The sequence below is a fragment of the Methylomonas paludis genome (genome assembly GCF_018734325.1).
Taxonomy (GTDB): domain Bacteria; phylum Pseudomonadota; class Gammaproteobacteria; order Methylococcales; family Methylomonadaceae; genus Methylomonas; species Methylomonas paludis.
The window spans coordinates 2,709,214-2,766,024 of sequence record NZ_CP073754.1 but is presented as its reverse complement, the minus strand read 5'-3'; the positions used below and the strand labels follow the sequence as shown (position 1 = coordinate 2,766,024).

At 47.9% G+C, this 56,811-nt stretch carries 58 protein-coding genes, 1 tRNA gene and 1 pseudogene (2 of these 60 cut by a window edge); 30 read left to right on the top strand and 30 right to left on the bottom strand.

Features of this window, described 5'->3' with window-relative positions:
* Window positions 1–2,025 carry the 5' portion of a carbon starvation CstA family protein gene (locus tag KEF85_RS12385; protein ID WP_215581015.1) on the bottom strand. Its footprint begins 57 nt before the window's first position, so only the first 2,025 of its 2,082 coding nucleotides appear in the window; the start codon lies at window positions 2,023–2,025; its stop codon lies beyond the left edge, outside the window.
* Between the two features lie 144 nt (window positions 2,026–2,169).
* Here KEF85_RS12385 and KEF85_RS12380 point away from each other — a divergent pair, with 144 nt between their 5' ends.
* Window positions 2,170–2,670, top strand: a complete 501-nt coding sequence (locus tag KEF85_RS12380; protein WP_246534929.1) for a cytochrome P460 family protein — start codon at window positions 2,170–2,172, stop codon at window positions 2,668–2,670.
* A gap of 22 nt (window positions 2,671–2,692) precedes the next feature.
* On the opposite strand, the gene KEF85_RS12375 is transcribed toward KEF85_RS12380, so the two are convergent.
* The 5 genes from KEF85_RS12375 to KEF85_RS12355 all read right to left on the bottom strand — a co-directional run bounded on the left by KEF85_RS12375 (window position 2,693) and on the right by KEF85_RS12355 (window position 6,542).
* Window positions 2,693–3,187, bottom strand: coding sequence for a SixA phosphatase family protein (locus tag KEF85_RS12375; RefSeq protein WP_215581013.1), 495 nt, complete (start codon window positions 3,185–3,187; stop codon window positions 2,693–2,695).
* 24 nt (window positions 3,188–3,211) lie between these two features.
* Entirely contained in the window at window positions 3,212–3,526 is a 315-nt protein-coding gene (locus KEF85_RS12370) for a DUF190 domain-containing protein (RefSeq protein WP_215581011.1), read from the bottom strand.
* Entirely contained in the window at window positions 3,508–4,209 is a 702-nt protein-coding gene (gene crcB / locus KEF85_RS17005; RefSeq protein WP_215581009.1) for a fluoride efflux transporter CrcB, read from the bottom strand. The genes KEF85_RS12370 and crcB overlap by 19 nt, the downstream gene beginning before the upstream one ends.
* Window positions 4,210–4,401: 192 nt before the next feature.
* Entirely contained in the window at window positions 4,402–5,292 is an 891-nt protein-coding gene (gene rsgA / locus KEF85_RS12360; protein ID WP_215581007.1) for a ribosome small subunit-dependent GTPase A, read from the bottom strand.
* A complete protein-coding gene (locus KEF85_RS12355) occupies window positions 5,292–6,542 on the bottom strand; it encodes a M48 family metallopeptidase (RefSeq protein ID WP_215581005.1) in 1,251 nt (416 codons plus the stop codon). The genes rsgA and KEF85_RS12355 overlap by 1 nt, the downstream gene beginning before the upstream one ends.
* Window positions 6,543–6,633: 91 nt before the next feature.
* Between KEF85_RS12355 and orn the strand changes: the two genes are divergently transcribed.
* Both orn and serS read left to right on the top strand, forming a co-directional pair.
* Window positions 6,634–7,179 (top strand): oligoribonuclease, encoded by a 546-nt coding sequence (gene orn / locus KEF85_RS12350; RefSeq protein ID WP_215581004.1) that lies wholly within the window; start codon window positions 6,634–6,636, stop codon window positions 7,177–7,179.
* A gap of 105 nt (window positions 7,180–7,284) precedes the next feature.
* Window positions 7,285–8,556, top strand: a complete 1,272-nt coding sequence (serS, locus tag KEF85_RS12345; protein ID WP_215581001.1) for a serine--tRNA ligase — start codon at window positions 7,285–7,287, stop codon at window positions 8,554–8,556.
* A gap of 65 nt (window positions 8,557–8,621) precedes the next feature.
* Here the strand turns inward: serS and KEF85_RS12340 are convergent, their stop codons facing one another.
* On the bottom strand, window positions 8,622–9,185 hold the full coding sequence (locus KEF85_RS12340; RefSeq protein ID WP_215580999.1) for a cytochrome b: 564 nt from the start codon (window positions 9,183–9,185) through the stop codon (window positions 8,622–8,624).
* Between the two features lie 266 nt (window positions 9,186–9,451).
* Between KEF85_RS12340 and KEF85_RS12335 the strand changes: the two genes are divergently transcribed.
* On the top strand, window positions 9,452–9,841 hold the full coding sequence (locus KEF85_RS12335) for a group I truncated hemoglobin (RefSeq protein WP_215580997.1): 390 nt from the start codon (window positions 9,452–9,454) through the stop codon (window positions 9,839–9,841).
* Between the two features lie 182 nt (window positions 9,842–10,023).
* Here the strand turns inward: KEF85_RS12335 and KEF85_RS12330 are convergent, their stop codons facing one another.
* Complete coding sequence (locus KEF85_RS12330) at window positions 10,024–12,333, bottom strand: DNA internalization-related competence protein ComEC/Rec2 (RefSeq protein WP_215580995.1); 2,310 nt, start codon at window positions 12,331–12,333, stop codon at window positions 10,024–10,026.
* 149 nt (window positions 12,334–12,482) lie between these two features.
* Between KEF85_RS12330 and KEF85_RS12325 the strand changes: the two genes are divergently transcribed.
* Window positions 12,483–14,189 carry a proline--tRNA ligase gene (locus KEF85_RS12325; protein WP_215580993.1) on the top strand — a complete coding sequence of 569 codons (1,707 nt, stop codon included), beginning with the start codon at window positions 12,483–12,485 and terminating at the stop codon, window positions 14,187–14,189.
* 68 nt (window positions 14,190–14,257) lie between these two features.
* Here KEF85_RS12325 and KEF85_RS12320 read toward each other — a convergent pair whose 3' ends face one another.
* Entirely contained in the window at window positions 14,258–14,431 is a 174-nt protein-coding gene (locus KEF85_RS12320) for a rubredoxin (RefSeq protein ID WP_215580991.1), read from the bottom strand.
* Between the two features lie 178 nt (window positions 14,432–14,609).
* On the opposite strand from KEF85_RS12320, the gene KEF85_RS12315 reads away from it, so the two are divergent.
* Window positions 14,610–15,329, top strand: coding sequence for an energy transducer TonB (locus KEF85_RS12315; protein WP_215580989.1), 720 nt, complete (start codon window positions 14,610–14,612; stop codon window positions 15,327–15,329).
* 102 nt (window positions 15,330–15,431) lie between these two features.
* On the opposite strand, the gene KEF85_RS12310 is transcribed toward KEF85_RS12315, so the two are convergent.
* The 6 genes from KEF85_RS12310 to KEF85_RS12285 form a co-directional block, all read right to left on the bottom strand.
* Window positions 15,432–16,865 (bottom strand): carbohydrate-binding protein, encoded by a 1,434-nt coding sequence (locus KEF85_RS12310; protein WP_215580987.1) that lies wholly within the window; start codon window positions 16,863–16,865, stop codon window positions 15,432–15,434.
* A 473-nt stretch (window positions 16,866–17,338) separates the two neighbouring features.
* The gene (locus tag KEF85_RS12305; protein ID WP_215580985.1) at window positions 17,339–18,199 is read right to left on the bottom strand and encodes a carbon-nitrogen hydrolase family protein; all 861 of its coding nucleotides are present in this window, start codon (window positions 18,197–18,199) and stop codon (window positions 17,339–17,341) included.
* Window positions 18,192–18,794: a GNAT family N-acetyltransferase gene (locus KEF85_RS12300; protein ID WP_215585160.1), complete on the bottom strand. Its 603-nt coding sequence runs from the start codon at window positions 18,792–18,794 to the stop codon at window positions 18,192–18,194. Before KEF85_RS12300 ends, KEF85_RS12305 begins: the two co-directional genes overlap by 8 nt.
* Before the next feature lie 129 nt (window positions 18,795–18,923).
* Window positions 18,924–19,202 carry an RnfH family protein gene (locus KEF85_RS12295; RefSeq protein ID WP_215580983.1) on the bottom strand — a complete coding sequence of 93 codons (279 nt, stop codon included), beginning with the start codon at window positions 19,200–19,202 and terminating at the stop codon, window positions 18,924–18,926.
* A complete protein-coding gene (locus tag KEF85_RS12290) occupies window positions 19,195–19,626 on the bottom strand; it encodes a type II toxin-antitoxin system RatA family toxin (RefSeq protein ID WP_215585159.1) in 432 nt (143 codons plus the stop codon). Before KEF85_RS12290 ends, KEF85_RS12295 begins: the two co-directional genes overlap by 8 nt.
* Complete coding sequence (locus KEF85_RS12285; protein ID WP_215580981.1) at window positions 19,626–20,987, bottom strand: sodium-dependent transporter; 1,362 nt, start codon at window positions 20,985–20,987, stop codon at window positions 19,626–19,628. The genes KEF85_RS12290 and KEF85_RS12285 overlap by 1 nt, the downstream gene beginning before the upstream one ends.
* Window positions 20,988–21,233: 246 nt before the next feature.
* Here KEF85_RS12285 and smpB point away from each other — a divergent pair, with 246 nt between their 5' ends.
* The 13 genes from smpB (at window position 21,234) to KEF85_RS12220 (ending at window position 33,133) form a co-directional block, all read left to right on the top strand.
* Window positions 21,234–21,719 (top strand): SsrA-binding protein SmpB, encoded by a 486-nt coding sequence (gene smpB, locus KEF85_RS12280; protein ID WP_215580979.1) that lies wholly within the window; start codon window positions 21,234–21,236, stop codon window positions 21,717–21,719.
* Window positions 21,712–22,290 (top strand): isochorismatase family protein, encoded by a 579-nt coding sequence (locus KEF85_RS12275; RefSeq protein ID WP_246534925.1) that lies wholly within the window; start codon window positions 21,712–21,714, stop codon window positions 22,288–22,290. The genes smpB and KEF85_RS12275 overlap by 8 nt, the downstream gene beginning before the upstream one ends.
* Window positions 22,291–22,314: 24 nt before the next feature.
* The gene (locus KEF85_RS12270; protein WP_246534924.1) at window positions 22,315–23,334 is read left to right on the top strand and encodes an FAD:protein FMN transferase; all 1,020 of its coding nucleotides are present in this window, start codon (window positions 22,315–22,317) and stop codon (window positions 23,332–23,334) included.
* A 40-nt stretch (window positions 23,335–23,374) separates the two neighbouring features.
* Entirely contained in the window at window positions 23,375–24,007 is a 633-nt protein-coding gene (locus KEF85_RS12265) for a DUF2231 domain-containing protein (protein ID WP_215580975.1), read from the top strand.
* Window positions 24,008–24,130: 123 nt separating this feature from the next.
* Window positions 24,131–24,748: a phosphoribosylanthranilate isomerase gene (locus KEF85_RS12260; protein ID WP_215580973.1), complete on the top strand. Its 618-nt coding sequence runs from the start codon at window positions 24,131–24,133 to the stop codon at window positions 24,746–24,748.
* Between the two features lie 6 nt (window positions 24,749–24,754).
* The gene (gene trpB / locus KEF85_RS12255; protein ID WP_215580971.1) at window positions 24,755–25,957 is read left to right on the top strand and encodes a tryptophan synthase subunit beta; all 1,203 of its coding nucleotides are present in this window, start codon (window positions 24,755–24,757) and stop codon (window positions 25,955–25,957) included.
* Window positions 25,954–26,757, top strand: coding sequence for a tryptophan synthase subunit alpha (gene trpA / locus KEF85_RS12250; RefSeq protein WP_215580969.1), 804 nt, complete (start codon window positions 25,954–25,956; stop codon window positions 26,755–26,757). Before trpB ends, trpA begins: the two co-directional genes overlap by 4 nt.
* A gap of 21 nt (window positions 26,758–26,778) precedes the next feature.
* Complete coding sequence (accD, locus tag KEF85_RS12245) at window positions 26,779–27,720, top strand: acetyl-CoA carboxylase, carboxyltransferase subunit beta (protein WP_215580967.1); 942 nt, start codon at window positions 26,779–26,781, stop codon at window positions 27,718–27,720.
* Window positions 27,721–27,726: 6 nt separating this feature from the next.
* The gene (gene folC / locus KEF85_RS12240) at window positions 27,727–28,992 is read left to right on the top strand and encodes a bifunctional tetrahydrofolate synthase/dihydrofolate synthase (protein WP_215580965.1); all 1,266 of its coding nucleotides are present in this window, start codon (window positions 27,727–27,729) and stop codon (window positions 28,990–28,992) included.
* 11 nt (window positions 28,993–29,003) lie between these two features.
* The gene (locus KEF85_RS12235) at window positions 29,004–29,825 is read left to right on the top strand and encodes an SPOR domain-containing protein (RefSeq protein WP_215580963.1); all 822 of its coding nucleotides are present in this window, start codon (window positions 29,004–29,006) and stop codon (window positions 29,823–29,825) included.
* Window positions 29,826–29,868: 43 nt separating this feature from the next.
* Window positions 29,869–30,399: a CvpA family protein gene (locus KEF85_RS12230; RefSeq protein WP_215580961.1), complete on the top strand. Its 531-nt coding sequence runs from the start codon at window positions 29,869–29,871 to the stop codon at window positions 30,397–30,399.
* A gap of 14 nt (window positions 30,400–30,413) precedes the next feature.
* Entirely contained in the window at window positions 30,414–31,925 is a 1,512-nt protein-coding gene (gene purF / locus KEF85_RS12225; protein ID WP_215580959.1) for an amidophosphoribosyltransferase, read from the top strand.
* Window positions 31,926–31,939: 14 nt separating this feature from the next.
* Window positions 31,940–33,133, top strand: coding sequence for an O-succinylhomoserine sulfhydrylase (locus KEF85_RS12220; RefSeq protein WP_215580957.1), 1,194 nt, complete (start codon window positions 31,940–31,942; stop codon window positions 33,131–33,133).
* 81 nt (window positions 33,134–33,214) lie between these two features.
* On the opposite strand, the gene grxC is transcribed toward KEF85_RS12220, so the two are convergent.
* Both grxC and KEF85_RS12210 read right to left on the bottom strand, forming a co-directional pair.
* Window positions 33,215–33,496, bottom strand: coding sequence for a glutaredoxin 3 (gene grxC, locus KEF85_RS12215; RefSeq protein ID WP_215580955.1), 282 nt, complete (start codon window positions 33,494–33,496; stop codon window positions 33,215–33,217).
* A gap of 71 nt (window positions 33,497–33,567) precedes the next feature.
* The gene (locus KEF85_RS12210) at window positions 33,568–34,209 is read right to left on the bottom strand and encodes a class II aldolase/adducin family protein (RefSeq protein WP_246534923.1); all 642 of its coding nucleotides are present in this window, start codon (window positions 34,207–34,209) and stop codon (window positions 33,568–33,570) included.
* A gap of 137 nt (window positions 34,210–34,346) precedes the next feature.
* Here KEF85_RS12210 and KEF85_RS12205 point away from each other — a divergent pair, with 137 nt between their 5' ends.
* Window positions 34,347–37,664 (top strand): mechanosensitive ion channel domain-containing protein, encoded by a 3,318-nt coding sequence (locus KEF85_RS12205; RefSeq protein WP_246534922.1) that lies wholly within the window; start codon window positions 34,347–34,349, stop codon window positions 37,662–37,664.
* A 121-nt stretch (window positions 37,665–37,785) separates the two neighbouring features.
* Here KEF85_RS12205 and KEF85_RS12200 read toward each other — a convergent pair whose 3' ends face one another.
* From KEF85_RS12200 to KEF85_RS12180, 5 genes are all read right to left on the bottom strand, one after another.
* Window positions 37,786–38,244 (bottom strand): EVE domain-containing protein, encoded by a 459-nt coding sequence (locus KEF85_RS12200; protein WP_215580951.1) that lies wholly within the window; start codon window positions 38,242–38,244, stop codon window positions 37,786–37,788.
* Between the two features lie 43 nt (window positions 38,245–38,287).
* On the bottom strand, window positions 38,288–38,581 hold the full coding sequence (locus KEF85_RS12195; RefSeq protein ID WP_215580949.1) for a HigA family addiction module antitoxin: 294 nt from the start codon (window positions 38,579–38,581) through the stop codon (window positions 38,288–38,290).
* Complete coding sequence (locus KEF85_RS12190; protein ID WP_215580947.1) at window positions 38,581–38,859, bottom strand: type II toxin-antitoxin system RelE/ParE family toxin; 279 nt, start codon at window positions 38,857–38,859, stop codon at window positions 38,581–38,583. The genes KEF85_RS12195 and KEF85_RS12190 overlap by 1 nt, the downstream gene beginning before the upstream one ends.
* A 357-nt stretch (window positions 38,860–39,216) precedes the next feature.
* Window positions 39,217–41,175 carry a heavy metal translocating P-type ATPase gene (locus KEF85_RS12185; protein WP_215580945.1) on the bottom strand — a complete coding sequence of 653 codons (1,959 nt, stop codon included), beginning with the start codon at window positions 41,173–41,175 and terminating at the stop codon, window positions 39,217–39,219.
* Window positions 41,176–41,305: 130 nt separating this feature from the next.
* Window positions 41,306–41,890 (bottom strand): cytochrome b/b6 domain-containing protein, encoded by a 585-nt coding sequence (locus tag KEF85_RS12180; RefSeq protein ID WP_215580943.1) that lies wholly within the window; start codon window positions 41,888–41,890, stop codon window positions 41,306–41,308.
* Between the two features lie 171 nt (window positions 41,891–42,061).
* Here KEF85_RS12180 and KEF85_RS12175 point away from each other — a divergent pair, with 171 nt between their 5' ends.
* Complete coding sequence (locus tag KEF85_RS12175; RefSeq protein WP_215580941.1) at window positions 42,062–42,793, top strand: carbonic anhydrase; 732 nt, start codon at window positions 42,062–42,064, stop codon at window positions 42,791–42,793.
* A gap of 183 nt (window positions 42,794–42,976) precedes the next feature.
* Here the strand turns inward: KEF85_RS12175 and KEF85_RS12170 are convergent, their stop codons facing one another.
* From KEF85_RS12170 to KEF85_RS12160, 3 genes are all read right to left on the bottom strand, one after another.
* Window positions 42,977–43,282, bottom strand: a complete 306-nt coding sequence (locus KEF85_RS12170; protein ID WP_215580939.1) for a nucleotidyltransferase domain-containing protein — start codon at window positions 43,280–43,282, stop codon at window positions 42,977–42,979.
* Between the two features lie 2 nt (window positions 43,283–43,284).
* Complete coding sequence (locus KEF85_RS12165; protein ID WP_215580937.1) at window positions 43,285–43,695, bottom strand: nucleotidyltransferase substrate binding protein; 411 nt, start codon at window positions 43,693–43,695, stop codon at window positions 43,285–43,287.
* Window positions 43,696–44,032: 337 nt separating this feature from the next.
* Window positions 44,033–44,461: a TOBE domain-containing protein gene (locus KEF85_RS12160; RefSeq protein ID WP_215580935.1), complete on the bottom strand. Its 429-nt coding sequence runs from the start codon at window positions 44,459–44,461 to the stop codon at window positions 44,033–44,035.
* Between the two features lie 201 nt (window positions 44,462–44,662).
* On the opposite strand from KEF85_RS12160, the gene KEF85_RS12155 reads away from it, so the two are divergent.
* Entirely contained in the window at window positions 44,663–45,466 is an 804-nt protein-coding gene (locus KEF85_RS12155; protein ID WP_215580933.1) for a TOBE domain-containing protein, read from the top strand.
* Window positions 45,467–45,506: 40 nt separating this feature from the next.
* Here KEF85_RS12155 and KEF85_RS12150 read toward each other — a convergent pair whose 3' ends face one another.
* The gene (locus tag KEF85_RS12150; RefSeq protein ID WP_215580931.1) at window positions 45,507–45,866 is read right to left on the bottom strand and encodes a DUF5615 family PIN-like protein; all 360 of its coding nucleotides are present in this window, start codon (window positions 45,864–45,866) and stop codon (window positions 45,507–45,509) included.
* Window positions 45,863–46,018, bottom strand: a complete 156-nt coding sequence (locus KEF85_RS12145) for a DUF433 domain-containing protein (RefSeq protein ID WP_215580929.1) — start codon at window positions 46,016–46,018, stop codon at window positions 45,863–45,865. Before KEF85_RS12145 ends, KEF85_RS12150 begins: the two co-directional genes overlap by 4 nt.
* A 121-nt stretch (window positions 46,019–46,139) precedes the next feature.
* On the opposite strand from KEF85_RS12145, the gene KEF85_RS12140 reads away from it, so the two are divergent.
* The 8 genes and pseudogenes from KEF85_RS12140 (at window position 46,140) to KEF85_RS12105 (ending at window position 54,230) form a co-directional block, all read left to right on the top strand.
* Complete coding sequence (locus tag KEF85_RS12140; RefSeq protein WP_215580927.1) at window positions 46,140–47,279, top strand: IS4 family transposase; 1,140 nt, start codon at window positions 46,140–46,142, stop codon at window positions 47,277–47,279.
* 292 nt (window positions 47,280–47,571) lie between these two features.
* Entirely contained in the window at window positions 47,572–47,865 is a 294-nt protein-coding gene (locus tag KEF85_RS12135; RefSeq protein ID WP_215580925.1) for a hypothetical protein, read from the top strand.
* Window positions 47,866–47,893: 28 nt separating this feature from the next.
* Window positions 47,894–48,511, top strand: coding sequence for an anti-phage-associated DUF3780 domain-containing protein (locus tag KEF85_RS12130; RefSeq protein WP_215580923.1), 618 nt, complete (start codon window positions 47,894–47,896; stop codon window positions 48,509–48,511).
* Between the two features lie 117 nt (window positions 48,512–48,628).
* Complete coding sequence (locus tag KEF85_RS12125) at window positions 48,629–48,973, top strand: UPF0175 family protein (RefSeq protein WP_215580921.1); 345 nt, start codon at window positions 48,629–48,631, stop codon at window positions 48,971–48,973.
* A gap of 6 nt (window positions 48,974–48,979) precedes the next feature.
* Window positions 48,980–49,471 carry a PIN domain-containing protein gene (locus KEF85_RS12120; RefSeq protein ID WP_215580919.1) on the top strand — a complete coding sequence of 164 codons (492 nt, stop codon included), beginning with the start codon at window positions 48,980–48,982 and terminating at the stop codon, window positions 49,469–49,471.
* 149 nt (window positions 49,472–49,620) lie between these two features.
* A pseudogene (locus KEF85_RS12115) lies at window positions 49,621–50,701 on the top strand (IS3 family transposase).
* A gap of 514 nt (window positions 50,702–51,215) precedes the next feature.
* Window positions 51,216–52,802, top strand: a complete 1,587-nt coding sequence (locus KEF85_RS12110; RefSeq protein WP_215580917.1) for a P-loop NTPase fold protein — start codon at window positions 51,216–51,218, stop codon at window positions 52,800–52,802.
* A gap of 63 nt (window positions 52,803–52,865) precedes the next feature.
* Window positions 52,866–54,230, top strand: coding sequence for an IS1380 family transposase (locus tag KEF85_RS12105; protein WP_215580104.1), 1,365 nt, complete (start codon window positions 52,866–52,868; stop codon window positions 54,228–54,230).
* Between the two features lie 363 nt (window positions 54,231–54,593).
* Here KEF85_RS12105 and KEF85_RS12100 read toward each other — a convergent pair whose 3' ends face one another.
* The 3 genes from KEF85_RS12100 to rpoH form a co-directional block, all read right to left on the bottom strand.
* Window positions 54,594–55,847 carry a tyrosine-type recombinase/integrase gene (locus tag KEF85_RS12100; protein WP_215580915.1) on the bottom strand — a complete coding sequence of 418 codons (1,254 nt, stop codon included), beginning with the start codon at window positions 55,845–55,847 and terminating at the stop codon, window positions 54,594–54,596.
* 175 nt (window positions 55,848–56,022) lie between these two features.
* A tRNA-Leu gene (locus KEF85_RS12095) sits at window positions 56,023–56,107 on the bottom strand.
* A gap of 49 nt (window positions 56,108–56,156) precedes the next feature.
* Window positions 56,157–56,811, bottom strand: the 3' portion of a protein-coding gene (gene rpoH / locus KEF85_RS12090; protein ID WP_215580913.1) for an RNA polymerase sigma factor RpoH. It continues 203 nt past the right edge of the window; the window shows 655 of its 858 coding nt (coding positions 204–858); its start codon lies off the right edge, out of view; the stop codon is at window positions 56,157–56,159.

The following is a 56,811-nucleotide window of genomic DNA, read 5'->3' as shown; positions in this document are numbered from 1 at the left end:
TTTCGGATAGTTTTTGCCGGTAATGATGCAATAAATGACCCGTAAAGTATCCATTAACAATAACCAACTGATCAGCATAAACAACGCGGTTAAACCGGCATCCAGATAGTCGTTAAAAATAAGTTGTGGGGCTTTAGCTATTTGTTCGGCAGCCAGTAAGCCATGTGTCAGTTTGTCTGATAAATCGGTGGCATGGGCCAAAAAGCCGATGCGTAAATTATCTGAAAACAATTTTTCCCAAGCGGCGCAACTGGTGATCAACATTAGCCAGGCCAGCGGCACAGCAGTAACCCAGACATATTTTAGTTTGCCGGATTTGACTAAAATCGTGGTTGCCACGCATAAAGCAATCGCCGCCAACATCTGATTGGCGATACCGAACAAAGGCCACAAACTGTTAATGCCGCCTAAGGGATCCAGCGTCCCCATATACAAAAAATAACCCCAGCCACATACAACACAGGCACTACATAGCAGAATGCTGCCATAACCATTGGTTTGGTTGGGACTGGACTTAAAATTGCCGAGCAGATCCTGTAACATGAAACGAGCAACCCGGGTGCCGGCATCCAGCGTGGTCAGAATAAACAAGGCTTCAAACATAATGGCAAAGTGATACCAGATCGCGAGCAGATTTTCACCAAAAACCTTGGCGAACAGACTGGCCATACCCACTGCCAGTGAGGGAGCGCCGCCAGTACGGGCCAACAGACTGGATTCGCCCATAGCATTTGCCAATTGCTGCATTTGTTCGACATTAACGGCAAAGCCCCAGCTACTGATTTTGGCCACTGCAATGGCAGCCTCCTTGCCAACCATACCAGCCGGACTATTAATAGCAAAATACACACCGGGTTCCAGCACCGTAGCGGCGATCATGGCCATGATTGCCACAAACGATTCCATCATCATGGCCCCATAACCAATAAAGCGGGCATCCTGCTCATTACTTAATAATTTGGGAGTGGTTCCGGAAGAAATCAGCGCGTGAAAACCCGATATAGCGCCACAGGCAATCGTAATAAAAACAAATGGAAACAGTTTGCCCGCAAAAATTGGACCGCTACCGTCAATAAAAGGGGTGAGAGCCGGCATTTTCAAATCGGGATGCAAGATAATAATAGCCAGAGCCAGCGCGGCTATTGTGCCTAATTTCATAAAAGTGGATAAATAGTCGCGGGGTGCCAATAACAGCCAGACAGGTAAAACCGCAGCGGCAAAGCCATAAATGATAATCATCACCGCTAATTGTGGCGCTTCGTAGTCAAACCAGCCACGTAGAGTAGGGCTGCTATCCAGCCAGCCGCCGCCGATCACAGCCAGAATCAGTAATGACACACCTATCAGAGTAGCTTCCAGTACCCGGCCTGGACGAAACTGGTGCAGATACAGGCCCATCAAAATCGCAATAGGGATAGTAGCTGCTACGGTTGCAGTGGCCCAGGGGCTATGTTTCATGGCATTCACAACCACCAGTCCCAGCACCGCAATCAGAATAATCATGATGGCCATTACCCCCAGCATGGCGGCAGCCCCCCCAATCACCCCCAATTCATCCTTAGCCATTTGGCCTAAGGAACGGCCATCGCGTCGTACTGAGAAAAATAATATGACAAAATCCTGTACGCAGCCGCCTAAAACCGCACCGACCAGAATCCAGAGAGTGCCGGGCAGATAGCCAAACTGCGCTGCCAGCGTTGGGCCTATCAAAGGTCCCGGCCCGGCGATTGCCGCAAAATGATGGCCAAACACGACCCATTTATGCGTGGGGATAAAATCGCGACCATCATTAAAGCGTTCGGCTGGGGTGGCTCGGGCGGCATCCAGGCTGAGTACTTTTGCCGCAATAAACGCACTGTAAAAACGGTAACCCAGTACATAAACACAGACAGCGGCGATCACCAGCCACAAGCTGTTAATTGTTTCGCCGCGTTGTAGGGCTATAGTACCCACCGCAAAAATTCCGGTTAAAGTAATAGTAGACCAAAGCAGGATGGAAGATAGATTGAGTTTATTGTCTGACATGGATATGCTTAATGAATGATAATTCTACAAGACTTAATTGCTTGCTTGTCTTAGCATGTCAATGTTAGCACATGCAGCCGATGGAGCGTGTGCTAGTCTCAGGCTTGCGTATCCTCTCAATCCTACTAAATCATGGAGAATAAAATGAAACAGATGCAAAAAACTTATCTTGCCGGCTTAATTGTCCTGTCCACTTTCTTGAGTCCGGCTTTGGTCAACGCCGAAACCGCAAGCCACCCCGAGCAGGCTCTACATGGCTCATATAAGGATTGGCGGGTTCTGGGTGTGTCACATAGACTGGATAAAAAATACGTCAGAGCTATCCTGGGAAATGATATCGCCATTAATGCCGCACGCAGCGGTAAAACTCAGCCCTGGCCGGATGGGACGGTGATAGCCAAATTGTCTTGGAAAGAGCAAACCCATCCGCGTTGGCCGCAGGCTGTCATTCCTGGCGAATTTGCCGGAGCCGAAGCCATTATTAAAGACAGTAAAAAATATCCGGAAACCGGTGGTTGGGCGTTTGGACATTGGGAAGGCGGTAATCTAGTGATTAACGACAAGGAAAAAACGGCGACCTGTTTTGCTTGTCATACCATCATGAAAGATCATGATTACGTGTTTACCGAACCAGCACTGCAATAATTCCGTCGGCTGGTAATATGCCTTAGCTGCCCACAGCCATCAGGCTGCTGGGTACGCTCCATAATAATTTGGCGCTAGGGCGTGCCGACAACTCAACTTCCAATCGCGTTAAAGAGGCTTTTTTAATCACAATTGAGGCGCTTTCGGTTTGCAGTAAAGCCGCAATCAATTCGGAAAAATCCGGTTCATGTCCCACCAGCCAGATATCATCCAAACCTTGTTCAGCCAATTTGCCTAAAGCCCGAAAAAATTGGGGTGGCGTGGTATGGATGATCAGCCAATCAGCAGTTTGAACTGCTGGGCAGCCCGGTAGACGTTGCTGCAAGCCTTGAGCGGTTTGTTGGGCGCGTAATAAGGGACTGGCAAACAAATTACTCGGAATCAAATCATTGAGTAGGCAAAAAGCTGACAGACGTTTCAGCTGTTTTTCGCCTTTTTCCGACAAAGCCCGTTGCGGATCGGGGAGGCTTAAACTACGGTCAACCGCTGCAGCATGTCTTAATAAAGTAATTTGCATAAATAAAATCCGGGTACAAAATAATTAGAGTTGTTTAATGTAACAAGTTGATTGCCAACTGATAACATGTGTGATGCCCGGCTGGGATTCCAGTGCCTGTAAAATAGGGCTAATACGTTCGGGAGTATCGTAAAACTCGACGATCAGCGGTAAATCCAGCGACAGATCAGACAAGGAACTTAAATGCAGTTTGCCGTCAGCGCCAAAACCGGCAATACCGCGCACAACCGTAACCCCGGACACCTGAACCTCATCGTGCAAAAATTTTAGTAAATCGCTCAACAGGTTTTCGCCTTCGCGCAAATAGACCCTAACTATCGTTACAGTTTTAGTTGCCATAGGCCCTTTCCTATCCAAAAGCCTAGCCAGACCGTGCTGATACTGCACAGAGAGCTAATCACGAAGAGCCCGGACAAACCGGTTAAATCCAGATTATCTGCGACCGGTTTGTCAGCCAGATAAAAACTGGTTGCGGCCGTCAATAAGGTGGGCAGTATGATAAACAACAAGTTATGCAGCTCACCACTGGGATTAAAACGGTGCAAGCCATAAGCTGTCAGTCCGGCCAATAGCAATCCGCTGCCGTAAAATGCCAATAAAGTCAGATATGGCTGTAGATCTGCCGAACTTGGATAAATCGGGGTAGAGATCAGATTACGCGCCAGAAACAAACCGGACCAGCAAGCAATCAGGCACAGAAACACGCTTAGGGTGACGTTCAAAAAGGCTTTGAGTTGGCTGCCGGCTTCAAAAAGCGCAATGGTTTCCAAAGCAAACGTGGAAAAAGTGGTGTAGGCTCCCAGAAAGCCCACCAGTACGGCGGCACGATATTCAACAGCCAGTGCCAGCCGCTGTATCATTAATTCGCTGAGCAAGCCCATTAAAAAAGAGCCGGAAACATTGATAAACAGTGTTGCGCTGGGAAACCCCCGACCCAGTACACCATAAATACCATTGGCTACCAGAAAACGGCTGACTGCCCCGAAGGCCCCGCCCAAAGCTATGGCAATAATGGCAGTCATAGATGCAAGCGATTTGGCGCAGGCAGCAAAAAACAGTAAATTTTGGCGCTAAACATCACTAAACTCAACGGTAGTACGCTTACCCGTAATATAGCATGTTAAGTTAAAGCTATGTCACCGTTAATACCGGAAAACTGAGTGGAAAAATCAAAGTGTTAGGCTGTTTTCAGAGGGGGTATAGCAGATTGCTGTTTAGCTGTGTCGGGGCTGAGGCATTTTTTCGCGTAATTTTAAGAAGCGCCGATAACGGCTGAGAGGAATTACACCACTTTCAGCGGCGGCTCTAATCGCGCAATCCTTGTCTGTAACATGACGGCAATCGTTAAACCGGCATAGGCCAAGGTAGGGCTGAAACTCCCGATAACCCCTGGCCAGTTGCGCTTCGGAAAGACCGGCCAAACCAAAAATAGCTACGCCGGGGCTGTCAATCAAATCGCCACCGCCAGGCAAATGATACAGAGTGGCGGCAGTAGTGGTATGCCGGCCATGGCGGGTGATCGCAGAGACACTATTGATTTTTAAATCCCTGTTGGGCAGCAAAGCCTTACTCAAAGAAGATTTACCCACCCCGGACTGGCCGGTAAACATACTGGTTTTGGCGCGCAAGTTATCCAGCAATTCAGCCATGCCGATTTGCTGATGAGCGCTGACGCTATGCAGGGTATAGCCTAGAGACTGATAATACTTAAGTTCCTGCAGCATCTCAGCCGGGTAGGGCAGATCGATTTTATTAAACACCAGTGCAGCATTGATATTGCAGTTTTCGCAAATGGCCAGATACTGATCCAGCAGCAAAAAATCGCAGACCGGTTCCGTGGCAAACACCACAAAAATCGTATCCAGATTGGCTGCCACTGGCCTGACTTGATCGCCGCGGCTGGGACGTTGCAATACCGAACGGCGGGGCAAGATTTCTTCAATACGGCCTTGCTCCGGCCCGGTGATGCTCAATAATACTTGGTCGCCCACCACCACCGTATCCAGTTTGCGCAGGGTTTGGCATAACATAATGCCCTCTGCTGTTTCTACAGCAATGCCCTGACCCAGATGCGCGATAACCAGACCTGCGTGCCGGGCTGTCATCAAGCGGACTGCAATTTTGCTTCGATATGGGCAATCCGGATCGCAGCCGGCGGATGGCTGTAATGAAATGCCGAATACAGAGGGTCGGGTGTCAGCGTGCTGGCATTTTCTTCATACAGCTTCACCAGACCGCTGACCATTTTACTGCCCTGCGCATGGCTGGTGGCAAAGTCGTCCGCTTCAAACTCGAATTTACGTTGAAAATAAGCACTAATCGGCTGCATAAATGTGGTAAATACCGGCGAAACTAGGGTAAACAACAAAAGCGCGGCCGCATTCGAATGTGTGCTGACCCCCAGTCCGTCAAAAAACCAGTCCTGAGTAATCAGCCAGCCCAGCACCGCAAAACTGATCAGCGTCATGATCGACGAAGCTACCAGCATTTTAATTACATGTTTGCATTTAAAATGGCCCAATTCATGAGCCAGTACAGCTTCCAGTTCATCCTCATCCAGCGAATTAATCAGCGTATCAAAAAACACAATGCGTTTATTATTGCCCAGCCCGGTAAAATAGGCATTGCCATGGCCGGAGCGCCGCGAACCGTCCATAATGAAAATGCCCTGACTGTTAAAGCCGCAACGTTTCAGCAAATCCTGAATCCGATCGCGCAAACTGCCATCCTGCATGGGGGTAAACTTATTGAACAGAGGGGCAATGACGGTGGGGAATAACCAGCTCATCAACAGCGAAAAACTGATAATAATCAGCCAGGCGTAAACCCACCACAGGCTGCCGATACTATCCATAACCCATAAAATCAAGGCTAACAGCGGCATGCCGATAATCAGAGTCAGGCCGATCGAAATCAGCTGATCCTTGGCAAATTGCCCCAGGGTATTCTTATTGAAACCGTATTTTTCTTCAATAACAAAGGTTTGATACAGGCTGAACGGCATCTCGATCAATGTCATCAGCAAAATAATACTGGCTACAGCGGCTAAACTGGATTGCATCGTCGACAGTTCAAATGTAGCCCAAAAGTCAAAAACCAGGCTGACCCCACCACCTAAAGTCAAAGCCAGCAGAAACAGCAATCCAGCCACACTGTCTAGATCACCCAACCGGCTTTTTTCGATGGTGTAATCGGCTGCTTTTTGATGGGCATTGAGCGCAACCCGATCACGGAACGCTGCCGGCACTTCATCTCGGTGGTCACGCACATAAGATTTTTGGCGAGCAGATAGCCAGAATTGAACACCATAGGACAAGGCCAGGGCGATAAGAAAAATTACGGTAAAATTATTCATCGATAGAGTGCATTTGGGTTAACGAATAGCAGCAAAGATTAGCTAATGCTACAATTTGCTGCAACTATTTATCTAATATATTAAAAAAAACATGTCACAGGACGCTGCCAACCTGATCTGGATTGATTTGGAAATGACCGGACTCGATCCGGATCGTGATTTAATTATCGAAATCGCCACCATTGTTACCGATAAAAATCTGAATATCCTTGCCCAAGGTCCGGTATTTGCTGTACATCAAAGCGAAGCGGCACTGGCCGGCATGGATGAATGGAACCAGACTCACCATGGCCAGTCCGGGCTGATCAATCGGGTGCGTAACTCCCAGATTAGCACTGCTGAAGCCGAAAGCCTAACCCTGGATTTTTTAAAAAACTGGTTGCTGCCCAGAACTTCGCCCATGTGCGGGAATAGCATCTGCCAGGACAGACGGTTTTTATACCGCTATATGCCCAAACTGGAAGCCTTTTTTCATTATCGTAATCTGGATGTATCCACCGTCAAAGAACTGGCTGCTCGCTGGGCGCCACAGCTAAACGACGGCTTCAAGAAAAAAGCAGCCCATCAAGCCATGGATGATATTCTGGAATCCATAGAAGAGCTACGCTATTACCGCGAACAATTTTTTAAATTTTAAACATAAAGGTTTTCCAGAATGCAACTAAGCCACAGCTTATGCCATCTCGCAGACCTTAACCGCAATTATTAAATCAACTCCACCCCCAATCGGCAAGGCAAAACCATGATAGACCCCCGTTTATTCAGAAGCGAACTGGAGCAGGTTACCGCTCAGTTACAAAGACGCAACTTTAATTTTGATACTGTCGCTTATCAAGCTTTGGAAGATCGTCGCAAAGAAGTCCAGGTCAAAACCCAGGACTTGCAAAATGAACGCAATACCCGTTCCAAAGCGGTAGGTCAGGCCAAAGCCAAAGGCGAGGATATCCAACCCTTACTCGACGAAATGCAGGACTTGGGCGAACAACTCAAACAAGCCGAAGTCGAACTGGACAGCCTGCAAACCCAGTTGCAAAACATCCAGGAAGCTGTACCCAATCTGCTGGATGAAGCCGTTCCTGCCGGCAGAAGCGACGCCGATAATCTGGAAGTCAGCCGCTGGGGCGAGATACCCGAATTTGACTTTACCGCCAAAGATCACGTCGATCTGGGTGAACCCTTGGGCATGAGTTTTGATCTCGGTGCCAAAATCGCCAGCGCCCGTTTTGTGGTATTGACCGGCAAACTGGCCAGCCTGCAACGCGCTATTATCCAGTTCATGCTGAATACCCACATTAACGAACACGGCTATACCGAAACCTATGCGCCTTATCTGGTTAATGCCGCCAGTTTGCGCGGTACCGGCCAGTTGCCCAAATTTGAAGAAGATTTGTTCAAAGTCAGCCACGACCCGGATTTTTATCTTATACCCACCGCCGAAGTGCCGGTGACCAATATCGTCCGCGATGTGATTGTCGATGCCAAGCAAATTCCGCTGAAATTTGTTTGTCACACCCCCTGTTTTCGCAGCGAAGCCGGTGCTTATGGCAGCGACGTGCGCGGCATGATTCGCCAGCATCAGTTTGAAAAAGTCGAGCTGGTGCAAATCACCACCCCGGCGCAATCCGCCGCGGCCCACGAAGAACTGACCGGCCATGCTGAAAACATCCTGAAAAAACTGAAATTACCTTATCGCAAAGTGCTGCTCTGCGCCGGCGATACCGGTTTTTCCTCTGCCAAAACCTACGACCTGGAAGTTTGGTTGCCCGGCCAGCAAAAGTACCGGGAAATATCTTCCTGCAGCAACTTCAAAGATTTTCAGGCCCGCCGTCTGCAAGCCCGCTGGCGCAACCCGGAAACAGGCAAACCCGAACTGGTACACACCCTCAACGGTTCCGGTCTTGCTGCCGGTCGTACCCTGATCGCCGTGCTGGAAAACTACCAGAACCAGGACGGCTCCATCACCGTACCTGACGTGTTGCGACCGTATCTGGGTGGCCTGGAAGTCATCGCCTGAAAATAAACAGGGTCATAACATTTACAAGGTTTGGTGGATTCGCCGCTAGGCAATGCACCCCTTGCCTATTTAAGTTTTGTATTCTGGCCAAGCATACGCCGCAAAATAGCGTCTTTATAAATAAACTGATGTTTCAGTGCCCCTAAAATGTGTAAAACAATAGCCAGGATCAGGATATAGCCGGCATATTCATGGAGGGTTTCACCAAACCCACTCCAAAACTCGTTGAAGGCAATTACTTTGTCCGGATGAGTGGGGTCGGGATTTTCACGCACTAATTCTAGGCCAAACACATCAAAGCCATGTCCGCTTGCGCCCGACATTATCATCCCCGAAACAGGCATTAATAGCGTAGAAATGATCAGGGTCCAATGAGTGTACCTGGCAAGCAACATTTCGGATTTAGCATAATTGGCAACAGGCGGCAACCATCCTTGCCGAAGGCGCCAGATCACTCTGAGTACTATCACGCCGCCAAGCAGAATACCCAGTGACTTGTGCAAATCATAATAGTCAAACAGCTCAAGATTTGTCATGTACAAACCTAAAGCTAGCATGCCTATCATGGGAATGGCAACCAGCCAGTGCAAAACCAGCGTTATTCGACTTAAACCGTTCACGGAATCCATGTTATTGACTCAAAAAATCCAAAGCGTTTAAGACTGTTGTCATCATTAAATGTTCCACGCTGGTTCGCCTAGATCACTTTCTGCCGTTTTTTTTATAAAATTGACCCTTTTCCCTAAAAACCATCCACCATAACGGAAATAGTTTTGCCTCAAAACAATCATGGGGTATTATCAGCCCCGCCGCAGTAGACTCAATTCGGATAACCGCAGAGCTGCTGCCGAGTTTTATATAACAATAATAGATACTTAAACGAGTTGGGGGAAATATGAGTGAGACAGACGAAATTCAGGAAGCATCTTTATACGAAAGGATAGGCGGAGAAGCCGCAGTTAATGCAGCGGTGGATTTGTTTTATGACAAAATTTTAAGCGATTATCGCATCAACCGGTTTTTCGAAAGAACCGATATGGCTGCCCAGGCCGCGCATTTAAAAGCTTTTATGGGGCTGGCGTTTGGTGGCCCCAATAATTATACCGGCCGCTCTTTGCGTGATAGTCACGCCCGCTTGGTGAAATTGGGTTTGGGCGATTTTCATTATGACATTGTGGTGGGACATTTGACAGCCACCCTGCAAGAACTGGAAGTACCGGCAGAACTGGTCAGCGAAGTGGTTGCTCTGGTGGAAAGCGTCAGAGGCGACGTACTGGGTCGTTAATTCCCGGTGGACATCAGCCAAACCCGTTGTCAGCGGGTTTGGCGTTTTAGTAATGCCCGTTGCAAAATTCGGCATCAATATTTTGGGTTGCAGGGTGTACTAAATGCAGTGCAACGCATCATTCCAAGCCAAGTACTTGTGTATGAAGGTCATATAAGCTTACGCTGAATCATTATTACCCCTTAATCTGCGCTATCCCCAGCAGTTTCTCCATTCCAATCAAGCCGGCCTGACAGCCAATAGCGCTGGTGTTCCTGCCAGGCGCTGCTGATTTGCAAATCCTCATTACCGGTATGTACCGAAATCGCTCCAACCAGAGCCGTATTCAGCCAGGGCAAATTCAATAAACGATAAGTGTTCAGTACTTGCTGATGCGGAAAACCAAATCGGTTTAAATAACCAGCCGGTATCAGTACCAACTGCGGCGCGACCTGTTGCAGAAAATCATAACTGGAAGAACTGTTGCTGCCGTGGTGTGGGGCAATCAATATCGAACTATGCAATTCCGGCCCATATTGGCTGACCAACCAGCTTTCCGCCGGTTTTTCAATATCGCCGGTCAGTAAAAAACTTTGGCTGGCAGTGCTGATTCTTAACACGCAGGAATTATTGTTTTCCTTAGTAAAGCCGGGTTGCGGCGGCCCCAGCATCTGAAACTGTACACCATCCCAGCTCCAAACCTGACCGGCCCAGCAATAATTGCTGTTGCTGCGTTCAGCCCAGCGCCGAGCGCTACTCAGTACCTCCGCAGCCGGTATTTCTGCCAGTAGTGCCGCTGCACCGCCGCTGTGATCCAGATCATCATGGCTGATAATCAGGCTATCCAGTGTCGTGATGGCTCGGTTGTGTAAAAACGGCACCAGCACCGCGGTGCCCATATCAAATTCCGGGCTAAAGCGGCTGCCTGTATCAAACACCAAGGCGTGTTGCCGGGTTTCCACCACCACTGCCAAACCCTGGCCCACATCCAGCAAAGTCAGCCAGGCCTGGTTCGGCTCCGGTTTATCCAGTTTTACCCAGAACAGCGGCAGCAGTAAAGCCCCGCCTAGATAGCGGCCCGGCACCCCGCGCGGTGCCAGCAATAACAAAATACCCAAGCCTGCGAATGGTAAGGCATACCAGGATGGGGTCGGGCAATATAAAGTGGCCCAGGGTAGTTCAGCCAGTTTTTCTAGAATGTGCCATAGCCAGTCCAGCAACAACGCCAGGCACTGCAATAGCCAAGCGGCTGCAGCCGGTAATATAAACAGCATAATGACCGCCAGCAAAGCCAAGGGTACCACCAGCAAGCCGATTACCGGTACTGCCAGCCAGTTGGCCAGTGGAGCGATCAGTGAAACCTGCTGGAAAAATACAATCAGAAATGGAGCCAGCCCAAGTGCCGCCGCCAGTTGCGGCATACTGGCCTCGTGCCAGAACCCGGCCCGACCCAGTCGACCGGCGGAAATATAAATTAACAAGGCAACGGCGACAAATGACAGCCAAAAACCAGCCGCCAATACCGCCAGCGGTTCAAACACCAGTACGGTCAACAAAGCCAGTAACAAAATCCGCCATGCTGAAACATGACGTTGCCCAGCCAGTGCAGCCAAGGCCACGCTGAGCATAATCACTGCCCGTGAGGTGGGGATGGAAAAGCCGGCCAAACCGGCATAAACCAGGGCGCTTAACCAGGCACAAGCGGCAGCGGCTCGCTGTGGCGCAATTTGCAATGTGCCCCAGCGAGCCCAAGCTCGTCGCACGGCTAAAAACACCAGTCCTGCCACCAAACTGATATGCGAGCCGGAAATCACGACCAGATGAGTGGTGCCGGTGCGGCGGAATACCTGCCATTGGTTTTGACTAATGCCGTCCTGACTGCCGATACTCAAAGCCTTGAGCAAACCCAATTGCTCATGCTCTGGCAAAGCCTGTTCCAGCCGGGTCGCGATAGTCTGCCGCAAGTTGGCAAACAAGGCAGCCAGTCCCGGCTTTTCTCCCAGCAAAACTGGCGCAGGTTGCGGGTTAACCCGGCCAGTTGCACCGATGTGATTGGCAAACAGCCAGGTTTCATGATTAAAACTACCTGGATTCAGCCGGTCATAAGGGGCTTTAAGCTTGACATTAAGCTGCCAGATTTGTCCGGCCTTGAGGTCGAATTTAGGTGAAAACCAACTCAAATGCAGTTTGCCTGGGCAGCTGGGAGGTGGCTCCAGCACCTTAAACTCAAAGTCCAGTTTATCACCACGGCGTTGCGGCAGACTGCTGATGTAACCCTTGATCAACATAGAGCGCTGTTGATAATCAGTGCCTAAGCTATCCTGCAAGTACCAGGCCCCCAAACCACAAGTCCAGAGTATACCCCCCAACAAAGCAGCCAATGGCCAATAGCGTTTCCAAACAGCCGAAGCCAGTAATATCGCTACTAATAGCAAAGCCCCGCCACCCGGCAACACTCGTAGTTGCTGCACCGCTGTAATACCCAGTAAAAAAGCCAGACTGGAAAGCGTCATTAATCATCCTGATTGTTAAAGATTGCCACGTCTATACCCCTATTTTCAAGCAATTTCCCGACATTTCCTCAATACAGCCCAAAACAGCTATGTATTGATCCTTATTAAACCGGTAAAATATCCGGTTTGATTCCGTTACCAGGTTAGTCATGCGCACTTCTCAATTTCCGCTTAATACCGTCAAAGAAATTCCTGCCGATGCAGAAATCGCCAGTCACAAACTGATGATCCGCGCCGGCCTAATTCGCAAACTGGCCGCCGGCGTTTACACTTGGTTGCCGTTGGGTTTGCGAGTGCTGCGCAAAGTGGAACAGATTACCCGTTCCGAAATGAACAAAGCCGGGGCGCTGGAAGTGATGATGCCGGCCCTGCAGCCCGCGGAGCTGTGGCAGGAAACCGGCCGCTGGGAAAAATACGGCCCGGAACTGGCGCGTTTGAAAGATCGCCATGACCGCGATTTTTGTTTGGGCCCCACCCATGAAGAAATTATCACCGATCTGGCCCGCAACGAACTGAAAAGCTATAAACAGCTGCCGATTACATATTATCAAATCCAGACCAAATTTCGCGACGAAATCAGGCCGCGCTTCGGCATTATGCGTTCCCGCGAATTTTTAATGAAAGATGCCTATTCCTTTCATTTAAGCCAGGAATCGCTGAACGAAACCTACGAAGTGATGTACCAGACTTATACCAACATCTTCAATCGTTTTGGACTTAAGTTTCGTGCGGTGATCGCCGATTCCGGATCCATCGGCGGCGCGGTTTCCCATGAATTTCATGTGCTGGCTGATTCCGGTGAAGATGCTATCGCCTTTTCAACGCTCAGCAATTACGCGGCCAACGTCGAAAAAGCCGAAGCCCTGGCCCCAACCAGCGCCCGGCCAGCGGCAACTGCCACACTGCAACTGGTCGATACCCCAAATCAACACAGCATCGCCGAAGTTAGTGCCTTTTTTGGAGTGGCACCTGAGCAATGCCTGAAAACCCTGATCGTCAGAGGCGAGGACAATATCCTGGTGGCTTTGCTGCTGCGGGGTGATCACGAACTGAATCCGATTAAAGCCGAAAAGCTGGACGGCGTACTATCGCCGCTGCAATTTGCCGGTGATGCCGAAATTCTGGCTGCCTGCAACTGCAAACCTGGCTCCCTTGGCCCTATCGGTTTGAACATCAAAGTGGTTGCAGATCGTAGCGTCAGTAACCTTGCCGACTTTATCTGCGGTGCAAACCAGGATGGCAAGCATTACAGCGGGGTCAACTGGGAACGTGATCTGGCCTTGCCGGAAATCGCAGATATCCGCATGATCTGCGCTGGCGACCCTAGTCCAGACGGTCAAGGCGAAATTACCATTGCCCGGGGTATCGAAGTAGGGCATATTTTCCAGTTGGGTGTTAAATATAGCGAAGCTATGCAGGCTGCCGTCATCAACGAAGCCGGAAAAAACCAGATCATGATTATGGGCTGTTATGGTATCGGTATTTCCAGGATAGTAGCCGCTGCTATCGAACAAAGCCACGATGAACGCGGGATCATTTGGCCCAATGAACTGGCCCCATTCCAGGTGGCAATCTGCCCGATGAATATGCACAAATCCGACCGTTTGCTGGAAACCGTGGAAAAAGTTTATCAGGAATTGCAGGACGCCGGCATTGAAGTATTATTGGATGATCGCAAAGTTAGAGCCGGTTTCATGTTCTCAGATATGGAGCTGATCGGCATTCCGCACCGCATCGTCATTGGTGATCGTGGTCTGGATAGCGGCACAGTCGAATATCAGGGGCGTCTGGATAAAGAAAGCCAGGAAGTGGCATTTGCCGATATTGTCAGTTTTATTAAAGCCAAACTGGCTTAAGTTTACCGGCTGGGCACCGCACAAAAAAGGGCACGTAAAGTGCCCTTTTAAAGCCTGTTAACTTAACTTCAGGAACGCACTAAGGTAAACATTACTTTCAGAGCGCCACATTTTGGGCAGCCCCAGTCATCCGGCACATCTTCCCAGCGGGTACCAGGGGCAATGCCTTGTCTAGGATCGCCTTTCTCTTCATCGTAAATGTGACCACAGGTTTTGCATTTATATTTTCTATATTCTGCCATTGTTAACTCCTCGTTTAGGCGCATGGTTGATGAAACGCTGGTTATTCTAGCCTAAGGCGAAGAGCGAAAAAACCATGAATATTTTGTAGTATGCGTTAGCCAGTGAAAAATTCAAGTTGCTGGCAGCCAAGACTAGTCTGGGTCTGTATAATCCAGGATCAAATCCCGATTTCAGTCTATGAAGCTTATAAATACCACGACGAACAGCTTGCCATTACCTGTAAACGAGCCGGAAGTTTCCGGCAGGGTATTGTTTTTTCTGGCTTTGATCGTGCTGGTCCTGCATTTGTTAGTTTACCGCTTGTATCAGCGCTCCGAGCAGCCGCAGCCGGCGCAGGCCTCTGCAGCCAAACCCTTTAAACTGGAAGTCAGCATGATTTCCAGCCCGGCAAGCACACCCAGTCCACCAGCGGCTACCCAGTCGGCCGCTCCGCAAACCAAGACCGCACCGAAAAAAGCCCCGGAAAAAAAACCGCCCGAACCAAACAAGTCAGAGGATTTTGCTGCGCTGGAACAAGTCATAAAAACTCAGCCGCGCCAGCAAGTAGCCATGGCAGTTAAAACCCAACCGGGTTCCCGTTCTGTGCAAACCGTGTCGTCTACCATGATCCACAGCCCCCCAAAAAACTCACATGCGATAGATAACTTCCCGGAAAGCGATGAGCACAACCCCAGTCCGGAATATCCAGATATGGCGATTTTTTTGGGCTATCAGGGCGCGGCTATCGTCCGAATCAATATTTCCGCCAAAGGTGCCAGCACGGGTACCGAGCTGTTACGCAGCAGTGGCCACAAGATTCTTGACGAAGCGGCCAGCAAAACCCTCAGACAATGGCGGTTTACCCCGACCAATAAGCCTGATTCGGTCATCATAGTCGTGAATTACGTTATCCGTTAAAGTTGAGTTGAAAAATTGCATTGTGTAATCATTCAGCTTTTTCCTGCTCCGTAGCTTTATTCTTCTGCTAAAAAGTGCGGCCAATCAGTGCTTAAACTTTAATTACTCAATAAAGTCAACTTTGTCGATATTGGGCAGCATTTTCGGCCCCCAGAACTGGAGCCAATGACTGCCCATAGTCACTTGCAAATCAACCGATACGGTGGCTACCGTTGACCAGTTTTTGCTGGAGGGATAATTAACCGTTTCAAGGTAGACACCGTCCAGAAAAAGCCAGCCACTCCGAGGCGTACTATCGCCATTGATATAACTGATGTTGAGCTGATAATTTCCGCCATGATGTGCGCTGAAGTTGTTTACGTTCAACGCGCCCCGGTTATTACCCAGCATTTCTACTGCTGCACCCTTTGAGCAGAATGAACAAGGATACACGATGGCCCCGCTGGACATAGAGTTACTGGTACTTTCAGCCTCAATAGTTTGCCGCCAAAATGTAGCTGGTACGGCATCAGTTACTATTGGAATTGCTCTAGGTGGGGATGTGTTGAACGACCCTGCCGGTGTTCCTTTCACCCAGGCGGTTTCACCAAGTCCTCGGATGTTTTGGTTTGCATCCTTGACTTTGCCATTTAAGAAGTCTTTATAGTATTTCTTCCAGCCGAGTAGTTTATCGGCAACCCCATTCCCGTATTGAGGGAGGATTCCACCACAGTGTGCCGGAAAGTCAGAAACGCTTGATCCCGGTGGCGGGCAATAAGGCATCGGAACGCCTAGAGTCGAACCATAGTAGGCCTCAAGTTGATGCATCCACTCGTGGATAAATCCTTCAGTCCCATATAATCCGTTGACATTAAAATTATCTGCATAGGTTGTGTACAATGATGTAAATCCAACCCAACGGCTTAAACCTGGAATGGCGCCTTCTGTTAAGCCGCCATAATGGCTAAGTAGTTGGCCTTTATTTTCAATGTTCGTATAGACAAAAACAGCGTCCCACCCACCACCGTTGGTACCCAGATTTGCCTTGAGTTCAGTTTGTACGTCATTAGGGCCAATTCCGACCCAGTCGGGGTATTCCAAAGTTTTGAGAGGCGTTGAAGAAACAATAACCTTGGGTGCGATAGCGACCCGATTGTTAGTAATAGTCTGGATCCAGTATGGAAAATCAATGGAGAAGGAGCGAGTAATTCCATTAATTTGATTCTGAGTCATAGTTGCGTTTGCCCCGGGAAAACTGCCTTGCTTTGGAATCGCCGTGTTCACTTTGATAATGAGCAATGCATTAAACACGATTTGTGGGGGAGCTGCATTTGCGTTAGTTGAACTGCTTAAGATAAAGACAAAACAAAATCCACAAAGGGAAATGAGGGGTAAAAAATGAGTGAAAAAATTGGTAACGAAGGAAAAATGCCTGTGATTATGCGTCGTTCTGTAAGTGAATTTAAACATAAAAATCCATTGTAATTTTGCTGAAAATAATGCAGCGTAGCAGTGGGGCTTGACTTTTATCGGATCACTGCACTCTTTGTTGTGCATTTACCATTCGAAAAATATGGGAATAGTGTAAACCAAAATGATAGCCAATGTCCTTTAAACCATATGCACTGCCGGCATAGGCCCGAAAACTGCCGAATCCCACACATGGTCTGTCCTAGTTTCGGTAATCTGTATGGCCAGAGTCCAGACTCAGGCATAAGGAATCTCGTTTAAGAACTTTCGTAGGCTGATGATAATGTGAACCCCTACGTTTTTGTACCAACTTTTCTTGAGCTCTGCTTCCGTTTAAACGATCGAGTCGTCAGCAAGCCTACGTATGGCCTGATCTATGGCTAATTTAGAAGAGCCACTCCCCAGCCAATCGGAAATACTACCTTGAGCAGATTGCGAAAACCGTCCGGCATTATATTTGACCAAACGCCAAGATTCTGCCTGCTCGTTAGTCGGCAGAATCTGTCATTATTTTGATCAAACAGTACAGCCCAACGGTATTCTCGTGAAGAGGTTGGCATCTACTCACAATCAAACTGCTTAGGCCAATCCTGATAATTAAACACTTGTCCTGCCAGTCGTACTCGGGTAACATCGGCTAAATCCAGCTCGGCATACACCCATTGCGGGACGTTATACTTGCCGATGGCCAGGATACCGTTATCTGGAAAGCCTCTGTCCACCGGTGTATAAATAGCCGCTGCACCGCAGTTCAAATCCACTGCTTCCGACCAAGGGGCGTTGCCGACCAGCGAGGCCTGCACCACATAACACTGGTTTTCCAGGGCACGGGCCTGACAGCCGATCCGCACCCGGTAATAACCGGCCTGAGTATCCGTACAACTAGGCACCAGAATTAAAGCCACACCGCGTTCCACCTGTAGCCGGGCGTAATGCGGAAACTCGCTGTCATAGCAGATGTTAATCGCTACTTTGCCAAACACGGTATCAAAGGTTTTGATTTCCAGGCCACGGGAAATATGCCATTGCTCGTTTTCAAAACGGGTCATAGTCAGTTTTTCCTGAAAATCCACCTCACCTTGCGGGGTAAAAAAATAGGCGTGATTACGAAACTCACCGTTGGAATGTTTCACTGGAAACGTGCCTGCCTGAATATAGACACCGTGATTGACTGCCAGGCTTTTAAACAGCGCCAGATAATCCGGCAGCAAAGTCTGCAAGGCGTCCAACTGCCCGGACAGTGATGAATAAACTTCTTTGGCAAACAATGAGGCCAGCTCCATGCAGGCATATTCCGGAAATAGCAGAATATCAGCCTGGTTGGTTACGGCTTCGTCTACCCAACGCCGAACTTTGGCTTCAAAATTGCCCCAGGTTTCCAGAAAACTGATGTCATATTGGGCGCTGGCTATTTTAGGCATGATCTTCCCTCAGCCAAAATGTCATTGGTTTTGGTGTTTCGATACTGTCATCCAGGTCTTTCCAGGTATAAGTGGTTTTCAGTTCCGGATGTTTGACATAACCGCGTTTATTCCAGAAGGTGTCTAAAGGTACATAATCGGCTGGCCGGCGCGGATGATCCACTGAGCGTTCCACACAGCAAAAGGTAATATGCTTGAACCCGCCCAGATCGGCAGCATGAGCTTCACGCTGTTCAAAAAATTTTACCCCTATGCCCAGGCCGCGATAATTTTTATCCAGTACCGACTCCCCGCAATAAAACACCTGCTCGGGATCGTAGCCGTGTTCGACAAAAGGCTGCTTCACTTCATCGGTTTCATATTTCAATGGAATAGCTGTGGAAGCACCGACGATTTTGTCGCCGTCAAACGCCAGCACAATCACACTCTCCGGGCAGTTGATATAAGTTTGCAGATATTTTTTTTCATATTCGATATCGCCATCGTACAGATACGGAAAATCGCGGAACACCAAAATACGCAACCGCGCCAGTTCCGGTATGTAATCGATAAGGGCTGCACCGCTCAGGCGCTTGATGCTGATATTGTTACTCATGTCTCGTGTGGTACTCATAAAAATGCTGTACTGATTAATAACGGCTTCGGCAAAAGGGTGGGGCTTAGTGCTTGCCATCGCTAGGCCTTTTTTGCCAAAACGGCAACCATCTATGCAAAGAATGCCCGTCTATTTTCGTAATCGGCTGCGTCTGGCTGCCATTGGATCTTGGGCCAAAGGTCGGTAAATTTCCACCCGATCCCCGGCATTAACTATGGTATCCAGACCGCACAACTGACTGAAAATTCCGGTTTTGTGCTGATTTAGATCAAGCTGCGGAAACAGTTGCAAAATTCCGGAGGCGGCAATGCCCTGAGCCAGTGTGGATTGAACCGGCACTTGCACAGCCAATAGCGCCTGACGCTCTGGTTCGGCATAGGCCACTTCAATATTGATCAACTCAACCATAAATTACTTTGGCACGCTGAGTAAACGAGCTGACCATGGTATTACAAATCTGATTAAACACCGGCCCAAATGCCAGATTGGCAAATTTGCCAGAAATTTCAAATTCCAGATCCAGAGAAATTTTACTGGCATCTTCCCGCAAGGGCAAAAAACTCCAGGCACCTTCCAGTGAAGAAAATGGCCCATCCAGCAGGCTTAAATGAATTTTGCTGTACTTCTCCAAACGATTGCGGGTAACAAATGATTTGTGAAAACCGGCTTTGGCAATCTGGATTTCCCCGTCGACAATATCATCGCTACGTTGCAACACTCGGCTGCCGCTGCACCAAGGCAGAAACTGCGGATAGGAGTCAATATCATCCACCAGATCAAACATCTGCTTGGCCGAGTATTTGACCAGGGCACTTTTTTGTACCAGTGTCATCATCCCAATACTCCCAGTACATGCAAAAACACAAAAAATACCGCCGGGGGGGCTATATATTTGATAAAAAACAGCCAGATTTGGTAAAAACGTTGCGGTAGCTCCAATTCCTGAGCGGTAATGGCGTTGGACATTACCCAGCCGGCAAACACTGCAATACCCAGTCCGCCCAAAGGCAGCATCAGGTTGGCGGTTAAATAATCCAGCAATTCGAATAGATTTTTGCCGAATAAGGTGTGTTCCGACCAGATGTTAAATGAAAATACCACGGCCACACCCAGTAGCCAGCAGGCCGCGCCGGACCAGATACAGGCTTTTTGGCGATCCATGTCCCGGTTTTCCACCAGCCACACCACCGCCGGTTCGATCAGAGATATTGAAGAAGTCAGCGCAGCAAAAAACAGCAGCACAAAAAACAAAATGCCAAACAGCCAGCCACCGGTCATGCTGCCGAAAGCCAGCGGCAAAGTTTGAAAGATCAGGCCGGGGCCGCTGGCGGCTTCCAGATGATTGGCAAACACCAGCGGAAAAATGGCTATCCCGGCCAGTAAGGCCACGATGGTATCGGCGCCGGCAATATATAAAGTAGTTTTGGCAATGGAAACTTTGCCGGGTAAATACGAGCCGTAAACCATAATTGAACCCATACCCAGGCTTAGAGTAAAAAAGGCATGGCCCATGGCGGTTAATACCGCGTCAGCGTTTATTTTGCTGAAATCCGGGCTGAACAAGAAATGGATGCCTTGTTGATAGGCGCCGGAACCCATGGCATAAGCCACTAAAATCAACAGCAGAAAAAACAGTGCCGGCATCAGAAAGCGCACGGCTTGTTCCAGACCGGCTTTTACGCCGCGCACCACCACTGCCATCGTTAAGACCATGAACAGGCTGTGCCAAACAATTTGCTGAAACGGGCTATTCATCAGGGCTTGAAACTGCTGGTTAATCTCAGTGGCATCGGCATGGAAGAATTGGCCGAAAAAAGCCTTGACGATATAATCAAGCGCCCAGCCGGCAATCACACTGTAGTAAGCCAGAATCAAAAAACCGGCGGCAATGCCCATCCGGCCCAGATACACCCAGCGTGGATCAGCGCCTGCTTCTGCGCTCAAGGCTTGCAGTGTGTTAATGGGGTTGTGTCTACCGCGCCGCCCTATCATAATCTCGGCAATCATGATAGGGATGCCTAAACCAAGTACGCACAGCAAGTAAATCAGTACAAATGCCCCGCCTCCGTTTTGGCCGGTAATGTAAGGAAATTTCCAAATATTACCCAAACCCACTGCTGAACCGGTGGCAGCCAGGATAAAGGCAAATCGCGAAGACCATTCGCTGTGAGGTGATTGGGGTTTGTCTGTCATTTGCTCGCCTAAGTTGTTTTTATATCGTTGTCTGGGCAGTTATTTGGGTAAAATAACAAAAATACAGTTTCCAGTCAGTGAAAATATCCATACCTAGGCTTACGCAGAGCTAAATTCAGGCAAAATGAATCAGCGGGGTACTGATGTTTGCGGCATACCGGCTCAGGCTGGACAAGGCTGGCGGCAGCGCAACACCCCTGGGTACAGTAGGGCAGAATAATTTGATCGGCAACATGTTTTAATATTATGGCAGCTAAAAAATCCAAAAAGGACGGTAAGCAAACCGACAATACTATCGCGGTCAATCGGCAGGCCACTCACGAATATTATATCGAAGAACAATTCGAGGCGGGTTTAGTACTGGAAGGTTGGGAAGTGAAAAGTATGCGTGATGGCCGGGTGCAGCTTAAGGAAAGTTATGTAGAAATTCGCCGCGGCGAAGCCTGGTTGTGCGGCGCCCATGTCTCGGCGCTGTTGTCGGCCTCAACGCATGTCAATCCGGAAGCGGTGCGCCGCAAAAAATTATTGCTGCACCGCCGCGAGCTGAATCGTCTGATAGGCTCAGTCGAGCGCAAAGGCTATACCCTGATTCCCTTATCCTTATACTGGATCAAAGGCCGTGCCAAGTTAAAAATCGGCCTGGCCAAAGGTAAAAAACTCCACGACAAACGTGCTGCAGCCAAGGAGAAGGATTGGCAGCGCGATAAAGCCCGCATCATGAAACATGGCTGATCCAATGATTCACCCTAATTTACTTAATCCGGCCAACAGTGTGTTGGTTGTCGTTGACCTGCAAGCCCGGCTCAGCGCGGCCATGCCTGTAGAAGAGGCGCAATTGGTCAGCGCCAATAGCTGCCGGCTGCTAACCGCTGCTGGTATGCTTGGCATTCCGGTTTTGGTAACCGAACAATATCCGCGTGGCCTGGGGCCAACCAGTGCCGAAATTTTGGCACAATTGCCGGCAGCCAGCCCGGTGTATGCCAAAACCGGGTTTTCCTGCTGTGCCGTTGACGAATTTAATCAGACTTTGGAAAGCAGTCGGCGTAGTCAAGTGTTATTGATTGGTCAGGAGGCGCATGTCTGTGTGCTGCAAACCGCTCTGGCTCTGTTACAGCGGGGATATCAGGTGTATGTGGTAGAGGATGCCGTATGTTCACGCCAGTTCGCGCACAAAACAAATGCGTTACAGCGAATTCAGCAACATGGTGCTACTATTATTAATCATGAATCGGTGCTGTTTGAATGGTTGGGTGATGCCGGCCATGCCGATTTCAAGGCGATTTCAGCCTTATTACGTAAATAATCACAGTCTTGGGAGATGAAAAGCATGTGGGGCAGAGCCGTCTTACTGTTATCTGTATTACTATTGGTAGCCTGTACTGCAGATGCACCTCAGTTGCAGAAAATTGAAGGTTTTGCTCAAGGCACGACTTATCATATTAGTTACTGGTCACCAACATCTGTGGATGGTGTTGCACTTGAAGCTGATATCAAAACCAGTTTGGACAATATTGATAAAACATTGTCGAATTATCGGCCCGATTCGGTGATCGAAACCTTTAATGCCAGTACATCCACTGTCAGCCAGGAAGTCGGTTCCGATATTATTGCCCTGGTGCGCATCGCCCAAAATGTCTATATTCTTAGTCAGGGCTGTTTCGATTTAACCATTAAACCGCTGTTTGAAATGTGGGGTTTTCTCGGTGATACCTTGACCGTACCAAGTGCAGATGCCATTAAGCAGGGTTTAGAACTAGTCGGTATGAACAAATTGGAAGTCATAGACGACACTCATATGTTGAAAACCCAACCTAATATTCGCGTTGATGTTTCGGCGATTGCTCAGGGCTATACTGTCGGTAAAGTCAGTGAAATCATGGAGCAGCACGGCGTCGGTAATTATATGGTGGAGATCGGCGGCGAACTCAAAACCAATGGTCATAGACCGGATGGACAAGGCTGGCGTATTGCTGTAGAGAAACCTTTGGCCGGCGAACGTAGCATCCATAAAATTGTTTCTATGCCTAAAGACGCGCCGATGTCAGTTATGACTTCCGGTACGTATCGGCATTATTTCGATTCTAACGGTCAGCGTTATAGTCATATTCTTGATGCCCGCACCGGTCGCCCGGTCAGTCATAACTTGGTGGCTGTTACCGTATTTCATGAAAATCCGGCGGTAGCCGATGCTTGGTCAACCACGTTGCTGTGTTTAGGCCAGACTGATGGCCTGATGTTGGCCAATGCTGAGAAAATCAATGCGATTTTTATTCGCCAACAGGATAGTGAATTATTGGAGACCCAAAGCGATGCGCTCAGAGTGGCAAATAATCTGGAGGTACAGTGATTTGTGATAGTATCGGCGCAAAAGTCCGCGGAGGGAGATTATGTTCGAGTTAAATAGCGGCTTGCAGATTGCCGAGCATAGTGGCAGTGAGCTTGGCAGCATATTGAATTTGCTGGAAGGTTTTCTTTCCAGTCTCGAAACTCTGGCTGGATTAAGCCCTGTGGAATGGGTGCGCTTTCTCTTGCCGGGTGTTTTTACGCTGCAAAACATTCATCCGCTATTTGTGCATTTCCCCATTGCGCTGCTAAGCAGCTTTTTTGTTATCGATTTAATTGGATTATTGGCAGGATTAAGTAGTTGGCGGGTCGTGGCCAGTGGCTTGTTATATCTGGGCACGCTATTAGCCGGTATGACCGTGGCGGCTGGATTTCAGGCGGCAGAAACGGTTGTACACAATGAGGCCGTGCATGAAATCATGGAAAATCATGAGCATCTCGGTGTCAGTGTACTGATATTGGCTGGTCTGTTATCGGCCTGGCGGCTGATTTTTGGAGTCGGTAGCAATGGGGTGGCCAATTATTTCCATGTATTGGTGGCCGGTCTGTTAAGTCTGCTATTAATCTTTACTGCCGATTTAGGTGGATTGATGGTTTACCATTATGGCGTTTCTGTGGGTGCTGCCGCCGAATCCCCTCCAAATGAAATCGGCGACGAGCATCATCACACCCATTGATGTCCGTGGTGTTGCTAAGTTAATTCGAGCCAAGGCTGAAGTTACTTCAGCCTTTTTTATTGGTGCTGATGATTCAGGTAATGGCTGTGTTATCCTACCCGGCCAATTTTTATGAGGCAAATTATGCGAACCCGCGTTAAAATGTGCGGTTTTACCAGGGTTGACGATGCCGTGTCTGCGGCGCTACTGGGTGTTGATGCCATTGGATTAGTGTTTTATCCACCTAGTCCGCGCCATGTGGAAATTACCCAGGCGGTGGGCATTGCCAGAGCTTTGCCCGCTTTTGTCAGTGTGGTTGCCTTGTTTGTTGACGCCGAGCCGGTTTATATTCGTGCCGTGCTGGAACAGGTCAATGTCGATTGCCTGCAATTTCATGGCGATGAGTCGGCACCGGCTTGTCGAGCTTACGACAAACCGTATATTAAAGCTATCCGGATGCAGACAGGTATTAATCTGTCTGAAATTGAAGAGCAATATCCTGATGCTTGCGGTATGCTGCTGGATGCTTATCATCCTGGTGTCCAAGGCGGTACCGGCAGTAGTTTTGATTGGGATTTGATTCCAGAACGGCGGCGTTTGCCGCTGATCCTGGCGGGCGGCTTGAGTCCGGATAATGCGGCTCAGGCCATACAAGTCGTAAACCCCTATGCACTGGATGTCAGTAGTGGTGTTGAGGCAGCCAAAGGCATTAAAGATGCGGAAAAAATGGCTGCATTTATTAGAATAACAAATCAACGATAGAAACATATGACATACAAATACGATATGCCCGATGCATTAGGTCATTTCGGCCCTTATGGCGGTATCTTTGTAGCGGAAACGCTGATGCCGGCCATTACCGAACTGAATGAGGCCTATCAGCATTATTTACGCGATCCCGAATTCATTGCCGAACTGGACGCTGATCTCAAGCACTATGTGGGTAGGCCATCACCGTTATATCATGCCCAACGCTGGAGCCGGGTGCTCGGCGGTGCGCAAATCCATTTGAAGCGCGAAGACCTCAATCATACCGGTGCCCATAAGGTCAATAATACCGTGGGTCAGGCTTTGCTGGCCAAGCGCATGGGTAAAACCCGGATTATTGCCGAGACTGGTGCCGGTCAGCATGGTGTGGCTACCGCTACGGTTGCTGCCAGACTGGGTCTGGAATGCGTAGTCTATATGGGTGCAGTTGACGTAGCTCGCCAGGCCCAAAATGTCTACCGCATGAAATTGTTGGGTGCGAGGGTAGTACCGGTCGAATCCGGTTCGAAAACCTTGAAAGATGCCTTAAATGAGGCGCTACGGGATTGGGTGACCAATATCGACAACACTTTTTATATTATCGGTACAGTGGCCGGGCCGCATCCATATCCGGCCATGGTTCGCGACTTTCAAGCCGTAATTGGCCGCGAAGCCAAACAGCAGAGTCTGGAGCAGATCGGCAGACTGCCGGATGCTTTGGTGGCCTGCGTTGGTGGCGGTTCCAATGCCATCGGCTTGTTTTATCCTTTTATTGACGATGCCGATGTCAAAATGTATGGAGTTGAGGCAGCCGGTGACGGTATTGCTACCGGCCGCCATTCTGCTCCCCTATGTGCCGGTCGGCCAGGTGTACTGCATGGAAATCGCACCTATTTGATGGCCGATGATGATGGTGAAATTATTGAAACCCATTCCATTTCCGCCGGACTTGACTATCCTGGTGTCGGCCCGGAACATGCTTGGTTAAAAGACACTGGCCGCGCCCAATATGTGAACATTACCGATGATGAAGCACTGGCCGGTTTTCACACCCTGACCAAGCTGGAAGGCATCATCCCGGCGTTGGAATCCAGTCATGCTTTGGCTTATGCCAGCAAACTGGCCCCCACCATGCGTCCGGATCAGCACATTATCGTGAATTTGTCCGGACGTGGTGATAAAGATATGCACACCATCATGCAACGCGAAGGAATGATGCCATGAGTCGCTTAGCCAATAAATTCGCTCAGTTAAAAATCGAAGGCCGTAAAGCCCTGATCCCGTTTATTACTGCCGGTGACCCTTATCCCGCGTTTACCGTGCCACTGATGCACGATTTGGTGGCGGCAGGGGCTGACATCATTGAGCTGGGTGTGCCGTTTTCCGATCCTATGGCCGATGGTCCGGTGATACAGCGTGCCAGTGAGCGTGCCTTGGCGCAACATACCGGTTTGCGTAAAGTACTGAGTATGGCGGCAGAATTCCGTAAAACCGATCAGGATACTCCTATCGTTTTGATGGGCTATCTCAACCCTATCGAAATGTTGGGCTATGAAGCTTTTGCCAACGCCGCGCAGCGTGCCGATGTTGATGGTGTGTTGACTGTGGATTTACCGCCGGAAGAAGCTAAAAACTGTGTAGAATTGCTGCGTGAACGCGGTATAGACCAGATTTTTCTGCTGGCCCCTAATAGTGACGCTGAACGCATTCGTAAAATGGATGCTGTCGGCAGCGGTTATCTTTATTATGTGTCACTCAAAGGTGTTACCGGTGCCGGTCACCTGAATATCGAAGATGTTGCCCAAAAATTGAATTTGATTCGTGCCAACACCAATTTACCTATTGGTGTCGGCTTTGGTGTTAAGGACGCCGCTAGTGCTAAAGCAATTGCCGGTGTTGCTGATGGTGTGGTGATCGGTAGTGCCTTGATCAATAAAATTGAAGAAAATCTTCACGACCCCGAACAGGCTAAGAAGGAGATAGTCGCCTTATTACAATCCCTGCGTCAGGCAATGGATAGTTGAGCATACTGAGAGTTAGAGCATATGAGTTGGTTTGAAAAATTAGTGCCGTCCATCATTAGAACCGAAGTATCACAAAAACGGACGAGTGTACCAGAAGGCCTGTGGAGCAAATGCCCACGTTGCGATGCCATTTTATATAACGCCGAGCTGGTCAAAAATTTCCATGTCTGCCCCAAATGTGAGCATCATTTGCGTTTGCCGGCCAGAGCGCGGCTCGATATGTTTCTGGATACCGCCGATCGCGTAGAAATTGGAGCCGGTCTGAAATCCAGCGATCCTTTAAAATTCAAGGATAGCAAGCGTTATAAAGATCGACTGGCTGCTGCCCAGAAGCAAAGCAATGAATCTGAAGCCCTGGTGGTCATGAAAGGCAAATTGAAAGGTCGGGGTATCGTGGCCGCTGCGTTTGATTTTGGCTTTATGGGTGGCTCCATGGGCTCAGTCGTGGGTGAGCGCTTTGTTCGTGGCGTTAATGAAAGTCTGAAAGCTCGGGTTCCGTTCGTGGTATTCACCGCCAGCGGTGGTGCGCGCATGCAGGAGTCCCTGTTTTCCCTGTTCCAGATGAGCAAAACCAGTGCGGCTTTAACGCGCCTGGCCGATGCCGGTATCCCCTATATTTCCTATATGACCGACCCGACCATGGGCGGGGTGTCTGCCAGTTTGGCTATGCTTGGTGACCTTAATGTTGCGGAACCAGATGCTCTGATCGGTTTTGCCGGACCCCGTGTTATTGAGCAGACTGTTCGCGAAAAACTGCCCGAAGGTTTTCAGCGTAGCGAATTTTTGCAGGAACATGGCGCAATCGACATGATCATTGAACGTCGTGATATGCGCGATAAAATAGCCGAAATTTTAGCCATTCTGTTTCCTGAAGCTGGTCGATTACAGCCGATATCGGTTCAAGAAGATAGCGGTGAGCTAGCCCCAATCCCAATCGATCCGGTCATTAATAGCTTCAATTAGCCGGCAATGACGCGTTTTGCATCGCTGGCGACTTGGCTGAACTGGCAGGAACAACTGCATCCCAGGCCTATAGATTTAGGTCTGGATCGAGTCACTCAAGTCTACCGGAAACTGGGTTTGCATCAGCAGCATCCCCTGACTGTGACTGTGGCCGGTACCAATGGCAAAGGTTCTTGCATCGCTTTTTTGGAAGCCATTTACCGGGCGCAGGGGTATAAAGTGGGGGCTTATACCTCCCCGCATATCCTCAAGTATAACGAACGGATCCGCGTTGATGGTGAGTCGGTTAGTGATGAAGCGATTTGTCAGGCTTTTGAATGTATTGATGTCGAGCGCGATCAAACTAGTCTCAGTTATTTTGAATTTGGCACCTTGGCAGCCTTGCAGATATTTGCCGCCGCCAAAGTAGATGTCCGGTTACTAGAAGTCGGCTTGGGTGGCAGACTTGATGCCGTCAATATTGTTGATCCCGACGTGGCACTGGTCACCACAATTGCTATTGATCACGTTGATTGGTTAGGCAACACTTTGGCTGCTATTGGCCGGGAAAAAGCCGGCATATTTCGACGTGGTGTCCCCGCCGTAATAGGGGAGGGCCAAATTCCCATCTCAGTATTGGAGACTGCGCAGGAAAAACAGGCGCTGTCCAGGCTGATTGGGCGGGATTTTAATTATGTCAAACGCCACGATAATTGGGATTGGCAAAGTGCTGGTCAGTGCTGGCTAAACTTGCCGACCCCTGCTTTTAAAGGTGAACATCAATACCGGAACGCCTCGGCAGTGCTGATGGCCATACAGGAATTACAGGAACGCTTGCCAGTCAGCGAAGCGGCCCTGCATAGTGGACTGCAAAATGCCTATTTAAAAGGCCGTTTTCAGCTAATACCCGGTAAAATACCGGTATTGCTGGATGTTGGTCATAATCCGCAGGCAGTACAAACCTTGATTGAATATTTACAGACTGCTTTTCCTGCTGTGAAAATTCATGCCGTATTCGCCATGATGAAAGACAAGGATATAGCCAGCGTTGTTTCCATCATGCATCCATACGTGCAGGAATGGTATCTGGCACCGCTGCAAAATCCGCGGGTCGCCAGTGAACAAGTAATGTTAAATCATTTTCATCAACAAGCTATAAACTGTGTACACACTGGCTTTAGCGACTTTTCCGCAGCCTTCTTAGCCGCGCGGAAACAGGCTCAGCCAGATGAATTGATACTGATTTTTGGATCTTTTTTTCTAGTGTCAGAATATTTAGCCAAATTTCCCTAGAGGTGATAACGATGGATCAAGAGTTAAAGCAACGATTGATTGGTGCAGTAGTCATAACCGCATTGGCGGCTATCTTTGTGCCCATGCTTTTTGACGATCCCGTTCAGGATACCGGCAAAAACATCAATGCCCTGAAACTCCCGGAAATTCCCGCCAAAGTTCAGGATGTGGAAATTGTGCCCTTACCGGAAAAAACCACAGATGTGGTTCCCAGTGAGCTCAGTCCACCCACTGAAAAATCGCTGAAACCCTTGGAAACACAGAGGGACGCGCCGGTGCAAGAGCTGGATGTCGAAGCCCGTAAACCCAAATTGCATCTTTCCAGTCGCGATAAAACCAATTTTGCCGAAACTAAATCGGCTCATCCGGTAGAAGCTGATCTGAATGATGCGGCAGCCGAAGATTTTGCGCCGCCTAAAGTGGTGAAACCTCAAACTCTGCCCAGCACCAAATTGCCCGCACAGTCAGTTGTGCAAACAGTAACACCAACGGCTCCAGCCGCCCCTGTGGCCAAATCCCAAAAAGCACCCACCAAACCGACTGAGCTAGCCTCTGTTGAAACGCCTGCTGTTACTAAATCGGCGGCCACCAATCCTGCTGGTAATCGCTGGTATTTAAACGCCGGTTCGTTTCAGCAAAAAAATAATGCGGTTAATTTACTGGAAAGCTTGAAACAGCAAGGCTTTGCCGCCACCTTAAAAGAAGTAAGCAATGAAAAAGGCACAGTATACAAAGTCAGAGTCGGGCCTATGCTGGATAAAGCCCAGGTTCAGCAGGTCAAAAATAAACTGACCCAAATTAATGTCAATACCTTTGTATCGCCCGATGAATAAACGGCCCTGCCATTCCCCAAGCGATGGACAATAGCCTTCAACCATGCCGGACTCTATCAACGAGCTGTTAGCAAACAGCAAATGGGTATGGGTAGACTATACCATCGCCGGTATCATCTTCATTTCAGCATTGACCGGTTTGCTGCGCGGCTTTATCAAAGAAGCCTTTGCTCTGATCACCTGGGCGGTGGCGTTTTGGATAGGTGTTAATTATAGTCATGATGTATCGATATATTTGCAACAAAGTGTCGCACTCCCATCAGCACGGTTGGCTTTGGCTTTTGCCGTGCTGTTTTTTACCAGCCTAATACTGGGTGGGATGCTCAGCTATCTGCTCACTCAGTTAGTGCAAAAAACCGGCTTAACCGGTAGTGACAGATTACTGGGTATGGGATTTGGGCTGTTTCGCGGCGCATTCCTGGTATCCTTATTGATTATGCTGGCCGGGTTTACCCCCTTACCGGAAGACCCCTGGTGGAAACAATCTCAATTGATTCCACCCTTTAAGAATTTAGCCTTGTGGCTGAAAGATCGCATTCCGTCGAATATGGCGGACTACATTAAATATCGTTAATAACTGAGTTAAATATGTGTGGTATTGCCGCGATTGTTTCCAATCAAAATGTTAATCAAGATTTATACGATGCCTTAACGGTATTGCAGCACCGGGGGCAGGATGCTGCCGGCATAGCCACCTGCGAGGGTTCGCGGCTGCATTTGCGCAAAGATAACGGTCTGGCCCGCGATGTATTCTCGCCTAGTCAAATGTTGAAATTAAAAGGCAATATGGGTATCGCCCATGTTCGCTATCCAACTGCCGGATGCACCAGCTCTGCCGAAGCCCAGCCGTTTTATGTCAACTCTCCGTTTGGTTTGACGCTGGCTCATAACGGCAATCTAACCAATACCGAAGAACTGAAAATCCAGGTGTTCATGGATGATCAGCGTCATATCAACACCGATTCGGATTCGGAAGTATTGTTGAATGTATTTGCTCACGAACTTCAGCAATCCGGCAAACTGACGCTCAGCGTCAACGATGTGTTCACCGCCGTTAGCGCCGTACACAAACGCTGCCGTGGCGCTTATGCCGTGGTAGTGATGATCGCCGGTTTTGGGGTATTGGGATTTCGCGATCCGCATGGTATTCGGCCCATAGTCTTCGGTGAGCGTAAAACTGAAGAAGGCAGCACCGATTACATGATTGCTTCGGAAAGTGTCGCGCTTGACGTACTGGATTTTCATTTGATTCGTGATATCGCTCCCGGCGAAGCCGTGTTCATAGAAGCCAACGGTAAACTGCACATCCAGCAGTGTGCTGAACAAATCGACCATTGCCCGTGCATTTTCGAGTATGTCTATTTCGCCAGACCCGATTCAATCATAGATGATATTTCGGTCTACAAAGCCAGAATGCGGATGGGTAAAAAACTGGCCAAAAAAATCCTCAAGGAATGGCCGAACCATGATATCGATGTGGTGATACCTATTCCCGACACCAGTCGCACGGCCGCTTTACAGATGGCTCATGATTTGGGGGTCAAGTTCCGCGAAGGCTTTATGAAAAACCGCTATATTGGCCGCACTTTCATCATGCCCGGCCAGAAAATGCGCCAAAAATCTGTCAAGCAGAAGCTCAATGCCATTGCGCTGGAATTTAGCGGCAAAAATGTGTTACTGGTTGACGACTCAGTGGTGCGCGGCACCACCTCCGAACAAATTATTCAAATGGCCAGGGATGCCGGTGCCAAAAAAGTTTATTTTGCCTCAGCTGCGCCGCCGGTACGTTATCCCAATGTTTATGGCATCGACATGCCGGCTGCCCATGAGCTGATTGCCCATGGCCGCACCGAGCAGGAAGTTTGTGAAGCAATACGTGCTGATCGGCTAATCTATCAGGATATCGACGATTTGATTGATGCAGTGGGCCGGGGTAATCAAAATATTAAACATTTTGATACTTCCTGCTTTACCCATGAATATATTACCGCGGATATCGACGACGCCTATCTGGCCCGGATTGAAGCTTTACGCAATGATACGGCTCAAGCGGAACGAAATTCGGAAAACATACTCTTAGAACTGCAAAACGCCCAATAAACCCGGATACACCCATGAATGATTTAGACTGGCAGACCTATGCGGCAGAAACTCAAGCCATCAGGGCCGGGCACCGGCGCAGCCCCGAAGGTGAACACAGCCTGCCGATTTTCACCACCTCAAGTTATGTATTTGATAGTGCAGAACAGGCTGCCTTAAGATTTACCGGCAAACAGCCCGGCAACATCTATTCGCGTTTCACCAATCCCACGGTTAGTGCGTTTCAGGAACGCTTGGCATTATTGGAACAGGGTGAGCGCTGTCTGGCCTTTTCCTCAGGCATGGCCGCCATCATGGCAGTGGGTATGGCCTTACTTAAAGCCGGTGATCATGTACTGTGTTCGCGTAGCGTATTCGGTAACACAGTATTAGCGTTTCAAAATTATTTCGGCAAATTCGGAGTTGAAACCGATTTCGTCAGCCTTACCGATTTGGCGGCCTGGGAAGCAGCCATAAAACCCAACACCCGCTTCCTGTTTTTGGAAACACCTTCCAACCCGCTGATCGAAATCGCCGATATTCAGGCTCTGGCCGATCTGGCCCATAGCCGTGGTTGTTTACTGGTGGTAGATAATGTGTTTTGTACGCCTATTTTGCAACAGCCATTGACACTGGGTGCAGATCTGGTGGTACATTCCGCTACCAAATACATAGACGGCCAAGGTCGTTGTGTAGGCGGCGCAGTGATTGGCAACACCGAACTAATCGAAAATAGCCTTTATCCTTATCTGCGTACCGGTGGCGCCACCATGAGCCCATTCAATGCCTGGGTATTTTTGGGTGGTCTGGAAACGCTGGCCTTGCGCATGAAAGCTCATTGCGATAATGCTTTTGCCCTGGCACTCTGGCTGGAACAACAACCGGCTGTGGCCAAAGTGCATTACCCTGGTTTAAGTAGCCACGCCCAGCACGAACTGGCCAAACGTCAGCAAAGCCATTTTGGCGCTGTGGTCAGTTTTGAATTGCACGGCGGCAAGGATCAGGCCTGGCAACTGATAGACAGCACTCAGCTATTGTCTATCACCGCCAATCTTGGTGATGTAAAAACCACCATCACCCATCCGGCTACCACTACTCATGGTCGGCTGTCGCCAGAGGCTCGTGCCGCTGCCGGGATCCAAGACAGTCTGGTCAGAATTTCGGTAGGTCTGGAAAACCTGACCGACATTAAAAATGACCTGCGTCGGGGTCTGGAAAGCCTTGCGTAATGAGGCCGACCCTGGTTTTTAGCTTAAAATCGCATTAGCCCAGCTTCTTTGTTTTCAATCTGGAAGCTGGCAACAAATAGTCTAACTAGGCTGCTCGGCGGCCAAAATGGATTTAACAAGTAAAGGATCAAGCTGCTTTTGCAACTCTAACGCATATAAATCATCAAAGCCGCCTATATGCGTAGTGCCAATATAAATTTGCGGTACGGTACGGCGCTGGGTTTTTTCCATCATGGCCTGCCGTAAACCAGGTTCGGCATCGACATTGATTTCAGTATAAGTCACCCCTTTTTTGTCCAGCAAACGTTTTGCCATGGTGCAATAAGGGCAGAATCCTGCAGTGTAAATAATAATTTCCGGCATTGATTGAGTAATAATTTCTGATAAATTAATAGATGCTAATAGTTTGGCCTATTTTAAAGATAAACCCACATTTACTCAACTGCCAAAGCGCGTGCCAGCTGTGCCAGCAAGCCTAGGGCTGCTTCCGCCAGAGTGGTGCCAAACGCCACCATGCCATCCTCATGGCCCAGCATAGCAAACACCGGCGGCTGATTTACTGCAGTATTCAACAGGCTTTTTACCGCTTCGGTCATCGCCACCGTGCCGTAAGCGATATGGGCCGGAGTTTGCGCCAAGCCCAGTTCCTGGCAGTGCCGCCATAGCACCGGGCTGTGCACATGAATCACCGCCTGGACCGCAGGGCGTTGCTGGTAGATCAGTGCGTGAGTTAATGCCTCGGAAGAGGGCGCACTCAGCCCAGTAGATTCAATGCTATTATGCTCAGGACTGGCTATTTCAACCAGCGCATAATTGGCCCGTGTCAGCTCAGGCAAGTGTCCGGTCTGTGTGCCGGAAATTAAAAATTGTCCAGAACCGGGAACTAGCCGCCGGCTGATATTGCCAAACCGCAAACCGTCATATTTATTCGGCTGCTGGCCCACCAACTCCAGCCGGTACAAAATATGGCGCCAGGCATTTAATTCAGCAATATTCATCTGAATTGGCAGCGAGAGATAGCGATGTTCAAGTTGATATTTGATAACGCCTTCCGCATCCCCTATAGTGTTTTTCATTCTTACCCGTCTAGTCAACTTAGTGCATGATATCTAATTATCTTAAAACGCTTTGCCTGATCTTTATTATCTATATAGGTGGCAGTTTACCAGCAAGCGCAATCCTCACTCAAAATCCGGCCAGTAAGACTCTAACCTTGGCTGAAATTGACCAAAAAATCCAGACCATCAAAGACCGGCAAAATCTGTCCGATGAACTTAAAAAAAGGATTCTCAGCAGCTATGCCGAAAGCCAGGATTATCTCAGCGAAGCCCAGGCCCAGGAAGCTCAGGCCGAAGCCTATAAACAATCGCTGCTAAACCTGCCCATCGAAGCCACACACTTGGCTAAACAGATCACCGATGCCGAAAACAATCTAAAAAATCATAAGCCGGAAAAACTCAACATTTTTCCCACTGATGAGTTGGAACAGCGGTTGATTATCGAAAAAACCAGTCTTAGCGACCTGGATAGCGAAATTAATCGCATCGAAACCCTGATCGGCGATTTACTCAATCGACCACAACTAATCCGGGCCAAAATTTCCGAAATCAAAACCAAGCAGGCCCAGAGTCAACACGAACAACAAACTTTAGTTGTCCATAGTATTGACAATATTGCCGAAAAAGAGTCCCGCCAGATCTGGCTGGATAGCCGGGGCCGGCTGTTTATCAGCAGCCTTAAAGCCCTGGAACTGGAAAATATCAGCGATCCAATTCGTCTTGAAGTGGAAAAAAATCGGATTCATCTGCTGAATTTGCAGCGTGAACAACTCAGTTTGCTGATTTCCGATTTGGATAACTTTCTGTTGGATAGGCGCCAGCAGGAAATTGGGAAAGAGCAGGCCGAATTACTTCAAGCCGAAAAAGCCGCTGCCGGTAAACATCCGCTGATACAGGAAGCGACCCGCGAAAATATGGCTTACAGCCGTAGCCTGCAAGACATTACCAAAAGCATGGAACAGTTTCAGGCGCAGAAAAATGAACTGGAACAACGCTATAAACAACTGGAAAAAGATTTCCAAAGCGCAGAGCAAAAAATTAACCTGGCTGGCTTAAGCCCGGCACTGGGCAATTTACTGCGCGAACAACGCCGTAACCTGCCGCAAGCCAAACAATACAGCAAACTTGACGACAGCATCCAAAGCCAGATTGCCAAAGCCAGTCTGGAAGGATTTAAACTCGAAGAAGTCCGTAAAAATCTGGCCGATATCGGTACAGTGTTAACCAAGCGTTTGGCGCAACAACTCCCGGCTGATATCAGCGATATTGAAAAGCTGCGCATTCGCACCGAATTACGCATGTTGCTCAACGATCAAAAAGAGCTGGTTGGACGCTTGGCCAGTGTTTACAGCGAATATTCCCAGGCATTGGGTGATGTGGATTTCAGCCTGCAGCAAATGTTGAGTGTTGCCGATAAATACAGAGCCTATCTGGATGAGCGTCTGCTCTGGGTGCCTAGTGCACCGGTAATTGATAAATATTTTTTCAAGGATGTCCTCACATCCTTGCTTTGGTTCCTGCAGGTGGAAAACTGGGAACAACTATTCAGCAATTTTGGTATGGGTTTAGCTACCCATATCTGGCTGGTTGCAGTTGGCTTCGGCTTGGTGTTTGCTTACTGGCAATTAAAATCCATCGCCAAAGCCCGCATAAAAAATCTGCGTCCGCGCCGTATAGGCGGCAGCCAATATCATTACCATTATAATTTTAATCAAACCTTGCTCGGGCTGGCCCATATCCTGATATTGGCTATCGCCTTGCCGTTAATATTGGCGTGGCTAGCCGTAGTACTGGCCTTGAGTGGCAGCGGCGATGCATATACCCATGATTTTAGTCGCGGCCTATTAGCCGCAGCGCTGTCACTCAGCATCGTCCAGTTTTTTTATCTGCTATTTAAGCCGGAAGGGGTAGCCGAGGCCCTGTTTGAATGGCAGAGCCGTAACATCAGCCTACTCTATAAGCAATTCAAATGGACGCGTTTTGTCTTAGTACCCAGTATATTCATTATAGCCATGACCGGCAGCGATGTTTTTTCAGAACACAGCTACGCCCTGGGTAGAGCCGCCATGATCATATCGATGCTGGTGATGACTTATACCTTTCATCGCCTCGCCCATCCGCGCTACGGCTTGTCTAATAGTTTTCAAAAAAATGCCCAGGGCTGGAACAAAGCCCTGCCCTACATTTGCTACATCATAGCCGTGGGCATTCCACTAGCCATTATTGGCTTTGCTGTAGAAGGCTATTATCAAAGCGCCTTGGAAATTCAGCAAAAACTCATCATCAGTTTGCGCTTGATCTTTTTTACCGCCTTACTGCACGAAGTGGCACAGCACTGGTTGGCTGTGACCAAACGCCAATTGGCCCTGCGTAATGCCAGACAAAAACGTAGACAAACCGAACAGGCCGCCGTTACCCCGCTGGAAAGTGGTTTTATGATTGCAGAACCCTTGCTGGATTTATCCAAAATTAATCAGCAAAGCCACAAACTCCTTAGCACCATTATCATCGCCATTCTGCTGCTGGGTTTCTGGATGATATGGAACGGTATCCTGCCGGCTTTTTCCATCCTGGACCGTATCGAACTTTGGCAACATAGCGTCATCCTGGATGGCAAGGAAACCCTGGAACGGGTAACCCTCACCAATTTACTGATATCCCTGGTCTATACCGGTATCAGCTTTATCCTGGTCAGTAATTTTCCAGCCCTGGTTGATCTGCTTTCGGTAGGCAAATTTGTCATGGCGCCCGGTAGCCGTTATGCCCTGATCCATCTGATGCGCTATCTCATGCTCAGTATTGCCTTTCTAGCCATTGCCAATGAACTGGGCGGCAGCTGGTCGCAGGTACAATGGCTGGTGGCGGCACTCAGCGTTGGCTTGGGTTTTGGTTTACAGGAAATCTTTGCCAATATGGTGTCCGGCATTATCCTGCTGTTTGAACGGCCCATTCGGGTTGGCGACACCGTCACCATCGGCAGCGTCACCGGTCGGGTTAGCCGCATCCAGATGCGTGCTACCCATATTGTCGACTGGGACAGAAAAGAACTGGTCGTACCCAACAAACTGTTTATTACCGATCAGCTCATCAACTGGACCTTATCCGACACCGTGACTCGCATCGTGGTTTCCATTGGCATTGCTTATGGGGAAGACATAGGCAAAGTCGAGCACATACTCAGAGATGCCATCACCGCCACACCACTGGTATTAGCCGAACCTCACGCCAATGTAGTGTTCATTGGTTTTGGCGACAGTGCACTGCAATTTGATATCCACGTTTTCGTCCATGAACTGTCGGACAGGCTGGAAGTAGGCCATGTACTACGTAAAAACATCTACGAAGCTCTGCTGGCCAATCACATCGAAATTCCGTTCCCGCAAAGAGATATCCATATACGCAGCTATCCGCCAGGTGTAACCCCGGTCGCCCCAGAAACACCACCCAGTGTCCAGGCAACTGCCGGCGGATAAAACGGAGATAAGCCAACTACCCAGTTCCCCATTTGAACAATGGGGTAGGGAGGATTTGAAGAAGGCCGATACTAATTTATATAAATCAAAGTCTTAAGAAAACATGGCCTTATTGAACGAGCTATTCCAGGTTCAGGATAAACTGCCATTGTTGCTCAGAAACCGGCATAATCGACAGACGATTACCCCGCCGCAACAAAGCCAGTTCCGCCAGCTCCACCTTCAGCCTTAACTCCCGCAAACTGATAGTACGGCTCAGCTTACGCACAAAGCGCACATCCACCATAAACCAGGTGGGTTTGTCGGAATTGCTCTTCGGGTCAAAATGCTTGTCATCCGGATCAAACGCCGTAAAATCTGGATAAGATTCCCGCGCCACCTCGGCAATCCCCACTATGCCCGGTTCATCACAATTGGAATGATAAAAAAACATCTGATCGCCGATTTTCATCTCATCGCGCATCATATTCCGCGCCTGATAATTCCGCACCCCGTCCCAATGTTCAGTCTGTCCTGGGCGGTCATGCAGATCATCAATACTGAACGCTTCAGGTTCGGATTTCATTAGCCAGTAACGCATATATACTCCACTCAGTACCTAAGTTGTCTTCAATTCCCTGTATTTATGCAGCTTTAAATTCAATTTTTTCCACGCCATCCAGATTAACGGTTTGTCTGGCCTGCCAGAGGTTGTAATTATCCTGCATTGCCAACCAGCTTTCTGCCGAACGCCCCAAAGCTTTGGATAAGCGCAAAGCCATTTCCGAACTGATATTGCTATTGCCGTTCAGGATACGGTTAAGGGTGGAAGGTGATACGTCCAGTTTTGCTGCAAGCTGCCTGCCGGTCAAGGCAAACGGCTCCAGATAGACTTCCCGGATAAATTCGCCCGGATGCGGTGGGTTGTGCATAGTCATTAGTGGTAATCCTCGTAATCAATTATATAAGTATGGCCGTTATGGAAGTCAAAAGTGACACGCCAGTTGCCATTTACCCAGACAGACCAACGGTCAATGTCAGCACCTTTTAAAGGATGCAGTTTAAAACCGGGGATGTCCATATCGTCAATGTCGGAAGCGGTATCCAGGGCTGCAAGTTGTGTCCTTAATCGTTTGGCGTGTTGCTGCTGAATCCCGGTAACAGAACCGGAGTCATAAAACTTTTTAAGGCCTTTATGGCGAAACGATTTAATCATGGCTAGATTCTAGCATGTTGCGCAATGCGCAACAATAAGCGTGATGTGAATTGTTGCCGGGTATGGCGGTTGATATTGTCAAACCTGTAATTGGAGTGCAGGGGCTGTTGCTTGTTGAGGCAGGATAACGTGGTTTCCCATATAAAATACCACCCAAAAGTGATTTGTCTAAATTTTTATCTGCTTTGTAATTTATATAATATATTAAAATCAGTAAATTATGTCACTTTATGGCTTGACTGATGTTTTCATTAGCTAGTAATGCATATATGCTCCGGCCTGTTTCTGGGTTGATTATTATGGTTGGTAAAGGCTGGATTATTCAGAAACACCAGACCTAAGGTCTAAATGTCCCCCTCATTTTAAAGGATAATCCGAAAGAGACCTAGGTGGTATAGCCGCTCTCAAGGCATTTAATACCGCAAAGACATCAATAATTTCTTGCGTGATCGCTCCCACCACGGGCGTCAAATAACCTAAACCCGCAAAAGTCATTCCCACCACACTTAAAGCCATACCACCGACAGCACTTTGCATCGCAATTTTTCTCATACGCTTACCGATATGAAACAGCTCATCTACTTTTAACAACGAACTGTTCATAATCACAGCATCCGCAGCCTCACCGGTAATATCACTATTTTGCCCAAAAGCAATACCGATGGTGGCAGCGGTCAAAGAGGGCGCATCGTTAATCCCATCGCCCAGAAAAATGGTTTTTGCTTGCTGAGTTTCCCGGCGGACAATGTCCAGTTTTTGTTCAGGGCTTTGGCTGAAAAAAACATGCTTAATACCCACTTGCTCAGCCAGATAACGAACCTCCGATTCTCGGTCTCCTGAAACCAGCATCACTTTGTCGAAAAGATGCTTAGGTCGTAAATGATGGATAAACGAAGAACTATCAGTACGCACTTCATCCCTAAACTGCAGTGTAGCCGCGTAAACATCATTAATCAGCACAATACATTCCAGGCCCCCGGTAATAGGCGGTAAAAGATCGATTTTACCGGGATCTTGCTCAATAAATTTCTTCCGACTGGTAATCTGTACCAACTTGCCTGCAACCTCACCCCTAAGCCCCTGTCCGGGTAACTCCGTAATGTTTTTCACAGTTAAAAATGATATTTTCGATTTTTCAGCCGTTTTAACAATAGCACTGGATAATGGATGTTTGGAGTAACGTTCCAAACTGGCAATTAAGGCCAAAACCTCCGGCTCATTAAACTGATTACCCGGAATCAACCCAGTCAGCGTGGGGCGTCCATAAGTTAAAGTGCCGGTCTTATCAAAAATAGCCGTGCGGCAGGTACCTATCGTTTCCAGAATGGCGGGATTTTTAATAATAATTTCCCGACGCGCTGCCAGCGAAATTGAACTGATAATAGTAACAGGGATGCCGATTAGCAAAGGACAAGGCGTAGCAACCACCAAAACCGCCAGAAATCGCACCACATCATCGCTCAATAGCCAAGCAGTCACCGCAATCACCACCGCTAACGGCGTATAAAGTGCGCCGAGTTGATCACCCAGTCGCCTAATATTGGGCCGGTATTGCTCAGATGAGCGCATCACTTCCATGATTTTGGCGTATCGTGAATCAACAGAGAGTTTGTCAGCCCGAATAGATAATGCAGCATCCCCATTAATCGCACCAGACATCACCTGTGAGCCGGTGGTTTTCGACATCATATAAGGTTCACCCGTCAAATACGATTCATCCATCGTCCCAGTTCCTTCCAGCACCGTACCATCAACCGGGCAAATTTCGTGCGGCAGAATCACTAAGATATCGCCAATATTGACTTGCTCAGTGGTGATATCAATCACCGTGTCTGCCGCTTTTCGATGAGCAACCGATGGCATACGATTCGCCAACGCTTCCAGTACCGAAGAAGCCTTACGCACCGCGTAGGTTTCAAGTGCCACACCGCCCGATAACATCAATACCACCAAACTGCCTGCCAGGTATTCGTCCAGCAATACAGCAGTGATAATCGATAAACCTGCCAGCAAATCGGCGCCAAACTCACCCTTGAAAAGCTTAACAAACAGTTGGAATACCAGCGGAATACCGCCCAGTAGCAATACAGCCAGTAAAGGCAGTTGTGCTAATTCAACCGTGAACTGATGATAGTCTTGAAACAGTTGAGCAATAGCAGAAGAAAAAGCAATATTCAGCGACAGTGTATATGTCTGATGCCCCATATCAAGCCCAGTGTGAACCACCAGATAGCAGCCTATGCCCAGCACACTCAATCCAGCAATACTGTTTTCAAAAGTAGAGCTTTTGCTAACAGATTTCTTTATTTCAGACATGGGCTTTCCCTTAAAATCATGACACAAGCCTAGGGGCTGGTCGGCGATGGCCCAGACGCCAGGTCATGTGTTGAACGCACCTAAAATCCCTATCGGTATAGGGGCTGGCAGAACCAAAATCACACAACGTTCAATCGGGCCTATTTTTACTGGAATCCGTCGTTAATTTTTTATAGCCATTAACCATGGCCTTGGCCAAATTTTCCCGATGAATATAACTTTCAACGGCCACACCGGCAACATGCACAAAAACCAATACTAGCGTGAAGTTAGCAAAAAACTCATGCAATTCCTCCCACAGTTCTTCATTATCAGCCCCAATGCTGGCCAGTGGGCCTGCCGTTTGATCTGCACCGTAAACAGCAAAGCCCGTTAAGGTCGTCATCACCAAACTGATCAATAATAAGACAATCATCGCGGCCCCGGCTGGATTATGTCCCAAGTAGCGTTTTGCTTTAAAAGCAATCAAATCCTTAACATAATTAATCGACTCCGCAGGCTTGACCAGAAAACCGTTAAACTTGGCATACTGATTACCCAAAAAGCCCCAGGCAAGGCGAAAGATTAAAAGCCCCGACACCAGATAACCCGCCCAGACATGCAGCGTCAATAAATCCTCTTCAGTCACATAGGCAATAACAAATCCGGCAACCAGCAGCCAATGGAAAATCCTTAGCGGCAGATCCCAAACTTTAACTGAGTCTTGAGTGTTCATTTTGGCACCATTTATAAATCAATAGATTAAGAGCATAGACAGATGACGATATAATGCTATTTGTTCGTCTCTGCTTAGAGCTCGGCGCCCCAACGCTTATAGAAAAACAAACATTGTCTAATAAAGCATGATTATCACCGCTTACCAGTAATTTGCTAAACCTTATTTGCCATGAAATCAATATTTAAAGCACTTCTCTTGTTAGGCCTTAACGGTTTACTGGTGAACAACATATATGCAGAAGGCCATAACGATTCGGCAAGCAGCGAACAAAGCCAAATTCATGCCGCTGTTACTCATGTGCTAAAAGCAAACCACAATTTTGTTGACCGGCACAAATCCGATTATTTTCTGCCCTTTGTCAAAGGTCAAAAACCCAAAGCAACAGTAGTAACATGTGCAGATTCAAGAGTTCACTCCCATGCGATTGATCCGCATCCAGATGGCGATTTGTTCATGGTTCGGGATATTGGTAATCAGGTTGCTACTGCAAAAGGTTCAATTGAATATGGCATCCGCCATCTGCATACCCCATTGTTATTAATAGTAGGCCATTCAATGTGCGGTGCCGTGAGAGCGGCCATGACAGATTATTCCAAGCTGGAACCCGCTATCAAAGATGACCTGAGTACTATTCACGTGTCCAAAGGCAATCCAGAAGACCTAGTCCAGGTCAAAGATGCCGTGGAAGCTAATGTCAACCAACAAGTCGCATTTGCTGTAAAGCTATTTCAACCTGAGTTGGAGCAGGGCAAGCTAATCATTATCGGCTCAGTCTATGATTTTCGTAACGATTATAAAAATGGCTCTGGTAGGCTTGTTTTTACCAACGTCAATGGTGAGACTGAGCCACAAAAAATAAAGCAAAGCCTTACCTTTTCAAAAGGTGTAGTGACAAAATAATCTAATTCGATGGTGTAACCACTTTTTTCCAGAGCGCTTCGTCTTATTTGAAAAGTTAGATGAGCTCAAAACTTCGGGTACATCTATGACCTGACAATAAAAAACCCGCCAAGCTGGGTCGCTTGCGGGTTTTTGCTGATTCAAAGGTAAGCTCTAGCCCTGTAGGCAGGTTAGCTCGCCCACTCACCGCTCATAAAACAACATGCCTACCCGCTGAATATGCTCCAGCAAAGCCGGATTATCAATTTGTTCCCTGATCGATAAATCCACCTGATAAGGAATCACTGATTCGTCGAGTTTGCCGGCAATTTTGGCTAACTGGCGCTGATCCAGATTTGCCCCACTCAAAGTTAAATCAATGTCAGAACCTTTACGGTAAGTACCCTTGGCTCTGGAGCCATACAAAATAGCCGTTTCGACGTCAGGGAATTCGGCAAGAATCCGGTGAATCAGTGCCAAGGTGTTATCGGAAAGTCCAAAAGCCGGCATAATCAAAGTTTTTGTTGCATGTCTTGTTGCAGGGCAAGAAAAACCGGGTAGTAACTGTCGATGATGGCAGTCGTTAGCGTTGCTGCTATCTCCAGGTTATAGGTGTGGCTGGAAAGATTGCACTTTTCGATCATGTCCATCCAGGTTTCGCCATCATCAATCAAGCCGCGTTTAAAAGCCTCACGCACAGCGCTTCGGGAGCCAACAATACCTTGTATGCCTTCGTATTCAAGGAAGTCCTTTAATACATTCCAGGCCAATTCGTGAACAATTTCGAAGCCTTGGATAATGCCCTGTCTTTCCAGGTCGGATAACGGACGTTGTTGTGATAATTCAACCGCCAGCCTAAGCTGATGCAAGGCGCGGTTAAAATTGTCGAAGCGTTGTTTCCAGCGAATATCGGTATCAGACATTGGCAGCTTCAGTTATGGTTTACTTATATTATTCGCTTTTGCCTATTATAGACAGCTGTCAGGCCATAGTGACATGACCATGCGCTTTTTTCTACCAACAGTTAAAATGTTCAGCGATCACGGCACAATAAAAAACCCGCCAAGCCGGGTGGCTTGCGGGTTTTTGTTTATCCTAAGGCAGTAAAGTCTAGTAATCGACCCATCTAATTTTGACGGATACGGGGTAGCACGAGCTGAACGCAGTGATGCGCATCAATTGCAAACAATGAGCCGCCAGAGTCGGCGTATCCTGTTTAGCGTTTCCGTCACAGTCCTGTTGATCAACCGCCCAGCAATATTAAGCCGGGATGGCCAGTAAAACCGCGCCGGCTTTAAACACCGCAGTCACGGTCTGACCCTTTTGTAAACCCAAAGTATTAATGCTGTCCACAGTGACGGTAGCAGCCACTTTTTGGCCACCTTTTAATTCAATATCCACTTCCGAATTCACTGCACCGGGGGTAACCCTGGAAATAGTGCCGGACAATTGGTTTCTTGCCGATATCTTGTAACCGCCAAAATCAGAAACCACGATAATTTGTGGTGCCTTTACCAGCGCAATCGCGCTAATCCCTGTTTTGATACCCAGCGATTCCACGGATTCCTTGGTAACGGCTGCCACGATCAACTCGCCACCGCTTAATTCTAAAATGACTTCTGCGTTAACAGAGCCAATCACGACTTCTTTGATAACGCCACTAAATTGATTGCGTGCACTGGTTTTCATAATCCTACTCCATGACTAAATGATTGATGAGAGGAATATACCAGTAGCCGACAGCAAATTCCGTTATTAAATTGCGAATAACGTTAATGTCAGACTTTGCTCATTGCGCTAAAATAAGCTTATTCGATAGGTATTAATGTCTATAACGAATTTGTGCTGCTGATCAAAGTGGTGTGATGACAATATAAAAATTGGCTTGATATGGCAAAAACCGAAAATTCATCTTCATGTGTGCAAGGCGAAATTCGTCTGGCCACCGTACTAGATCAGAGCATTTTTGATTTGATGCGGGCTATCGACGGTTGTGGCTCCATCAATCAGGCAGCCAAACAGCTGGGTTTAAGCTATAAAAGTGCCTGGACTATTATTGAACGGGCCAACAATCAATCAGCCAAGACCCTGATCACATCAGAAACCGGAGGCGTTAAAGGGGGGGGCACCAGTCTCACTCCAGCAGGCCGCATTCTGCTTAATCTGTTTACCAAACTCGAAGCGCAGCATCAGCAGTTTTTGTTACAGCTTAATCAAACCGTAGAAGCCGATGCCGAAGTATTAATGCTGTTGAAGCCCTTAAACATCAAAACCAGTGCAGCCAACCAGATGTTCGGTGTGGTTACCCAATTAAGCAAGGGGCCGGTTCATACCGAAGTGCTGGTAAAACTTAAAGGCGGCGCCAAGGTTTGCGCCAGTCTCAGCCATACCGAAGCGGAGGCTTTAGCGCTTGAACCGAGTAGTGAAGTGTTAGCCTTAATCAATCAAAATGAAATCAGCCTGTTTGTCGGCCCGGAAAAATGGCGTTTTTCCGCCAGAAATCAGCTCTTAGGGATTATCAGTCGGGTGCATCTGGATGAAGTTAATGCCGAAATCGTCATCTACCTGGCAGGCGGTGACAGCTTTAGTGCGCTGGTTACTCGGCACAGTGCCTTAAACATGGGCCTAAAGCCAGGAATGCAGTGCCGAGCAATCTTTAAAAGCAATGCAATATTACTGGCCAGGCTTGGCTAGGTGAGGGGGTGATGAATGTTGCGGCTAGTTATTGAATGTATTAATGGTTTTTATATTGGTTAGAATCCAGATCAGTTAGCTCAACTATCGATTCACCTTGAGAAAGCAATTCTTGTGCTCGTGGAAATACTTTTAGCAACAGGTTTTCTAATCTGGTATTTGTGACATTGCCGCAGGTGACCCAGAGTAATTGGGGAGGACTGCCCAAACGTAACACCATTTCAACGAAATCACTGTCTTTGCTGATAATGACGATACCGGGTCGGCGCGCAGTATGAAAAATCTGTTCGTCTTCGGCATCGCGTAAATTTAGATCACGCAAGGCGTAGGCCTCATTAAAAGTCTGAATCAACCAGTTTGCAAGCCTAGGAGGCAGTTGTGCGTCAATCCAAAAAATCATGCGGCTAATCTTTCCAAATTTGCACGGCGAGCCGCGTACAATAAGCAAGCTTGGATGTCTTGTATTTCAAGGACTGGAAAATCCAGTAAAATTTCGTCACTACTGACGCCTTCGCCGAGCATTTGCAAAATATCACTGACCCGGATTCTCATGCCGCGAACCTCTGTACACGACAAAACCTAAAAACCGGCTAAAGAAGATGATCTAAGCTTATGACTTGAAAGCCCATCGCAAATCTGTTTCACTCTCTAATGACTAAAAAAGGGGGTGAACATGGACTTAAACGATGGGCTTAGAGCGATTTTAAAAGACCATGTGTCTTGGAGCAAGCGCCGTTTAGATTGTTTTATCGGTCTGTTACTGGCGTTAATCCAATCCAGGCACATGAATTTAACGCAATTAGCGGTGAATTTTGGTGGACAGGCGACCTTAAAGTCCCGGTACAGGCGGCTTCAGCGTTTTTTTCAAACCGTTGTTTTTGATTATGACGCCGTGGCGCATCTGATCATGCAGTTGTTTGATTTTAAGGGCCAGTCGTATTATTTGACTCTGGATCGCACTAACTGGAAATGGGGAAAGGCCAATCTGAATATCCTCACCCTGGCGATTGCTTATAAAGGCATGGCGGTGCCGGTGTACTGGTTGGTGTTGAATAAGCAGGGTAACTCCAATCAGCGTGAACGAATCGCCTTATTGCAACGCTTCATCCGGCAGTTTGGTCGGCATGGCATTCAAGGCGTATTGGCTGACCGGGAGTTTATTGGCGATCAGTGGTGGCAATGGTTAACAGACCATACCATTCCGTATTTGATTCGGATGAAAGACAATCAGTTACTGACCAATCGCCGCCACGCCGGAAAGCCCGTTCAAGCCCTATTCCGGGATTTAAAGGTGGGCGAGCAGCGCGTACTGAGGAAAAGACAGCGCATTGGCGATCAGTGGGTTTGGTTGAACGCCTTAAAATTAGAGACCAACGAGCTATTAGTGTTGGCCAGTAACCGGCGCTTGGCTCAGGCGATTCAAGTTTACGGCCAGCGCTGGCAAATTGAAAACCTGTTCCAATGCTTGAAAGGGCGCGGCTTCCATTTAGAAGAGACCCGGCTGACCCGGCTGACCCGGCTGACCCGGTATTATCGGATTAAGAAAGTCATGGCGCTCCAAGCCATTGCTTTTTGCTGGGCCCATAAAGTCGGGGAATGGAAACATCGAGCCGTTAAGCCGTTAACCATCAAACAACACGGTCGCCCGGAATGTAGCTTGTTTCGTTATGGGCTAGACGAGCTGAATAACTTTTTGTTGAAAACGGTTAAATCGGCTGATGAGATGCTTCGATTCTGGATTTTGTTTTTATGTCCGCCGACTATGATCGATTATGACCGAAGTCGGTCTGGGAAAATAACCCTCAGAATTTAAGTGGCGCGTTTTGTCGTGTACAGAGGCCGCGAACACAAGGTTTGCCGCCGCATTGCAAGGGATTATGTGTAATTCTGGTTTCAAAATTCATATTTATGGTTCCTAAACAGTTGGGGCAGAGAATCCAAATAAACATAACAATTAGACTGGATTAGTCAATATTCCAGTAGTAAATACTCGTAAGGTTACAAGTTTAAATCAGTTTTATTAATAATAGTTTATTTTGATAGATGGGCAAGCTTGTACTATCAAAATCATTAATTTTTAAGTCCAAAAATAGATATAGACTTTATTGCCTGATTATTTATCTAGACAGGAATTTATTCGAAATCAAGCAAAATCTGTCAATGATCTGACGCCAGAACGCCAAGAAATAATTAATGCATCATCAGAGATTGTTCATAACAAGCGAGCTTTCTTGATTTCAGACGGTTTTAATAAGTATATTGATCATTATCGTGACACTATCGAAGCATCAACCAAAGAGCGCAAACGCATGCGTGTTGAACAGTTCAAGAAATTTTTGGGGGGGGATAGGTTGTTGCGTGATGTTTCCGATATTGATTGCTCAGATTTTGTCAATTAAGCCGGATGACGTGATCCAAGATAGCTAAATGGCCACACGTAAAAAAGAAACTGCGCAAACGATTGTCCATCCAACGTTAGGTTTTGGTGTACCTGCAACCAGCGATCCTCATCATTTTATTGTTGAGATTCCGCGCACCAATACCGGCGGTGTCAGCATTGTCGAAAATTTGGGCATGCAAACTCATGATCATTCACAGAGTTTGATTGTGCGTGTCGTATTGGAGCGCACGCGCTGGACTGCCATCCGTGGCGAGGTGCAACGTGCGTTTAATGCGCGCCTGAAAGAGCGCAATCTAAAAACCTCAACCTGGAAAGTCGGCCCAAATCCAGTCGACCGCTTATTAGGTAAAGAGTTATGCGTATTGGCATGGGCAGTGGAAGGCATGGAATTCGATCATATCCCCATCGCCGTTCGTAATTGGCTGGCCTTACGCCCGGAAGAGCGCTGGTGGTTATTCGGTATGACGGCGATTACCACGGGTGGCATCAATGATGGCAACAAAGGTTGGCGACTGGCTTTGCGTCATGCTTTGGGCGATGTTGCCCAACACGAAATTTTCAAACCTCGTCAGCCTCAATCCAAAATACAATCAACCGAGAAAGACACGGCGCAAGGCACTGTCAGTTTGTTCGATTTTGAATAAATCAGCCACTGAAACGGTTGTTATCTGGTACGTGCGCCTAAGCCAATATTTAATAAGTTTCATGCAAAGCAAATAAGCCTATAATGAGCCTACTCAATCTTCCTATGAGACTTACCTATGAAAACCGTCAATGTCAGTGGTTTAAAAAATAACCCTAGTGAAGCGTTACGGATGGCGCATGAAGACATGGTGTTGGTCATGAATAGAAACGAGCCCGATGCAGTAATGGTGGGGCTCAAATCCGCCAAAATAATCGGCATGCCGGGTGTGCGCAAAGCCTTGGCAACCGCCTTGTTTAAAGATGGCAACTTGTCCCTCGCTCGATCCGCAAAACTCGCTGATATGCCGTTAGCCAGTTTCATGGCTCACGTTTCGCGTTTAGGCATTCCGGTCGTCGATCAAACCGCCGAGGAAGTGCAGCAGGATTTAGATACCCTGGACCAATGGCTTAGCCAAGCTTAACGACTCATGGCACGCAACGTTGTCATAGATTCCAGCCCCTTAATTGGCTTGGCGCTGGTTGGTGGCTTAGTCTGGCTACCAAAATTGTTTGGTCAGGTTTACTTGCCGGAATCGGTAAAACAGGAAGTTTTGCCTGGCAAAAAAGCGCCAGGAGAACTCGCTATCGCACATGCAATTGCCGAAGGTTCGGTAACAGTATGGCCCCATCTTATATCTCCAACATTAGACATCGATCTGGATGCCGGTGAAACAGACTGTATCAATATTGGCTTAACTGATCCCGATCAGGTTTTATTGATCATGGATGAACGTGCAGGCAGGGCCGTAGCCAAGGAAAAAGGACTCCGAGTTATCGGAACAGCTGCCATTATCGGTTTGGCTAAAAAACAAGGATTGATTCCATCGGCGCGGGCAATTTTTGAAGTATTGCACAGCTCAGACTTCCGAATTTCGGCGGCTGTAATCAATCAGGTATTGGCCAGTGTGAATGAAACATAACAGCCGAGTAACGAAGTGGCGGCCGATTTTGTTAGTGACGGCTCTATCGATAATCACATCGCTTCTTTGCATCTGGCTGTTCAATCTGATCTTGCCCCGATCTAGCGGACACTCGGCTAAGAGAGTAATCTCTAACCCCGAGGAAAATCATGAAAGCCCAAAACGAAACCAAGACCCCAGTTGTTCGCAACAAATATACGGCGCAGTTTAAAGAACAGGCCCTGGAGCGTGCCGATAAGGATGGCTTTCCAAAAGCAGCCAAAGATTTAGGACTCGCCGAATCGATGCTGTACAACTGGCTAGCCAAGCGTCGCCAAACGGAACAGCCCTTCGAAGATCAAAAGCTACAGCAGGCCGAAATGGCGCGGCTTAAACGAGAAAACGCCCGCCTGGAAGAGGAAGTCGCCTTTTTAAAAAAGGCGGCGTACTTTGCCAAACAACCCAAGTGAAGTACGCCATGATCAAAGCCAATGAAGGTCAATTTCCTGTGGAACTCATGTGCCGCATGTTAGCTGTCTCACGGAGTGGTTATTACGACTGGAAACACAGGCCACTTTCCGATAGAGGCGAAGCTAATAAATTGCTAGCCAATGATATTAAACATATTTTGAGGATGAGAAGGGCCGTCCTGGCTCACCCAGAATCACTCGGCGACTACAAGAAGAAGGAAAATCAGCAGGCCGACACCGGGTAGCCAGAATCATGCGAAGCCATGGCTGGAAAACGAAAGTGGCTAAGAAATACAAAGCCACAACGAATAGCAACCATTCGTTACCGGTCGCACCGAATCTGTTGAAACAAAATTTCACGGCAGACGGTCCCGATCAAAACTGGGTGTCGGATATCACCTATATTTGGACCGATGAAGGCTGGCTATATTTAGCGGTAGTACTTGAGCTTTATTCACGTCGAGTGATCGATTGGGCCATCGGCGAACGCATGACGGCAACGATGGTTTGTAATGCCTTGATCATGGCGTTATGGCGTCACCGAATGCCTAAAGGCGTCATTGTGCATTCGGATCGTGGCAGCCAGTATTGTTCTACCGCCATGGAAAGCTGGAACCATAGTTTTAAAGTCGAAGCTATTCATGGGGAAGGATTTTCGACCAGATCAGCAGCTAAATATCAAGTATTCGAATATATCGAAGTATATTACAATCGCAAAAGGATTCACTCCAAATTGGGCTATGTCAGCCCGGAAACCTTTGAAGCTAAAAAAGTCGCTTAGCGGAGTGTCCGTGAAATCCGGGCAAGATCAAATGCACTCTTACGCTGAAAATCTTGGAAGCGGAACGTAAGTGGAGCGAAGATTTTTAGTCCCCGATAGGCGTAGCGCCGGGCGGGTTTTCGAAGCGAAGCGGAGAAAACCTGCAAGGCATCGCGAAACGCCGTCAAGTCACTTGGAGCCGAAGTTCCGATCCCCTTGTTGGGTCGGAACGAGGTGAGGAGGACGAATCGGGGCCGCCGGAGGCATTAGCGGTCGCGTAATTTTTGCCGCTTGTTGGGGCTGGGATGCCCCTAAACAAGCTTTCGCAAAAATAGCGACTCACTGACGATCTTAAAGGATTAAAGTAAATATGCCGATATTTTTTTGAAGCCTGCTGTGCGGCTTTAAGTCTTTGTAATAGATTGAAATGTACAATGTTTTTGCTTGTTATCATATACTTAAAATTGATGTTAACTGCTCATGTTCTTCCCATGACAGTCAATTACCACACGAATTTATTCGCTGGATGTAAAAAATGTCGTTGAAATCTACAAAAGAACAGCTTATTCAACTGTTGGCTGATAAAGATAATAAAGTTATTGCTCTTTCGGGCAAGTGGGGTACTGGCAAAAGCCACATGTGGGACGAAGTAAAGAAATCATCTGCCGATGTGGATGTTCAGAACGCACTCTATGCTTCACTGTTTGGACTGTCTACCATCGAGCAAATAAAAATCAAGCTTCTTCAAAGTGCGGTTCCTTCAATGAAGGCTAATCCTCATCTATGGAAAAGTGCAACTGAAGTATACAAAACTGGTGTAAAGGCTCTTGAGGGAGTTCATAAGAGCTTGGGGGCATTGAATGACATAGGTCTAATTTTCGCACCAGCAATGCTCAATAATAAAATAATTGTCCTTGATGACCTTGAGCGTAAACACGAAAGACTTAACATTGATGAAGTTCTTGGATTTATTGATGAATTTACACAGCAACATGATTCGCGTTTTGTTCTTATCCTAAATAGCGACAAGCTTGACCAGCGCAAGATTTGGGATACATTCCGTGAGAAAGTTATTGACGAAGAATTGCGACTGAATACATCGACCGAAGAGGCCTTTAAAATTGCCGTGGGTCTGAGTCCATCGAAATACGAGGCGACAATTCAGTGTTCTGTGGAACTTTGCAAGTTGACCAACATTCGCGTTATCCAGAAAATTATAAAAGCGATCAATCGCATCCTTGGGAATCGTGAAGACCTAAGCGAAGCAGTGCTCTATCGCGTTATCCCTTCAACAGTATTACTTGCCGCAATTCACTATAAAGGTATTGATGATGGGCCAGACTTTGATTTTGTCCTTTCGCAAGGTTCTGATAGGGATTGGAGTGTTCTTCACGATAAGAAAGTTGAAGAAACAGAGGAGAGCAAGCGTAAATCCAAATGGAAATTGCTTACGACAGAGCTAGGAATTCGTGGTTGCGATGACTTTGAACTTGTAGTCATCGAATACTTAGAATCAGGCTTATTCGATGTCTCTATGGTTACAGCGATCGTTGATCGTTATATTGCTGAAGAAGATGCATTGGAAGCTCGTAATGCTTGCAATAAGTTTCTTGAGCGTTTGGCGTGGGACTATCGAATGAATGAAGCCCAGTTGCTTGAAGAAGCAGCACTAGTAGTAGCTAAGGCTCATCTGTTAGACCCTTATATGGTCTCAAGTTTACACGAAAACATCACCGAAATTCCGGGTGGACAGCAAATTGCAGATGCTGCTGTGGCAGGTTGGATTGAGGCATTTAGAGCAAGAAATCTAGAGGAAGCTGAGCTTAACAATTTTTTTAATCGCAAAATTCATCATCTCATTGAATCAGAGTTTAATAATATCAATAACAAGGCTCAAGTGAAAACCACGATCTTAGACGCTTGCTTCTACGTGGCGAAGAACAGTGCATGGGGGGCGCGACAGGAGCTGGCATTCAAATCCGCAACAATCCAAGATATAGAAAGCATAATCCTAAATTCTGGTATTTCAGATTTAAAATTTTTTATGTTTAAGATGTTGGATATGTGCATTCACAGAAAAACTTATGAGAGCTACCTGAATCCGTGTTCGTTTTTTTTATAAATAGTCATAAGTCAATGATAAAAAAGGTATAATATAGTTTTTCTATAGTCACCCGTTTTGATTATGGCACGTTTTAAGCTTAAAGAATCCAAAAAGGAACTTACCTCCTATGCCGGACTATCCTTGATCGGCCAGTGCCTGGAAGCGGTCAATGTCGAAGTGATGGTGGACGGTAGAATACCTGTTTCACAGGGTATCAAAACCTCGGATTTAGTCAAAACCACTGTTGGCCTTTTAAGTATAGGCAAAAGCGACTTCGAGGCTGTTGAGCCGTTTCGTGAAGATCGTTTTTTCAAGAAGGCATTGGATGTACGTAAGGTTCCCGGCAGCGTGTGGCTGCGGCAACGTCTTGATCGTGTCAGCGGCAGCCTGCTGGAGCCGGTGGATGATCTATCGATACGACTCATCGAACGAACAGAAGCCCCAATTACGCCGCATAAAGGCTACGTCTGTCTGGACATGGACACCTTCGTCATGGATCAGAGCGGTACCAAGAAGGAAGAGGTGAGTCGAACCTATCAGGGAGTGGATGGCTATACGCCTGTCGCGGCTTATTTGGGCAATGAAGGCTGGTGTATAGGATTGGAACTGCGTCCAGGCCGCTGGCATTCATCGCTGGAGATTGATTATTTTCTAGAAAGGCTGTTTCCTCGAGTTGAGCGCTTGGTTGCACCGGGTTTGCCGTTGTTATTACGCAAAGACTCAGGGTTTGATAGCGCCAAACTGTTATTTACGGTTGCGGCTGAGAAAGAACGCTGGGCAGCCATGAACAGGCGCTTTGAATACTTGATCAAGTGGAATCCAAGACGGCAAGATAAGACATCCTGGTTAGAAAAAGCGGAAGCGGCCGGCGCCTTTGTTGAAAAACGCCCCGGTAAACGGGAAGCGTTAATGACACTGACGGTGGAACGTGCTTGGAAAAAACAGACTCGCCCCTTCAGACTGGTCGTGCGGATCATTGAACGCACGAGCAATAAGCACGGCCAGATGCTATTACTGCCGGACATTCAACTGGAAGGCTGGTGGACGAGTCTGGAGGAACCCGAAGAAACCGTCATTGAACGCTACCGCGACCACGGCACCCATGAACAATTTCATTCGGAATTCAAAACTGACCTGGATATGGAACGCTTACCATCTGGAAAGTTTGAGACCAACGACTGTCTATTGAGAATGGGTATGTTTGCCTATAATTGCTTGCGACTGATTGGTCAACTGGGCTTGACTGGCGACTTGGCGCCAATACGTCATCCGGCAAAACGACGGCGGTTACGAACGGTGCTGCAAGAAGTCATGTATCGAGCAGCCCAGGTGATCCACAAAGCCCGGCAATGGTGGCTGGACTTAGGGTGCGCCTCACCCGTGGCAAAAGTATTCGCTTATTTACAAGAGCGATTGGTGGTGCAGCCTGGCTTTGCATCAGGATAAGCGGCGCGAAAGCTGAGATGCTGGTTACGAGCTGATTCTCCGGGTAGAGAAGAAGATTGCTTGTCTTGGCGTCAGGTTTTTCATCTGGCGATGCCGGCAATACCATGGAAACGATTGATTTTTGCGACTGAGGGCTTGATGAACGGCAGTTAAATTTCGATTGATGGTAGATTTTTTTAAAAAACGCGTCTGAAACGCGACTGCCCTCACTTAAACCGAAAGGAACACGGATTCAGGTCATTACCATGATGCAGGCAAATTATTTCGCATAATGTGAATCCTTCTAACACATCAAATAATTTAATATTATTTTCCAATATTGTCTGTTCCATTAGTCATTCACTTAGGTTTGGTTAAACCTGATTATATTGTTTTTCTAAACGGTATTACTTGCGCCCCTGCTTTTAATCCGTCCAAATAATCTGCCCAGCTCTGCATCATCCGCCGCCGCTCTTCCAGATACTGAGCGCGATTATAAGCCGCTCTGACTGCATCCCTTGGCATGTGGCACAGTTGCCGCTCTATCGCGTCAGGACTCCAGCCTTGTTCGTTTAAGAGCGTTGATGCAGTGGTTCTAAAGCCGTGTGCGCTCATTACGTCTGATTCATAACCAAGTGTTTTAAGCGCGGTTCTGATGGTGCCGTCTGACATGGGGCGGCCATCACCCCGACTTGATGGAAAAACATAGCGCCCGGTGCCTGTTAATGGCTTGATGGCTTCCAAAATGGCAATAGCCTGAGAAGATAGCGGTACTATGTGCTGTACTTCGGTTTTAGTGACAAAGTAGCGCCATTCTTTAGCGTCTAAATCTATATCTTGCCATTCCATTTGCCGGATTTCACCAGGGCGTTGAAACAGGTAAGGCGATAACCTTAACGCGCATTGCACAACAAAGGTGCCTTGATAATGGCCTATATCGCGAAGCAGTTGCGCTACTTCTTTCGGTTCGGTGACTGCTGCATTGTGTTTAACCTTTTGCGCCGGTATTTGTTTGGCGACAGCTTGCGCCGGGTCGTAATCGGTGTGACCGTGGGCGATAGCGTAGGCATAGGCTGCGCTGATTTCGCTGTTTACCCTATGCGCTGTCTCCAGTTGGTTTTTGCTTATCAGCGGCTTGATAAGGGCGTGAATATCCGGGGATTTGATTTCACTGATAGGCTTGCTGCCAATAAACGGGAATACATACAGCTCAAATCGTCTGATTTTCTTTTGCTGGGTGATTGCTCTAACGCCATGAGCAATTGATTCTAGCCATTCATTGCAAATATGTTCAAAGCTGTTGATTATAGGCAAGCCGGCTTCAAGGCGTTTGGTCTTATCTGCTGCAAGGCGCTTAGCTTCTTTAGTCTGTTTTCGCTGGTCGCCAGGGTCTATGCCGTTTGCTAAGTTCTCGCGTGGTTCTTTGGCTTTGTTTCGAGCCGCTTCCAGGGATAAATCAGGATATGCGCCTAAGCCTAGCCGGTTTTGTTTGCCATCAAACCGATAGATAAAACGCCATAGCTTGGAACCGCTGGCCTTTATCAATAATGCCAATCCACCGCCATCATTGATGGTGTAGTCTTTTTCTTTAGGTTTAGCAGCTCTGTAGACCACGTCTTTATTGAGATTTATCGCCATTTTGTGACACCTCATGTGATACGTTTTTGGCAACTTTAGCGCGTATCACTAAACGTGTCACTAATTTATCGGTATGTCACTGCATTTCTTTGTACTTCGCTGGACAACAAAAAACCCGCTAAGCCTTACGACTTGCGGGTTTTTATATGTTCTTGGACTTCTTAAAACTTTTCCTTGGTACCGAGGGTCGGAATCGAACCGACACTCCTTTCGGAACCGGATTTTGAATCCGGCGCGTCTACCAGTTTCACCACCCCGGCAAGGAAAAAGGGGATTATACCAGCAAAAATTGGTTTGCCAAGTTTTTTATCAGGCTTCTAGCACCACCGCGTTTTTTAGTTTCTTCATGGCATTCTGTTCTAGCTGTCTGATGCGCTCGGCGGACACCTGATAACGCTCGGCCAGTTCGTGCAGGGTGGCTTTTTCGGCCATTAACCAGCGGCTTTTTAAAATGTCGCGGCTGCGCTCATCCAGGTCGTTCATGGCCTGTAGCAAGATATCTTCCTTGCGCTCTTCCCAGTCGCTGTTTTCCAATAGCTGGGCCGGATCAGCACCATGTTGTTCCAGATAAGCAATGGGGGCCATGCTGGCAGATTCACTGCTGTCGTCAGAATAGGGCTCAAAGCCAATATCATGACTTTCCAGGCGTTGTTCCATTTCGTAAACGGTTTTAATGTCTACTTCCAAAGAAGTGGCAATGGCTTCAGCATCAATTTGCGATAACTGGTTTGAATCTTTTTTGTGCTTGCGCAGATTAAAAAACAGTTTGCGTTGCGCCTTGGTCGTTGCAACTTTGACAATACGCCAGTTTTTAATCACATACTCGTGAATTTCAGCTTTAATCCAGTGTACAGCAAAGGAAACCAGACGCACGCCCATATCCGGGTCAAAGCGTTTTACGGCTTTCATCAGCCCGATATTGCCTTCCTGAACAATGTCCGCCAAAGGCAGGCCGTAGCCGGCA

Bases quoted from the DNA above. Each gene is read 5' to 3' on its own strand.
- KEF85_RS12380 (WP_246534929.1), top strand. From the start codon at position 2,170: ATGAAACAGATGCAAAAAACTTATCTTGCCGGCTTAATTGTCCTGTCC.
- KEF85_RS12375 (WP_215581013.1), bottom strand. From the start codon at position 3,187: ATGCAAATTACTTTATTAAGACATGCTGCAGCGGTTGACCGTAGTTTA.
- KEF85_RS12370 (WP_215581011.1), bottom strand. From the start codon at position 3,526: ATGGCAACTAAAACTGTAACGATAGTTAGGGTCTATTTGCGCGAAGGC.
- crcB (WP_215581009.1), bottom strand. From the start codon at position 4,209: ATGACTGCCATTATTGCCATAGCTTTGGGCGGGGCCTTCGGGGCAGTC.
- rsgA (WP_215581007.1), bottom strand. From the start codon at position 5,292: ATGACAGCCCGGCACGCAGGTCTGGTTATCGCGCATCTGGGTCAGGGC.
- KEF85_RS12355 (WP_215581005.1), bottom strand. From the start codon at position 6,542: ATGAATAATTTTACCGTAATTTTTCTTATCGCCCTGGCCTTGTCCTAT.
- orn (WP_215581004.1), top strand. From the start codon at position 6,634: ATGTCACAGGACGCTGCCAACCTGATCTGGATTGATTTGGAAATGACC.
- serS (WP_215581001.1), top strand. From the start codon at position 7,285: ATGATAGACCCCCGTTTATTCAGAAGCGAACTGGAGCAGGTTACCGCT.
- KEF85_RS12340 (WP_215580999.1), bottom strand. From the start codon at position 9,185: ATGGATTCCGTGAACGGTTTAAGTCGAATAACGCTGGTTTTGCACTGG.
- KEF85_RS12335 (WP_215580997.1), top strand. From the start codon at position 9,452: ATGAGTGAGACAGACGAAATTCAGGAAGCATCTTTATACGAAAGGATA.
- KEF85_RS12330 (WP_215580995.1), bottom strand. From the start codon at position 12,333: ATGACGCTTTCCAGTCTGGCTTTTTTACTGGGTATTACAGCGGTGCAG.
- KEF85_RS12325 (WP_215580993.1), top strand. From the start codon at position 12,483: ATGCGCACTTCTCAATTTCCGCTTAATACCGTCAAAGAAATTCCTGCC.
- KEF85_RS12320 (WP_215580991.1), bottom strand. From the start codon at position 14,431: ATGGCAGAATATAGAAAATATAAATGCAAAACCTGTGGTCACATTTAC.
- KEF85_RS12315 (WP_215580989.1), top strand. From the start codon at position 14,610: ATGAAGCTTATAAATACCACGACGAACAGCTTGCCATTACCTGTAAAC.
- KEF85_RS12310 (WP_215580987.1), bottom strand. From the start codon at position 16,865: ATGCACAACAAAGAGTGCAGTGATCCGATAAAAGTCAAGCCCCACTGC.
- KEF85_RS12305 (WP_215580985.1), bottom strand. From the start codon at position 18,199: ATGCCTAAAATAGCCAGCGCCCAATATGACATCAGTTTTCTGGAAACC.
- KEF85_RS12300 (WP_215585160.1), bottom strand. From the start codon at position 18,794: ATGAGTAACAATATCAGCATCAAGCGCCTGAGCGGTGCAGCCCTTATC.
- KEF85_RS12295 (WP_215580983.1), bottom strand. From the start codon at position 19,202: ATGGTTGAGTTGATCAATATTGAAGTGGCCTATGCCGAACCAGAGCGT.
- KEF85_RS12290 (WP_215585159.1), bottom strand. From the start codon at position 19,626: ATGACACTGGTACAAAAAAGTGCCCTGGTCAAATACTCGGCCAAGCAG.
- KEF85_RS12285 (WP_215580981.1), bottom strand. From the start codon at position 20,987: ATGACAGACAAACCCCAATCACCTCACAGCGAATGGTCTTCGCGATTT.
- smpB (WP_215580979.1), top strand. From the start codon at position 21,234: ATGGCAGCTAAAAAATCCAAAAAGGACGGTAAGCAAACCGACAATACT.
- KEF85_RS12275 (WP_246534925.1), top strand. From the start codon at position 21,712: ATGGCTGATCCAATGATTCACCCTAATTTACTTAATCCGGCCAACAGT.
- KEF85_RS12270 (WP_246534924.1), top strand. From the start codon at position 22,315: ATGTGGGGCAGAGCCGTCTTACTGTTATCTGTATTACTATTGGTAGCC.
- KEF85_RS12265 (WP_215580975.1), top strand. From the start codon at position 23,375: ATGTTCGAGTTAAATAGCGGCTTGCAGATTGCCGAGCATAGTGGCAGT.
- KEF85_RS12260 (WP_215580973.1), top strand. From the start codon at position 24,131: ATGCGAACCCGCGTTAAAATGTGCGGTTTTACCAGGGTTGACGATGCC.
- trpB (WP_215580971.1), top strand. From the start codon at position 24,755: ATGACATACAAATACGATATGCCCGATGCATTAGGTCATTTCGGCCCT.
- trpA (WP_215580969.1), top strand. From the start codon at position 25,954: ATGAGTCGCTTAGCCAATAAATTCGCTCAGTTAAAAATCGAAGGCCGT.
- accD (WP_215580967.1), top strand. From the start codon at position 26,779: ATGAGTTGGTTTGAAAAATTAGTGCCGTCCATCATTAGAACCGAAGTA.
- folC (WP_215580965.1), top strand. From the start codon at position 27,727: ATGACGCGTTTTGCATCGCTGGCGACTTGGCTGAACTGGCAGGAACAA.
- KEF85_RS12235 (WP_215580963.1), top strand. From the start codon at position 29,004: ATGGATCAAGAGTTAAAGCAACGATTGATTGGTGCAGTAGTCATAACC.
- KEF85_RS12230 (WP_215580961.1), top strand. From the start codon at position 29,869: ATGCCGGACTCTATCAACGAGCTGTTAGCAAACAGCAAATGGGTATGG.
- purF (WP_215580959.1), top strand. From the start codon at position 30,414: ATGTGTGGTATTGCCGCGATTGTTTCCAATCAAAATGTTAATCAAGAT.
- KEF85_RS12220 (WP_215580957.1), top strand. From the start codon at position 31,940: ATGAATGATTTAGACTGGCAGACCTATGCGGCAGAAACTCAAGCCATC.
- grxC (WP_215580955.1), bottom strand. From the start codon at position 33,496: ATGCCGGAAATTATTATTTACACTGCAGGATTCTGCCCTTATTGCACC.
- KEF85_RS12210 (WP_246534923.1), bottom strand. From the start codon at position 34,209: ATGAAAAACACTATAGGGGATGCGGAAGGCGTTATCAAATATCAACTT.
- KEF85_RS12200 (WP_215580951.1), bottom strand. From the start codon at position 38,244: ATGCGTTACTGGCTAATGAAATCCGAACCTGAAGCGTTCAGTATTGAT.
- KEF85_RS12195 (WP_215580949.1), bottom strand. From the start codon at position 38,581: ATGACTATGCACAACCCACCGCATCCGGGCGAATTTATCCGGGAAGTC.
- KEF85_RS12190 (WP_215580947.1), bottom strand. From the start codon at position 38,859: ATGATTAAATCGTTTCGCCATAAAGGCCTTAAAAAGTTTTATGACTCC.
- KEF85_RS12185 (WP_215580945.1), bottom strand. From the start codon at position 41,175: ATGTCTGAAATAAAGAAATCTGTTAGCAAAAGCTCTACTTTTGAAAAC.
- KEF85_RS12180 (WP_215580943.1), bottom strand. From the start codon at position 41,890: ATGAACACTCAAGACTCAGTTAAAGTTTGGGATCTGCCGCTAAGGATT.
- KEF85_RS12175 (WP_215580941.1), top strand. From the start codon at position 42,062: ATGAAATCAATATTTAAAGCACTTCTCTTGTTAGGCCTTAACGGTTTA.
- KEF85_RS12170 (WP_215580939.1), bottom strand. From the start codon at position 43,282: ATGCCGGCTTTTGGACTTTCCGATAACACCTTGGCACTGATTCACCGG.
- KEF85_RS12165 (WP_215580937.1), bottom strand. From the start codon at position 43,695: ATGTCTGATACCGATATTCGCTGGAAACAACGCTTCGACAATTTTAAC.
- KEF85_RS12160 (WP_215580935.1), bottom strand. From the start codon at position 44,461: ATGAAAACCAGTGCACGCAATCAATTTAGTGGCGTTATCAAAGAAGTC.
- KEF85_RS12155 (WP_215580933.1), top strand. From the start codon at position 44,663: ATGGCAAAAACCGAAAATTCATCTTCATGTGTGCAAGGCGAAATTCGT.
- KEF85_RS12150 (WP_215580931.1), bottom strand. From the start codon at position 45,866: ATGATTTTTTGGATTGACGCACAACTGCCTCCTAGGCTTGCAAACTGG.
- KEF85_RS12145 (WP_215580929.1), bottom strand. From the start codon at position 46,018: ATGAGAATCCGGGTCAGTGATATTTTGCAAATGCTCGGCGAAGGCGTC.
- KEF85_RS12140 (WP_215580927.1), top strand. From the start codon at position 46,140: ATGGACTTAAACGATGGGCTTAGAGCGATTTTAAAAGACCATGTGTCT.
- KEF85_RS12130 (WP_215580923.1), top strand. From the start codon at position 47,894: ATGGCCACACGTAAAAAAGAAACTGCGCAAACGATTGTCCATCCAACG.
- KEF85_RS12125 (WP_215580921.1), top strand. From the start codon at position 48,629: ATGAAAACCGTCAATGTCAGTGGTTTAAAAAATAACCCTAGTGAAGCG.
- KEF85_RS12120 (WP_215580919.1), top strand. From the start codon at position 48,980: ATGGCACGCAACGTTGTCATAGATTCCAGCCCCTTAATTGGCTTGGCG.
- KEF85_RS12110 (WP_215580917.1), top strand. From the start codon at position 51,216: ATGTCGTTGAAATCTACAAAAGAACAGCTTATTCAACTGTTGGCTGAT.
- KEF85_RS12105 (WP_215580104.1), top strand. From the start codon at position 52,866: ATGGCACGTTTTAAGCTTAAAGAATCCAAAAAGGAACTTACCTCCTAT.
- KEF85_RS12100 (WP_215580915.1), bottom strand. From the start codon at position 55,847: ATGGCGATAAATCTCAATAAAGACGTGGTCTACAGAGCTGCTAAACCT.